This is a genomic window from Mitsuokella apri, from assembly GCF_051886055.1.
In the GTDB taxonomy this organism is placed as follows: domain Bacteria; phylum Bacillota; class Negativicutes; order Selenomonadales; family Selenomonadaceae; genus Mitsuokella.
The window spans coordinates 1-44,398 of sequence record NZ_JBJEXT010000070.1 but is presented as its reverse complement, the minus strand read 5'-3'; the positions used below and the strand labels follow the sequence as shown (position 1 = coordinate 44,398).

41 protein-coding genes, 3 tRNA genes and 1 pseudogene are annotated in these 44,398 nt (G+C 53.6%); 42 read left to right on the top strand and 3 right to left on the bottom strand.

The window, feature by feature from the left end:
* From ACI4OH_RS10275 to ACI4OH_RS10210, 14 genes and pseudogenes are all read left to right on the top strand, one after another.
* Positions 1-210, top strand: a pseudogene (locus ACI4OH_RS10275) (twin-arginine translocase TatA/TatE family subunit); the annotation flags it as partial.
* 148 nt (positions 211-358) lie between these two features.
* Positions 359-577, top strand: a complete 219-nt coding sequence (locus ACI4OH_RS10270) for a twin-arginine translocase TatA/TatE family subunit (RefSeq protein ID WP_432647753.1) — start codon at positions 359-361, stop codon at positions 575-577.
* 27 nt (positions 578-604) lie between these two features.
* Positions 605-1,396, top strand: a complete 792-nt coding sequence (tatC, locus tag ACI4OH_RS10265; RefSeq protein WP_432647754.1) for a twin-arginine translocase subunit TatC — start codon at positions 605-607, stop codon at positions 1,394-1,396.
* Positions 1,397-1,442: 46 nt separating this feature from the next.
* Complete coding sequence (locus ACI4OH_RS10260) at positions 1,443-2,903, top strand: menaquinone biosynthesis decarboxylase (RefSeq protein ID WP_432647755.1); 1,461 nt, start codon at positions 1,443-1,445, stop codon at positions 2,901-2,903.
* Positions 2,900-3,748 (top strand): 4-hydroxybenzoate octaprenyltransferase, encoded by an 849-nt coding sequence (locus ACI4OH_RS10255; protein ID WP_432647756.1) that lies wholly within the window; start codon positions 2,900-2,902, stop codon positions 3,746-3,748. The genes ACI4OH_RS10260 and ACI4OH_RS10255 overlap by 4 nt, the downstream gene beginning before the upstream one ends.
* 55 nt (positions 3,749-3,803) lie before the next feature.
* A complete protein-coding gene (gene folD, locus ACI4OH_RS10250) occupies positions 3,804-4,682 on the top strand; it encodes a bifunctional methylenetetrahydrofolate dehydrogenase/methenyltetrahydrofolate cyclohydrolase FolD (RefSeq protein WP_435720868.1) in 879 nt (292 codons plus the stop codon).
* Positions 4,683-4,731: 49 nt separating this feature from the next.
* On the top strand, positions 4,732-6,399 hold the full coding sequence (locus ACI4OH_RS10245) for a formate--tetrahydrofolate ligase (RefSeq protein ID WP_435720867.1): 1,668 nt from the start codon (positions 4,732-4,734) through the stop codon (positions 6,397-6,399).
* Positions 6,400-6,700: 301 nt separating this feature from the next.
* Complete coding sequence (locus ACI4OH_RS10240; protein ID WP_435720866.1) at positions 6,701-8,167, top strand: DASS family sodium-coupled anion symporter; 1,467 nt, start codon at positions 6,701-6,703, stop codon at positions 8,165-8,167.
* 189 nt (positions 8,168-8,356) lie between these two features.
* Entirely contained in the window at positions 8,357-9,100 is a 744-nt protein-coding gene (locus ACI4OH_RS10235) for a methylenetetrahydrofolate reductase (RefSeq protein WP_432648361.1), read from the top strand.
* Positions 9,101-9,123: 23 nt separating this feature from the next.
* Entirely contained in the window at positions 9,124-9,969 is an 846-nt protein-coding gene (locus ACI4OH_RS10230; protein ID WP_439784707.1) for a sulfide/dihydroorotate dehydrogenase-like FAD/NAD-binding protein, read from the top strand.
* Positions 9,969-11,372 carry an NADPH-dependent glutamate synthase gene (gene gltA / locus ACI4OH_RS10225; protein WP_439784706.1) on the top strand — a complete coding sequence of 468 codons (1,404 nt, stop codon included), beginning with the start codon at positions 9,969-9,971 and terminating at the stop codon, positions 11,370-11,372. The genes ACI4OH_RS10230 and gltA overlap by 1 nt, the downstream gene beginning before the upstream one ends.
* Positions 11,369-11,950 (top strand): 3'-5' exonuclease, encoded by a 582-nt coding sequence (locus ACI4OH_RS10220; protein ID WP_432648308.1) that lies wholly within the window; start codon positions 11,369-11,371, stop codon positions 11,948-11,950. The genes gltA and ACI4OH_RS10220 overlap by 4 nt, the downstream gene beginning before the upstream one ends.
* Before the next feature lie 25 nt (positions 11,951-11,975).
* Positions 11,976-12,479, top strand: a complete 504-nt coding sequence (locus ACI4OH_RS10215; RefSeq protein WP_439784705.1) for a 2-thiouracil desulfurase family protein — start codon at positions 11,976-11,978, stop codon at positions 12,477-12,479.
* Between the two features lie 261 nt (positions 12,480-12,740).
* Positions 12,741-14,066: an S-layer homology domain-containing protein gene (locus tag ACI4OH_RS10210; RefSeq protein ID WP_435720862.1), complete on the top strand. Its 1,326-nt coding sequence runs from the start codon at positions 12,741-12,743 to the stop codon at positions 14,064-14,066.
* An 84-nt stretch (positions 14,067-14,150) separates the two neighbouring features.
* Here the strand turns inward: ACI4OH_RS10210 and ACI4OH_RS10205 are convergent, their stop codons facing one another.
* Together ACI4OH_RS10205 and ACI4OH_RS10200 are read right to left on the bottom strand one after the other, a co-directional pair.
* A complete protein-coding gene (locus ACI4OH_RS10205) occupies positions 14,151-14,480 on the bottom strand; it encodes a branched-chain amino acid transporter permease (RefSeq protein ID WP_432648523.1) in 330 nt (109 codons plus the stop codon).
* Entirely contained in the window at positions 14,481-15,170 is a 690-nt protein-coding gene (locus ACI4OH_RS10200; RefSeq protein WP_435720861.1) for an AzlC family ABC transporter permease, read from the bottom strand.
* Positions 15,171-15,282: 112 nt separating this feature from the next.
* Here ACI4OH_RS10200 and ACI4OH_RS10195 point away from each other — a divergent pair, with 112 nt between their 5' ends.
* The 9 genes from ACI4OH_RS10195 to ACI4OH_RS10155 all read left to right on the top strand — a co-directional run bounded on the left by ACI4OH_RS10195 (position 15,283) and on the right by ACI4OH_RS10155 (position 21,124).
* Positions 15,283-15,837 (top strand): helix-turn-helix domain-containing protein, encoded by a 555-nt coding sequence (locus tag ACI4OH_RS10195; RefSeq protein ID WP_435720860.1) that lies wholly within the window; start codon positions 15,283-15,285, stop codon positions 15,835-15,837.
* A 133-nt stretch (positions 15,838-15,970) separates the two neighbouring features.
* Positions 15,971-16,046: transfer RNA gene (locus tag ACI4OH_RS10190), tRNA-Asn, on the top strand.
* Positions 16,047-16,048: 2 nt separating this feature from the next.
* Positions 16,049-16,123: transfer RNA gene (locus ACI4OH_RS10185), tRNA-Glu, on the top strand.
* 2 nt (positions 16,124-16,125) lie between these two features.
* A tRNA-Val gene (locus ACI4OH_RS10180) sits at positions 16,126-16,201 on the top strand.
* Positions 16,202-16,269: 68 nt separating this feature from the next.
* A complete protein-coding gene (locus ACI4OH_RS10175; RefSeq protein WP_432646074.1) occupies positions 16,270-16,788 on the top strand; it encodes a transcription repressor NadR in 519 nt (172 codons plus the stop codon).
* Between the two features lie 125 nt (positions 16,789-16,913).
* Complete coding sequence (locus tag ACI4OH_RS10170) at positions 16,914-17,711, top strand: HD domain-containing protein (protein WP_439784704.1); 798 nt, start codon at positions 16,914-16,916, stop codon at positions 17,709-17,711.
* A 73-nt stretch (positions 17,712-17,784) separates the two neighbouring features.
* Positions 17,785-19,458 carry a glutamine--tRNA ligase/YqeY domain fusion protein gene (locus ACI4OH_RS10165; protein ID WP_432646076.1) on the top strand — a complete coding sequence of 558 codons (1,674 nt, stop codon included), beginning with the start codon at positions 17,785-17,787 and terminating at the stop codon, positions 19,456-19,458.
* A gap of 45 nt (positions 19,459-19,503) precedes the next feature.
* Positions 19,504-19,803: a hypothetical protein gene (locus tag ACI4OH_RS10160; RefSeq protein WP_432646077.1), complete on the top strand. Its 300-nt coding sequence runs from the start codon at positions 19,504-19,506 to the stop codon at positions 19,801-19,803.
* A 34-nt stretch (positions 19,804-19,837) separates the two neighbouring features.
* Positions 19,838-21,124: an ArsB/NhaD family transporter gene (locus ACI4OH_RS10155; RefSeq protein ID WP_432646078.1), complete on the top strand. Its 1,287-nt coding sequence runs from the start codon at positions 19,838-19,840 to the stop codon at positions 21,122-21,124.
* A 122-nt stretch (positions 21,125-21,246) separates the two neighbouring features.
* Here the strand turns inward: ACI4OH_RS10155 and putP are convergent, their stop codons facing one another.
* Positions 21,247-22,725 (bottom strand): sodium/proline symporter PutP, encoded by a 1,479-nt coding sequence (gene putP, locus ACI4OH_RS10150; RefSeq protein ID WP_432646093.1) that lies wholly within the window; start codon positions 22,723-22,725, stop codon positions 21,247-21,249.
* Between the two features lie 314 nt (positions 22,726-23,039).
* On the opposite strand from putP, the gene ACI4OH_RS10145 reads away from it, so the two are divergent.
* The 19 genes from ACI4OH_RS10145 to ACI4OH_RS10055 all read left to right on the top strand — a co-directional run.
* Positions 23,040-24,416 carry an NAD(P)/FAD-dependent oxidoreductase gene (locus ACI4OH_RS10145; protein ID WP_435720856.1) on the top strand — a complete coding sequence of 459 codons (1,377 nt, stop codon included), beginning with the start codon at positions 23,040-23,042 and terminating at the stop codon, positions 24,414-24,416.
* A 148-nt stretch (positions 24,417-24,564) separates the two neighbouring features.
* Entirely contained in the window at positions 24,565-24,999 is a 435-nt protein-coding gene (locus tag ACI4OH_RS10140; protein ID WP_432646095.1) for a YwiB family protein, read from the top strand.
* A gap of 72 nt (positions 25,000-25,071) precedes the next feature.
* Complete coding sequence (gene argS / locus ACI4OH_RS10135) at positions 25,072-26,727, top strand: arginine--tRNA ligase (protein WP_439784703.1); 1,656 nt, start codon at positions 25,072-25,074, stop codon at positions 26,725-26,727.
* Between the two features lie 38 nt (positions 26,728-26,765).
* Positions 26,766-27,098: a DNA-directed RNA polymerase subunit delta gene (gene rpoE / locus ACI4OH_RS10130; protein WP_439784702.1), complete on the top strand. Its 333-nt coding sequence runs from the start codon at positions 26,766-26,768 to the stop codon at positions 27,096-27,098.
* Between the two features lie 77 nt (positions 27,099-27,175).
* Positions 27,176-28,780 carry a CTP synthase gene (gene pyrG / locus ACI4OH_RS10125; protein WP_432646098.1) on the top strand — a complete coding sequence of 535 codons (1,605 nt, stop codon included), beginning with the start codon at positions 27,176-27,178 and terminating at the stop codon, positions 28,778-28,780.
* A 63-nt stretch (positions 28,781-28,843) separates the two neighbouring features.
* Positions 28,844-32,203, top strand: coding sequence for a transcription-repair coupling factor (mfd, locus tag ACI4OH_RS10120; protein ID WP_439784701.1), 3,360 nt, complete (start codon positions 28,844-28,846; stop codon positions 32,201-32,203).
* Position 32,204: 1 nt separating this feature from the next.
* Positions 32,205-32,882, top strand: coding sequence for an SAM-dependent methyltransferase (locus ACI4OH_RS10115; protein ID WP_439784700.1), 678 nt, complete (start codon positions 32,205-32,207; stop codon positions 32,880-32,882).
* 152 nt (positions 32,883-33,034) lie between these two features.
* Positions 33,035-33,310, top strand: a complete 276-nt coding sequence (hbs, locus tag ACI4OH_RS10110; RefSeq protein WP_295631168.1) for a non-specific DNA-binding protein Hbs — start codon at positions 33,035-33,037, stop codon at positions 33,308-33,310.
* A 68-nt stretch (positions 33,311-33,378) separates the two neighbouring features.
* Positions 33,379-34,146 carry an SDR family NAD(P)-dependent oxidoreductase gene (locus tag ACI4OH_RS10105; protein WP_432646101.1) on the top strand — a complete coding sequence of 256 codons (768 nt, stop codon included), beginning with the start codon at positions 33,379-33,381 and terminating at the stop codon, positions 34,144-34,146.
* Positions 34,143-35,273: an MGDG synthase family glycosyltransferase gene (locus tag ACI4OH_RS10100; RefSeq protein WP_432646102.1), complete on the top strand. Its 1,131-nt coding sequence runs from the start codon at positions 34,143-34,145 to the stop codon at positions 35,271-35,273. The genes ACI4OH_RS10105 and ACI4OH_RS10100 overlap by 4 nt, the downstream gene beginning before the upstream one ends.
* Positions 35,270-35,575, top strand: coding sequence for an FtsB family cell division protein (locus ACI4OH_RS10095; protein WP_432646103.1), 306 nt, complete (start codon positions 35,270-35,272; stop codon positions 35,573-35,575). Before ACI4OH_RS10100 ends, ACI4OH_RS10095 begins: the two co-directional genes overlap by 4 nt.
* Positions 35,576-35,667: 92 nt before the next feature.
* Positions 35,668-36,126 (top strand): S1 domain-containing RNA-binding protein, encoded by a 459-nt coding sequence (locus ACI4OH_RS10090; protein WP_432646104.1) that lies wholly within the window; start codon positions 35,668-35,670, stop codon positions 36,124-36,126.
* Between the two features lie 96 nt (positions 36,127-36,222).
* Positions 36,223-37,635 carry a tRNA lysidine(34) synthetase TilS gene (gene tilS, locus ACI4OH_RS10085; protein WP_439784699.1) on the top strand — a complete coding sequence of 471 codons (1,413 nt, stop codon included), beginning with the start codon at positions 36,223-36,225 and terminating at the stop codon, positions 37,633-37,635.
* Between the two features lie 8 nt (positions 37,636-37,643).
* Positions 37,644-38,186 carry a hypoxanthine phosphoribosyltransferase gene (gene hpt / locus ACI4OH_RS10080; protein WP_432646129.1) on the top strand — a complete coding sequence of 181 codons (543 nt, stop codon included), beginning with the start codon at positions 37,644-37,646 and terminating at the stop codon, positions 38,184-38,186.
* Positions 38,187-38,233: 47 nt separating this feature from the next.
* Complete coding sequence (gene ftsH, locus ACI4OH_RS10075) at positions 38,234-40,231, top strand: ATP-dependent zinc metalloprotease FtsH (RefSeq protein ID WP_439784698.1); 1,998 nt, start codon at positions 38,234-38,236, stop codon at positions 40,229-40,231.
* A gap of 114 nt (positions 40,232-40,345) precedes the next feature.
* Positions 40,346-41,335, top strand: coding sequence for a biotin--[acetyl-CoA-carboxylase] ligase (locus tag ACI4OH_RS10070; RefSeq protein WP_432646107.1), 990 nt, complete (start codon positions 40,346-40,348; stop codon positions 41,333-41,335).
* A 17-nt stretch (positions 41,336-41,352) separates the two neighbouring features.
* On the top strand, positions 41,353-42,156 hold the full coding sequence (locus ACI4OH_RS10065) for a type III pantothenate kinase (RefSeq protein ID WP_439784697.1): 804 nt from the start codon (positions 41,353-41,355) through the stop codon (positions 42,154-42,156).
* Positions 42,143-43,111, top strand: coding sequence for a tRNA dihydrouridine synthase DusB (dusB, locus tag ACI4OH_RS10060; RefSeq protein ID WP_295633413.1), 969 nt, complete (start codon positions 42,143-42,145; stop codon positions 43,109-43,111). Before ACI4OH_RS10065 ends, dusB begins: the two co-directional genes overlap by 14 nt.
* A 2-nt stretch (positions 43,112-43,113) precedes the next feature.
* Positions 43,114-44,398 (top strand): aminopeptidase (locus ACI4OH_RS10055; RefSeq protein WP_439784696.1); only part of this gene is annotated, 1,285 nt, incomplete at its 3' end.

Sequence of the window (44,398 nt, the reverse complement as noted above, 5' to 3'; positions counted from 1 at the left end):
CCTGCAGCGCAGCAGGCAGCAGCTCCTGCAGCGGCAAAACCAGCGGCCGCAGACAAAAACGCACCGCAGGGCAGCACGGCAGCCCCTGCAGCGGAGGCAAAGCCTGCATCACCTGTCTATCAGGCACCGACACAGGACAGCGTCCGTCAGCAGATTGCGGAGGCACAGGCAAAAAAAGAGCCGTCAGGCAAAGAGAACAAAGAAGCTTGAGGCAGGGCGCAGTTTTTTGCGCCCGTTTTTCTTTCTTATTTATTATGATATAAATTGAGGTTATAAGAGCTGGATGAAAGTCCTGCTGGTCTGTTTTGTGCAGACGATAGTATGTATTCACATATTTTTTATTTTAGGAGGAAATATTATGTTTGGATTAGGCGTGCCGGAACTCGTACTCATTTTGATTATCGGCCTTGTCATCTTCGGACCGGGCAAACTGCCGGATGTTGGCAAGGCGCTTGGCAAGAGCATTCGCGAATTCAAATCAGCAAGTGCAGAAGAGGATAAAAAAGCCGACGACAAGATGATTGATGTCACGGCACAGACGAAAGAAATCCCGCCGAAAAAAGACGAGCAGAAGTGATCAGGATAAGAGGTATTCATGGCAGAAATGGCAGAAGAAAGACAATTTGAAGAAATAGAAGCTCCGCAGCAGAGGGAGACTGCCGTACAGAGCGCAGAGGCCGCGCAGGACATGGAGCCCGATGATGATGGCACGATGTCTCTTGTTGCACATCTTACCGAACTGCGCAGCCGCCTGATAAAATGCCTGATCGCAATCGGACTTGGCAGCTGTGTCGGTTATTACTTCATCGATGAGATCATGCATTATTTGACACTGCCGGCCGGCAAACTTTACTATATGCAGCCATCGGAAGCTTTTTTCACGTACTTGAAGGTTGCCGTAGTAGCCGGCTTCCTCATGGCTCTGCCCATCGTATTTTATCAGGTATGGCGTTTTTTCCTGCCGGCTTTGACGCGTAAGGAACGCATGGTGCTCGGCATCGTTGTACCGGTCTCGGTCATCCTGTTCTTTGCAGGATTATCGTTTTCGTTTTTCCTCGTGCTGCCAGCCGGCATCCGCTTCTTTATGGGCTTTGGCAATGATGAACTGCAGGCGCTGTTTTCGGTCAATAAATATTTTGACTTTGTCATTACCTTTGTGCTGCCGTTCGGTTTCGTGTTTGAGCTGCCGCTCATCATTACGATTCTCGGCAAGATGGGCATCCTGACTTCGGCCATCCTCAAGAAGTACCAGCGTATTGTCATCTTTCTGGCCTTTGTCGCTGGTGCCATCATCACGCCGACGCCGGATGTCTTTACACAGTCGATGATTGCCCTGCCGATGATTGTGCTTTACGAGGTGGGCTATTTCATTGTCCGCTACATATTGCGGAATTAAGAGTGCAAGGTGCAGAAATTATTGGGAAATGTAAGGAGGAATTTTCTTGGCATACAAGGATTTGCGCGAATTCATGGCAGACCTTGAGAGCAAAGGTCTCTTGAAACGCATTAAGACAGAAGTAGACCCGGAGCTTGAGATTACGGAAATCACGGACCGCGTTTCGAAGATGAAGGGCGAAAAGAATGTCGCTCTGCTTTTCGAGAACGTCAAGGGGTCGAAGATGCCGGTGCTCATGAATGCGTTTGGCAGTTATGAGCGCATGGCCATGGCTCTCGGCGTTGAAAAGCTCGATGATGTGGCCGATGAACTGCGCGAGATGATGAAGCTGCCGTATGTGTCTTTGCAGAATAAAATGAGCGTTGTCACGATGATCCCGATGATTAAACGGGCTATCAATTTCCCGAAATACGTCAAACATGCACCGTGTCAGGAAGTCGTCGAGACGGAAAATCCGAGCCTCGATGATATTCCTATCCTCAAGTGCTGGCCGGATGACGGCGGTCCGTTTGTGACGCTGCCGCTCGTCTTTACGAAAAATCCAAAGACGGGCAAGCGCAATGTCGGTATGTACCGTCTGCAGAAATACGACAGCCGCACGACGGGCATGCACTGGCACATTCACAAGAACGGCGCGGAGAATTTTCGCGACATGAAGGCCGCGGGCGGCGACCGCATTGAGGCAGCTGTGGCCATTGGCACGGACCCTGTCGTGACGTATGCGGCGACGGCGCCGCTGCCGCGCGATATCGATGAGATGGTCTTTGCCGGCTTCCTGCGCCATAAATCCGTCGAAATGGTCAAGTGCAAGACCGTTGACATCGAGGTGCCGGCCACGGCCGAAATCATCCTCGAGGGTTACGTCAAGACGGATGAAATGCGCCGCGAAGGCCCGTTTGGCGACCACACGGGCTATTATTCGCTGGCCGATGATTATCCGGTTTTCCACATCACGGCCATCACGCACCGCAAAGATGCGATTTATTCGGCCACGGTTGTCGGCAAGCCGCCGATGGAGGACTGCTTTCTCGCGAAAGCCACGGAACGCATCTTCCTGCCGCTGCTGCAGCAGATGCAGCCGGAAATCATCGATATCAACATGCCGCTTGAGGGTGTTTTCCACGACTGCTGTATCGTTTCCATCAAGAAATCGTATCCGATGCAGGCCAGAAAAGTCATGCATGCGCTCTGGGGCATGGGGCAGATGATGAATGTCAAGATGATCATCGTCGTCGACTCTCATGTCGATGTGCAGGATATCAGCGAAGTCGCCTGGCGTGTCTTCAATAATATTGATGCCAAGCATGATCTCGAAATCGTCGAGGGGCCGCTCGACGTGCTCGACCATTCTTCGCCGATGGCCAAATGGGGTGCCAAGCTCGGCATCGATGCGACGAAGACGTGGCCGGAAGAAGGACACAGCCGTCAGTGGCCGGATGAAATCGCGATGTCTGAGAATATCAAGGCCAGGGTTGACGCGAAGTGGAAGGAGCTTGGACTCGATTGATTTCCATCAAGGCACATATCAATAATGTTGCTCTGCACCACACGATTTTTGACCTGCCGTTCGCCTTTATGGGCGCCGTACTGGCAGCGGGGGGCCATCCGCGCCTCCTCGATTTATTCTGGATTGCCATGGCTATTACGACAGGCCGCGCGGCAGCGATGGCCATCGACAACTGGGCGGACCTCAAATATGACAGCCAGCAGCCGCGCATGGCTTACCGCGCGATGGTGGCAGGGAAAATCTCCAAGCGCGAGGCGCTGGTGTTTATCGTCATCTGTCTCGTGCTCATGGTGCTTTCGGTTCTGCAGCTGCAGCCCATCTGCATTTATCTGCTGCCATTAGCCGCGATTCCGTTCATTATTTATCCCTTCATGAAGCGCGTGACGGGCTGGGTGCATCTCTTTTTGGGACTGGCGATTGCCATGGCACCGGCGGGCGGCTGGGTTGGCGTCAGCGGCACGATATCCATGCCCCTCATTGTGCTCTGCATTGCTGTGGCCCTCTGGATTGGCGCGTTTGACGCGATGTACGGCGCACAGGACGAGGAGTTTGACCGCTCTCAGGGACTTCACTCTCTGGCCGTGAGCTATGGGGCCGCTGGGGCCTTCCGCATTGCGGATGCTCTGCACATCATCTGCATCTTGTGTTTTTTTACGGTAGGCATTATGATGAATCTGGATTTCCTGTATTTTATCGGCGTCGGCATTGCCGGCGGTACGCTCTATTACCAGCATCAGATTGTGAGCCCCACAGATTTTTCCCGCGTGACACAGCGGTACTTCATGCGCAATGGCATCGTTTCTGTTGCCATCTTTGTTTGTACCTGGCTGAGTTTCTATATCTGACATCTACTTTTGTTTTTGCTTTTTTCAGAGATAGAGAGATAGGAAAGGTGATTCTATGACAGCTCGTATTTTGGAAGGCAAGGTCTTTGCCCAGCAGTTCCGCGAAGATGCGAAGAAAAAGGCAGAGGCCCTTCACGCGAAGTACGGCGTGCAGCCGGGGCTGGCCGTCATCATTGTCGGCAGCAATCCCGCGTCGCAGGTCTATGTGCGCAACAAGCACAAATCCTGCGAGGCCCTTGGCATTTACTCCGAAGTCATCGAGATGCCGGAGACGACGACGAAGGAAGAACTTCTCGCGAAAATTGATGCCCTCAATGATGACAGGAAGATTCACGGTATTCTCGTGCAGCTGCCGCTTCCCAAGCAGATTGCCGCACATGAGTCCGAAATCCTCGAGCGCATCCGTCCGGAAAAGGATGTCGATGGCTTTCATCCTGTAAATGTCGGCCGTCTCGTGACGGGGGAGCCGGGCCTCGTGCCCTGCACGCCGTACGGCTGCCTGCGCATGCTCGAGCTCGCGGGCATCCCGATGGACGGTCAGCGCGCTGTCATCATCGGCCGCAGCAACATCGTCGGCAAGCCGATGCTCCATCTTCTGCTCGGCAAAAACGCGACGGTCACGATCTGTCACAGTCATACGAAGGATTTGCCCGCTGTCGCGCGCGAGGCCGATATCCTTGTGGCAGCTGTCGGCCGTCCGCGCTTTGTCACGGCCGATATGGTCAAAAAAGGAGCGACGGTCATTGATGTTGGCATCAACCGCCTTGCTCCCGATGAAGAACATCCAAAAGGCAAGCTCGTCGGCGATGTGGATTTTGAAAGCGTCAAAGAAGTGGCCGGTGCCATCACGCCGGTTCCGGGCGGCGTCGGCCTTTTGACCGTCGCCATGCTCATGGAAAATGTTGTCCGCGCTGCAGAAATGCAGCTTCGATAAATAAATATTGTTAGTGTTGTTTCCCTTACGAATTGCAGGAGGTACAGAAATGAAAACCGATGTTGAGATCGCACAGGAAGCCGAGATGCGCCCCATTCAAGAAATTGCCGCAAAGCTTGGCATCGCGGATGATGAACTTGAGCTCTATGGCAAGTACAAGGCAAAAGTCGCCCTGTCTGCGTGGGAACGTGTCAAGGATAAACCAAATGGCAAACTCATCCTCGTAACGGCTATCAACCCGACGCCGGCTGGCGAAGGCAAGACGACGACAAGTGTCGGCCTTGCCGATGCGTTCCACCGTCAGGGCAAAAAGACGGCCGTTGCTCTGCGCGAGCCTTCGCTTGGCCCGTGCTTTGGCCTCAAGGGCGGCGCTGCCGGCGGCGGCTATGCCCAGGTTGTGCCGATGGAAGATATCAACCTGCATTTTACGGGTGACTTTCACGCCATCACAACGGCTCATAACCTGCTCGCAGCTGTCATCGACAACCACATCCAGCAGGGCAATGCCCTTGACATCGATGTGCGCCGCATCACGTGGAAGCGCGTGCTGGACCTCAACGACCGCGCCCTGCGCCACGTTGTCATCGGCCTCGGCGGCAAGGCACACGGCACGCCGCGCGAGACGGGCTTTGATATCACGGTGGCCTCGGAAATGATGGCCATCCTCTGCCTCGCGAAAGACCTCGAGGATATGAAACAGCGCCTTGGTGAAATCGTCATTGGCTACAGCCGTTCGGGCCGTGCCATCCGCGCCAAGGAACTCAATGTCACGGGGGCCCTGACACTGCTCTTCAAGGACGCCATCAAGCCGAATCTCGTTCAGACGCTTGAGGGCACGCCTGCTTTCATTCACGGCGGCCCGTTCGCGAATATCGCCCACGGCTGCAACAGCGTCATGGCGACGAAATTTGCCCTGAAATTCGCGGATTATGTCATCACGGAGGCCGGCTTCGGTGCGGACCTCGGCGCGGAAAAATTCCTCGATATCAAATGCCGCTTTGCCGGCCTGAAGCCGGATGCCGTGGTTATCGTCGCCACGGTCCGCGCGCTGAAAATGCACGGCGGTCTTGACAAGAAAGAACTCAACAAAGTAGATATGGCCGCTCTTGAAAAAGGCATTGCCAACCTCACGAAGCATATCGAGAATATCCAGAAGTTCGGCCTGCCGGCTGTCGTGGCCATCAATGCCTTCCCGACGGATACGAAGGAAGAGCTCGATTTTGTCGAGAAGAAGTGCAACGAACTCGGCGCGGAAGTCGCTCTTTCCGAAGTCTGGGCCAAGGGCGGTGAAGGCGGTCTGCCCCTTGCGGACAAAGTCGAAGCTGCGACGAAAAAGCCGAACAACTTCCATTTCATTTACGATGTTAACGAGAGCATTCCCGCAAAGATTGAGAAAATCACGCGCGAGATCTACGGCGGCGATGGTGTTGACTTCACGCCGGCTGCCAAAAAACAGCTTAAGGAGATTGAAGAACTCGGCTTTGACAAGATGCCGGTCTGCATGGCCAAGACGCAGTATTCCCTGTCGGATGATGCGACGAAACTCGGCCGTCCGACGGGCTTCCGTATCACGGTTAAGGAATTGCGTGTAAGTGCCGGTGCCGGCTTCATCGTGGCCCTGACTGGCAACATCCTGACGATGCCGGGCCTGCCGAAGCATCCTGCTGCAGAGAACATGGACATTGACGTCAACGGCAAGATCACGGGCCTCTTCTAAAGCTCACCAAGATCACAAATGACGAAGGGCATGAGCACGCCCATGCAACAGAAATCGCTGTATCTTTACGATATGGCGATTTTTTGTTATCAGATAGATGATTATATGTATACAGGCATACACATTGACAAGACATATTTTCTGCGCTATTATAGATATACACCTTAAGCATATAATATATAAATATACGATATAAGTGCAATGGCGCACTGCAATCGTGGCGAAGACGGTTCGTCGGGGGCGGACTGTCTTTTTTTATGGATATATGAATAGGGGAAAATGTTTTAGGGAGGAATGTACTATGAAGAAAAATCTGAGCCGCATGGGGCTGCCTGTGGGCTTTCTCGTTCTCATCCTGCTGCTTTTGATTCCGACGCCGCCGGACCTTTCGACGGCCGGACACCGCATGCTGGCAATTCTCATTTTTTCTGTCATCATCTGGATGACAGAAGCGGTCTCTTATCCGGTATCTGCCGGCATCATCATGTCATTGATGGCCTTTTTGCTTGGCACGGCGCCGAATATGGCCAATCCGTCTAAGATGCTCGGCACGTCAGGTGCCTTGAAGATGGCACTGACCGGTTTTTCAAGCACAGCCTTGGCTCTCGTCGGTGCAGCCCTGCTGATTGCGGCAGCCATGATGAAAACGGGGCTTGATAAACGCATTGCCCTGTTCGTCCTCTCCAAAATCGGTGCCAAGACGCACCATGTACTCGCCGGCGTCATCTTTGTCGGCTTTGTGCTGAGCTTCTTCGTACCGAGCACGACGGCGCGCGTTTCCTGCATGGTGCCAATCGTCATGGGCATCATCGCTGTTTTCGGTGTTTCGCGCAAGAGCAAGTTTGCGGCCATCATGCTCATTGCCGTGGCGCAGGCTGACAGCATCTGGAATGTCGGCATCAAGACGGCAGCTGCGCAGAATATGGTCGCTCTCGGTTTTATCGAAAAGCAGCTCGGCACGACCATCAGCTGGCTTGACTGGTTTATTGCGGCAGCTCCTTTTGCCATCATCATGAGTGTCGTGCTCTATTTCGTACTGCTCAAGCTCATGCCGCCTGAGATGAAGGAAATCCCGGGAGGCAAAGAAAAAATCGAGCAGGAACTCAAGGCGCTGGGGCCCATGAAGACAGATGAAAAGAAGCTCATGTTCATTTCCCTTGTCCTGCTCTTCTTCTGGGCTACGGAAAAAATCGTTCATCCTTTCGACACCTCTTCGACGACGATTGTCGCCGTCACGCTCATGATGATGCCGGGCATCGGTATTATGACGTGGAAAGAAGTGCAGGAGCGCATCAACTGGGGCACGCTGCTGCTCTTCGGCGTCGGCATCAGCCTTGGTTCGACCATCCTCTCGACAAAAGCCGGTGAGTGGATTGCTCATGTCATCGTCAATTCCTTCGGACTTTTCGATGCTTCGGCGACGTTTATCATCGCGATTCTCGCGCTGTTCCTGATTCTCATCCATCTCGGCTTTGCGAGTGCCACGGCCCTCTCTTCGGCCATGATCCCAATCTGCATCTCCGTTCTGCAGGGAGCAGCGGAAAATACAACGCTCAATGTTGTCGGCATGGTCATGATTCTGCAGTACACTATCTGCTTTGGCTTCATCCTGCCGGTCAATGCCCCGCAGAATATGATTGCCTATAGTACGGATACATTTGAAGTCAAGGACTTCATCAAGACGGGCATTCCACTGACGATTTTTGCGTACCTGACCATCCTGCTGCTGACCAATACGTATTGGAAGTGGCTGGGACTGATTCTTTGAGTTTTAGTCATATTGTTCTATTATATAGGAGCACAGCATGTTTGCTGTGCTTTTTTATTTTGGAGGCAATGCGCTCAGGGGACAGGTATTTCCAGAAAAGAAGAGCGTACTTGCAAAATGTGGGGAAAGACTTTACAATATTATTGATATTTGTAGCTTTTTTTGACGATTACCTTTCGGAGGATCCCTATGAAACGTATCTCAGTAGAACTCGTTCCACGCGATGAGGACAGTCTGCGGCAGGAACTTTCCCTGCTTGGCAAGTTCCAAAATAAAGTCGATGTCATCAATATCCCCGACCTTCTGCGTTTTCCGATTCGCAGCTGGCAGGGGGCGGCGATTGCGCAGGAACGTTTTAAAAACTCGATGCCGCATATCCGTGCGATGGATATCGACCTTGAAAAAGAGCTTACGATGAAGGATTATCTGCGCGAACACAATATCCGTGAGGTGCTCGTCATTGAAGGCGATCCGCCGCAGGATATGATGCATGAAGTTTATCCGACGAACAGTGTCGATGTCATCTGGAAGTTCCGCAAGGAGATGCCGGAAGTCAAGGTCTATGCAGGCATTGACCAGTACCGCGGCTCGATGGCGCAGGAGCTTTACCGCATCAGGCGCAAACTGCAGGCCGGTGCCGCAGGTTTCTTTACGCAGCCGTTCTTTGATATGCGTTATCTGGAAGTTTATGCCGACATGCTGCAGGGGCTTGAAGTCTATTGGGGCGTGTCACCCGTCATGAGTGCGCGTTCGCAGAGCTATTGGGAGCGCAAGAACCATGTGGTTTTCCCGCATGATTTTGAGCCGACGCTTGCATGGAGCGTGGATTTTGCGAAAAAAGTCATGGACTATGCGGAGCGTGAGGGGGCCAATGTGTATCTGATGCCGATCAAGACGAACCTCGAGGCCTATCTCGCAGGTGTTCTTGCCTGACAATGTATATAGGAGAGTGAAGTATGTTTAAAATCCTTAGCAAAGAGGAATGGTCGCCAAATGTCTACGCGATGGAGATTGAAGCGCCGCGCGTAGCGAAAAAGGCGCAGGCCGGTCAGTTTATCGTACTGCGCGTCAATGAAGAGGGCGAACGCATCCCTTTGACGATTGCCGACTATGACCGCGAGACGGGGAAAATCCTGATTGTCTTTCAGGCTATCGGGGCTTCGACGATGGAACTCGCAGCCCTGAACGCGGGCGACAGCATCCTCGATTTTGTCGGTCCTCTTGGCCGTCCTTCGGAAATCAAGAAACTTGACGGCACGATGGTCGTCGTTGGCGGCGGCATCGGCGTTGCACCGACGTATCCGATTGCGCGCGCGATGAAAGAGGCCGGCAACAAGGTCATTGCCATCATGGGCGCAAAAAATAAGGACATCCTCATTATGGAAGACGAGATGAAGGCCGTGACGGATGAAGTCCTCGTGACAACGGATGACGGTTCGTACGGAATCAAGGGTTTTGTCACAAATGCCGTGCAGGCTCTTGTCGACCGCGGCGAAAAAATTGCGCAGATTACGGCCATTGGCCCCGTCATCATGATGAAGAGTGTGGCCGACGCGACGCGTGACCTTGGCATCCACACGGTCGTATCGTTGAATCCAATCATGGTCGACGGCACGGGCATGTGCGGCGGCTGCCGCGTGACCATTGGCGGCGAGACGAAGTTTGCCTGTGTCGATGGTCCGGAGTTTGACGGCCATCTCGTGGACTTCAAGGGACTTATGAGCCGCCAGCGCATGTACCGCGACAAAGAAGCCATCGAAAAAGACCATGTCTGCCATATCGGTCTGGGAGGAGAAAAGTAATGGCCCTGATACTCAAGAAACATGAAATGCCGGTGCAGGACCCGAAGGTCCGTGCCCATAATTTTGATGAAGTCGCCCTCGGCTACGATGAAGATACGGCTGTGGCCGAAGCGGAACGCTGCCTGCACTGCAAAGTGCCGCAGTGCCGCAAGGGCTGTCCTGTTGCCATTGATATCCCGACGTTCATCGGCAAAATCAAGGAACGCGACTTTGACGGCGCCATTGCGACGATTAAGGAGTCGAACGCGCTGCCGGCTATCTGCGGCCGCGTCTGCCCGCAGGAAAATCAGTGCGAAAAACACTGCATCCTTGCCAAACGCGGGGAATCCGTCGCTATCGGCCGACTCGAACGCTATGTGGCTGACCGCGAGCTTGCGGCCAATAAAGAGGTCAAGCCCGTGGAGCGTGCTGCTGATGCTCAGAAAGTCGCGGTCATCGGTGCCGGTCCTTCCGGCCTTTCGTGTGCCGGCGACCTGGCGAAGAAGGGCTACGACGTGACGATTTTCGAGGCCCTGCACAAGGCCGGCGGCGTGCTGTCCTATGGCATCCCGGAATTCCGTCTGCCGAAGGATACGGTTGTCAAGAAGGAAATCGAGAACATCGAGAAACTCGGCGTCAAGATTGAAGTTGACTCGGTGGCCGGCCGCCTTTACACGGTCGACGAGCTCATGCAGGAAGAAGGCTTCGATGCCGTGTTCATCGGCACGGGTGCTGGCCTGCCACGTTTCCAGGGCATTCCGGGCGAGAGTCTCAACGGCGTTTATTCGGCCAATGAGTTCCTCACGCGCTGCAATCTCATGAAAGCCTACAAATTCCCGGAATACGCGACGCCGATTCAGGTCGGGAAGCATGTCGCCGTCGTCGGCGGCGGCAATGTCGCGATGGATGCCGCCCGCACGGCCCTGCGCCTTGGTGCGGAGAAAGTTTCCATCATCTACCGCCGCAGCGAGGCGGAGATTCCGGCGCGCGCGGAAGAAGTCGGCCATGCTAAGGAAGAGGGCATCGACTTCCAGTTGCTGACAAATCCTATCGAAGTACTCGGCGATGAGAACGGCTGGGTTAAAGGCCTCAAATGCATCCGTATGGAGCTTGGCGAACCCGATGCTTCGGGACGCCGCCGTCCAATTCCTATTGAAGGTTCGGAATTTGACATGGCGATGGACACGGTCATCATCGCCATCGGCACGGGCCCGAACCCGATTATCGCACACACGACGCCGGGGCTTGAGACGACGAAGCGCGGCAACATCGCAGCGGATGAAGAGACGTGTGCCACGTCGAAAGAGGGCGTCTTTGCGGGCGGCGATATTGTCACGGGCGCCGCGACGGTCATTCTCGCCATGGGCGCGGGCCGCAAAGCTGCTGCCGCGATTGACAAATATCTGCAGAGCAAGAAAAAATGATGGATTTTACGGCAATTGACTTTGAGACGGCTACCGGGGCGCGCAATTCTGCCTGCAGCGTAGCTGTCGTGACGATTCGCGGCGGCCAGCTGGCAGACTCGTATTATACGCTGATCCGACCGCCTGAGAATCGCTACAGTTATTTCAATACCCAGATTCACGGCCTTACGGAAAAGGATACGGCAAATGTCGCTGATTTTGCCGGTATCTGGCCGGAGCTTCGGGAGCATCTGGCAGGACAGCTGGTCGTTGCCCATAATGCCAAATTCGATATGGGCGTCCTGCGGGCCTGCCTGACTCTGTATGGCCTTTCTGCACCGGATTTTTCTTACTGCGATACCGTGGCAATTGCGCGCAGGGCCTGGCCGAATCTTGCCAATCATAAACTCAGTACGGTCGGAGCATACCTCAATCTGCATTTCCGCCACCACGATGCCTTGGAAGATGCCAAGGCCTGTGCGGCAATTCCGATTCGTGCGGGGCAGGAACTTTCGGATGCAAGCCTTGAGGCCCTCGCGCGTCATCTCGGCATCCGCATTTCGCCATTTGCCTTCCGGCCCAGCGGACTTTTCGGCTAAGCAGGAGCAGAGAAAGAAGGATAATATGATTTTGGTCAGTGCGTGCCTTTTGGGGCATAAAGTCAAATACAACGGCGGCAGCAATGACCATGCACTGCTGCAGAAATACAATGCGCGCGGCCGCTTTGTCGCTGTCTGCCCGGAGTGCTTCGGCAGACTGCCCGTACCGCGTACACCGATGGAGATCCGCTATGGTACGGGGCGCAAGGTTTTGGAGGACAGGGCAAAAATCGTTGACGCTGAGGGACATGATTTGACCGCGGCGATGCGGCTTGGGGCGGAGAAGGTCCTGCGCATTGTCGAGACCTATCATGCGGAAACTGCTATTCTGAAGGACGGCAGTCCTTCCTGCGGTGTACACCGCATCTACAATGGCAGCTTCACGGGGACTAAAATCCGCGGCACTGGCGTGACTGCGGCCCTGCTGCAGCAGCATGGCCTGACTGTCTATTCGGAAGAGGATATGACGCCTGACCGTTTGGAAGAGCTCATTGCCGAAGATATCCGCCGTGATAATTATCGGTTATGAGCGGGAGCCCTTACTTTATATTGATTTATTATTATCTTTTTTTGATATACGGAAATATAGGCTTTGTGTTTAACAAGCCTATATTTTTTTCTTAGTATGAAAGTAAATAATAGTAAACGCTTGCAGAAACCGTTCCCATATGCTATACTAAAAACAGTTCCAATAAGAACAAGCCGAAGTATCGCTAGGGGAAATATGAGGAAACATGGACACTCATAAAAGAAGCGATGCGAAACAATCATCTTTTAGGGGGAGTTTATTATGAAGAAGACTCTGGTATCCGCACTCACGACTGCTCTGGTTGTCGGCGCCGCATCGACTACGTTCGCTGCCGCCAATCCGTTCTCGGATGTACCGGCTGACCATTGGGCTTACGACGCTGTATCGCAGCTTGCAGCTGACGGCGTTATCGAAGGTTATGGCGACACGACCTTCCGCGGAAATCAGAACATCACGCGTTATGAGATGGCCCAGATGATCGCAAAGGCCATGGCCAAGAGCGATGTATCCGCTGCCGACAAGGCTCTCATCGACAAACTCGCTGCCGAGTTCTCCGATGAACTCAACAACCTTGGCGTCCGCGTCAGCAACCTCGAGCGCAATGCCGACAAAGTAAAATGGAACGGCCTCGTCGAGTACACGTATACGAGCACGCGTCATGATGCCGGCACGACGGCCAAAGAGCGCAAGTATAACGATGATGACCTCGTCTTCCGTCTCGAGCCGAAAGCCGAAATCAACAAAAACTGGGATGTACATGCCCGTCTCGATGCTGATTTAAAACTTGATAAAGACAAAGGTGGCGACAATGACGGCAAAGTTGACCTCAAGCGTGTTTGGGCTGAAGGTCATTATGACAACTTCAATGTCAAGCTCGGTAAACTGCCGAATGCCATCAATCTCATTTCAACGACGGATGACCCGTATTCCGGTGCAGCCGTAACGTTCGGCAAGGACCTCAAGGTTACGATGGAAGCCGGCCGCCTCGACGCAACGCAGTTTGGTGATTTTGGCCGCGATTTGAAGGGACAGATGAACAACGTATTTAAGAGTACGGATGATACGACGAATTTCCAGGCTGTCAATCTCGGCTACGCCAAGAACAAATTCTATGGCAACACTGGTTATGAGCATATGAGCGGTGCTACGTTCACTGGCAGCCTGCCGAAAGCTTATAACAGCGATTACAAGGCTGGTCAGGACAACGAGTTTAAGGCGAATATTTGGTTTGTCAATGCCGGCTATCGCTTCGACCATAATAATTTCTTCAAGGCAGAATATGCCCAGAACACGAAGGCTGACAACTACAAGAACGCCTACAGCTTCGAGTACGATTACAAGGGGGCTCAGCAGGAGAACCCAGGCACTTGGGGCATGTACCTTGCTTACCGCAACCTCGGCCAGTACGCTGCTCCATGGTCGACGTACGGCGATGGTGTTGACGGCGGCCAGAAAGGCATCGAAGTCGGCACGACTTATACGGCCTTCAAGAACATCCAGTTCGTTGCCAAATACTTCAACGGCAAGGATATTGCTGCAGACAAAGATGCATCGAAACTCTTCGGCCGTATCGATGTGTACTTCTGATTATCAGAACTCCCAATTACATATCAGGCATACAAAAAAGACAGCTTTGCGGCTGCCTTTTTTTGATACAGAAAGATAGAGATTTCAGTGGAATACATACTGCAGCAGAAGCATATAGGAAATCGTGCCGCCCGCGATGGATAAGAGCATCTGCCGTTTCCATCTGTGCAGCAGAATCGTGATGAGAATGCCGAGCATTTCCGGCAGGCCATAATTGCCTGTGGTAAAGGAAACATCTTTGAGGCAGTAGACGACGAGCATGGCGAAAATCGCGCAGGGCAGGGCGCGGCCGAGATATTGGATGTAATCGGGCGTGGGTTTTTTTGAAGAAAAGACGAGGAAAGGCAAAAAGCGCGTGAGCATCGTGCCGATGGCGCACATGGCAATCGTGATGACTTGTTCCGAAAGTGTCATTTAAATTCCCTTCCTTTCAAGCGGACCGCGAATCAGCGTCAACGTCACGAGAATGCAGAGCATCGATGGGATGATGAAGGCCTGACTGCCGAAGGCATTGAGGCAGAGAAAAGACGCCGCAAGGCCGACATAGGCCGTGATATGCGAATGCTCGCGCTCATACTGTTCCATGAAGATGACGACAAACATGGCCGTCATGACAAAGCCGAGTCCCTGTGTGTCAAACGTCAGGTAAGAACCGACGAGACCGCCGATGGTTGCACCGCTGACCCAATAGAATTCGTTGAGCAGTGTGACAAAGACCATGAACCAGCTCTTATCGACATCCTGTGGAACTTTGGCGGTGAAGTTGATGGAAAACGTCTCATCGCACATGCCGTAGATTAAATAATATTTTTTCCAGCCCGTTCCCCTGAATTTGTCGAGCATGGCAATGCCGTAGAAGAGATGGCGTGCCTGTATGAGGATGGCCATCAGAAAGGCCTGCAGAGGAGCAAAAGGCGACAGCAGCATGGTGACAGTGACGAACTCGAGTGAACCGCCGAAAATGACAATACTCATGATCATCGGATAGATAAAGGAAAAACCGGATACATTGGCATAAATGCCATAGGCAAGTCCCAAAAACCAGAATCCTGCAAAAATCGGGATAGTGTAGGGAAAGGCTGCCCGCAGTGCGCGCATTTTCATCTTGCAGATTCCTTTCTGTAGTATTATAATTGACGATAGATTTTTATATTGAACGATGTAGCCTTATCTTACCGTCAGCCGGGAGAAAAGTCAAGGCAAAGGAGGAATTCTCATGAATGTTAACGAAATCATTGCTGTCAATCTGCAGGACCTCCGTCTGCGCCAAAATAAAAGCCTTGGTCAGCTGGCAGAAGAAACGGGACTTTCGAAAGCCGTATTGTCGAATATTGAAAAGGGCAGGGCCAATCCGACCATCAATACCATTTGGAAGATTGCCGAGGCGCTGCATGTGCCGTATTCGGCGCTTTTGGAGCCGCGTCAGGCCGCAGCCCATAAAATTGCCCAGTCGGACCTGGTCATGCAGAGCGATGAACAGGGGCATTACCGCATTGGCTGTTATTATCCGAGTACGCCGGAGCGTGACTTTGAATGTTTTCTGCTGTCCTTTGACCCGGGCGTCACGCATGTGACGGAAGGGCATACGGAGCATTCGCATGAATACATTTTTGTGCGCGAGGGAAAATTGAAGCTCGAAGTAGCCGGACAGTTTTTTTACCTGCAGACCGGCGACTCCCTGACATTTGACGCGACGCTGCGTCATATTTACACGAATGAGGGTGAAGGAATCAGTGAAGCCCTCTGTATCAATCATTACCCGCGGGGATGACATGATTGATTTTGGGGCTGACGGCGCACAAGAACAAAAATTTTTTATTGGTGCGGAAAAAAGTTCTTGCATTCCTGCGCGTTATCCATTATAATAATACAAGTCGATACGCGAGTATCAAGACATTTTATATTCCTCGATAGCTCAGCCGGTAGAGCACCTGACTGTTAATCAGGCTGTCGCAGGTTCGAATCCTGCTCGAGGAGCCAATGGCGCCATCGTCAAGCGGTTAAGACACCGCCCTTTCACGGCGGGTTCATGGGTTCGAATCCCATTGGCGTCACCATTGGGCGATTAGCTCAGCTGGGAGAGCGCTTGCCTTACAAGCAAGATGTCAGCAGTTCGATCCTGTTATCGCCCACCAATTTAGAAGCATAGCTGCCGTGAGGCAGCTTTTTTTGTTAGCTTAAAACAGAAAGTCAGGGGTCTTTCATGAATACAGGAAAAAGACGTGAACTTTTACTGAAACGCCTGCAGGAAGCTTCGCAGCCATTGACTGGTACAAAACTCGCGCGTGAGCTCGGCGTCAGCCGCCAAATTATCGTGGGGGATATCAGCATCCTGCGTGCGGAGGGCGTACAGGTCTATGCTACGCCGCGCGGCTACATCATGCCGCGCGATGAAAAAACACAGGCACTGAAGGCCACCATTGTCTGCCGCCATGATGCGGCCGGCATGGAAAAGGAACTGGAGACTGTTGTCGATAACGGGGGTTCGGTGCTCGATGTCATTGTGGAGCATCCCGTTTACGGACCCATCCGCGGCGACCTTTTGATTGAAAGCCGGCGCGACATCAAACGCTTTCTGACGAAGATGAAGAAATGTCAGGCCAATCCGCTGCTCGTGGTGACCGGCGGCACTCATATGCATACGATACAGGTTCCCGATGAAGAGGCTTTGACAGTCATCCGCAAAGAATTACAATCTCTTGGTATTCTTGTGGAAGATTGAGCCTATAATATTATCAGAAAATACCCAATTGCATCATACTGCATTTCTGTAGTATAATGTAGGCATTGATTCGAAACGGGAAGTTTTTCTAACCCATATATTTGTGTAAAGGAGATGGATGATGCGTGAAGGAACTGCTTAAGGAAATGCATAGCTGGATGGATGCTTATATGAAATCATTCCATACAGACGATGAAGAAGTCATGCAGGGGATCCGCATCAAGGAAATACACACTGGCTATGTCACGGCGATTGCAGTGCAGCTGGCAAAGCATCTGCAGCTTTCCGAGCATGATGTGAAGCTGGCGGAAATCATGGGACTTTTCCATGATGTTGGCCGCTTCCGCCAGTACAGCCTCTATAAGACGTTCAATGACGCAGAATCGGAAGATCATGCAGACCTCGGCCTCAAGGTGCTTTCCGAACTCGCCTTTATGAAGAAGCTCGCACCGGAAGATGAAGCGCTGGTACGCTTTGCCATTGGCCGTCATAATAAGAAAGAAATCGGTCCGGCACCGAGCAAAAAAGCACTGCTTTTTGCAAGGCTGCTGCGCGATGCCGACAAGCTCGATATTTACCGTGTGCTTTCGCCATATCTGGGACCGGAAAATGCGGACAAGGCGCCGAAATTCATCGCAGCGGATGCCAGCCAGCTCATCAGCCCGGATTTCATTGAGGACTTCAAAGCTGGGCGTCAGGCCGATTACCGGAAACTGCGCACGTATGGCGACCGCAAGCTCGTGCGGCTTTTGTGGATTTATGACATCAATTTCAGCTGGACGCTCAGGGAGATTGTCAAGCGCGGCTATGTCGACCGCATCATTCATTATTTGCCTGAGCAGCCGGGTGTTGATGAAGGGGTGAAGAGGCTGCGCGCTTATATTGCGAAAAAATGTGCGCAGGAGGACGCAGCGGAACTTTGATTTTAAGCTGCGTTTCCGTTTTACGTTTGTTTTGCATTTTATGAAATGATAGAAACATAAGGAGAGAAATCAGATGGCAGAAAAAATTACGATGGCTTCGAATTTCATTCAGAACATGATTGAAGAAGACCTCAAGAACGGCAAATATACAGAAGGCATTCACACGCGTTTTCCACCAGAGCCGAATGGTTACCTGCATATCGGTCATGCCAAGTCCATCTGCCTGAATTTTGGCCTGGCAGAATACAATCATGGCCTTTGCAATCTGCGTTTCGATGATACGAATCCGACCAAGGAAGACACGGAATATGTCGATTCCATTCAGCGCGATATCCGCTGGCTCGGTTTCAGCTGGGGCAATCGCAAATTCTATGCTTCGGATTACTTCGACAAGCTCTATGATTTTGCTGTCACGCTTATCAAGAAGGGGCTGGCTTATGTCGATGACCTTTCTGCAGAGGAAATCAAGGCTTACCGCGGCACGCTGACGGAACCGGGCAAGGAAAGCCCTTACCGCAATCGCAGCATCGAGGAGAATCTCGACCTCTTCGCACGCATGAAGGCCGGAGAATTTGCCGATGGTGAGAAGGTCCTGCGCGCCAAGATCGATATGGCTTCGCCGAACCTCGTCATGCGCGACACGGTCATCTATCGCATTGCCCATGTGAGCCATCACCGCACGGGCGACAAATGGTGCATCTATCCGATGTATGATTTTGCACATCCGCTCTCAGATGCCATTGAGGGCATCACGCATTCTGTCTGCACGCTCGAATTTGAGGAACACCGCCCGTTCTACGACTGGCTGCTCGATTCGCTGGACTTTGACCCGAATACGCGCCCGCGCCAGATTGAATTTGCCCGCCTGAACCTCACGAATACGGTCACGAGCAAGCGCAAGCTGCGTCAGCTCGTCGAAGAGGGCTACGTGCGCGGCTGGGATGACCCGCGTATGCCGACCATCTCCGGCCTGCGCCGCCGCGGCTATACGCCGGCTTCCATCCGCAATTTCTGCAAGGAAATCGGTGTGGCGAAGGCCGACAGCATCGTCGATGTTTCGATGCTCGAGCATGAAGTCCGCGCAGACCTCAATGAAAATGCCGACCGCGTCATGGCTGTACTGCATCCTTTAAAAGTCGTCATCACGAACTATCCGGAGGATAAAGAGGAATGGCTGCTCGCCGATAACAATCCGATTCACGGCGGCCAGCGCTTTGTGCCGTTCTCCCGTACGATTTACATCGAGCAGGATGATTTCATGGAAGAACCGCCGAAGAAGTATTTCCGCCTCAAACCGGGTGGAGAAGTTCGCCTCAAACATGCCTATATCATCAAATGTGACGAAGTCATTAAAGACGAGAATGGTAAGATTGTCGAGCTTCACTGCACGGCGGACCTCGATTCGAAGACGGGCGGCGCTACGGCAGGCCGCAAGGTCAAGGGCACGATTCACTGGGTCGCAGAAAAAACGGCGCTCAAGGCAGAGGTACGTCTCTACGATTATCTCATTGAGACCGATGAGAACGGCAATGTGCCGAAGGATTTTATCGCTGCCCTCAACAAGAACTCTCTGAAGGTCATCGATAATGCCCTGATTGAGCCTTCTGTCAAGCTCACGGCAGCTGGCACGCATTACCAGTTCCTGCGCGTTGGCTATTTTGTCGTGGATCCTGACACGACACCTGAGCATCTGGTCTTTAACCGCGTGGTCGGACTGCGTGACAGCTGGGCCAAAGTCAATAAATAAGTGCTGCAAGGATACCATATTGAAATCTTATAGAAGGTGACGTTTATGTCTAAGATCCCTAAGAATCTGTCCGACAAGGACATGTTCAAGGATTATGTAGAAGATACATCCATAGAAGACCGCTTCATTGCGGCTGAGAAAAAAGCGAAGAAGAAACAGCAGGAACAGGTAACGCCGTCTGCTGACTTCCTGCGCGCCGGCTTCACCCCACAGCTTACAGAAGAACTCGCGAAAGCCCTCCTGCAGCTTAAGATGGAACTCTTTCGCGCGGATATCAAGAATTATACCTTCAAGATCAAGCGCGATGGCGAGAATATCGTGCTGATCCCGAAGTATAAGAAATAAATAGGGAAGTTTTTAGGGAAAGAAGTGGATTCTATTGGTTAGTACAACGACGATTGCAATCGTCATCTTCGTTGCTGCTTACGCACTGATCATTTCAGAAAAGGTTCATCGAACCATTGTCGGTATCTTTGGTGCTATGCTCATGATCCTGTTCGGTGTCATCGATCAGGATACAGCAATTCGTCATATTGACTTCAATACACTCGGCCTGCTCATGGGCATGATGATTATCGTCAATATCACGAGTGAAACGGGACTTTTTAATTTCCTGGCAATCTGGTCGGCCAAGAAAGTCAAGGCACGCCCGATTGCCCTGCTGGTTGCCCTGTCAGCCTTGACCATGGTCTGCTCGGCCTTTCTCGATAACGTCACGACCGTCCTGCTGACGGTGCCAATTACCTTCAGTATCACGGCACAGCTCAAGGTCGATGTCAAGCCGTATCTGATATCCCAGATCCTGGCTTCGAATATCGGCGGTACGGCCACGCTCATCGGTGACCCGCCGAACATCATGATCGGCAGTGCTGTCGGCCTGAACTTCATGGACTTCATGGCAAACCTCTCCGGTATCGCCGTCCTGATTTTCTTTGTTGTCGAACTCGTGCTCATCGCGATTTATGGCAAAGAACTCAAGACGCAGCCGGATCTGCAGGAAAAGGTCATGCGCCTCAACGCGCACAGCCAGATTGCCAATCCAAAACTCCTGAAGAAATGCCTTTTCGTCATTGCCCTGACCATTGGCCTCTTCGTTGTTCATGGCTATCTCGGCCTGCAGACGGCAACGGCTGCACTCTCTGGTGCCGGTCTCCTGCTGCTCATCACTTACACGCGTGATGAGGGCATGATCACGAAAGTGCTTTCCAAGATTGAATGGACCGCTATTTTCTTCTTTGCCGGACTCTTTGTTCTCGTCGGTGCTCTTGTCGAGACGGGCGTCATCAAGTTCCTCGCGGCAGAGGCTATCAAGCTCACGAATGGCAGCGTCAATGCAACGGCCATGCTGATTCTCTGGATGAGTGCCTTTGCTTCGGCCTTTATTGATAACATCCCGTTTGTTGCTACGCTCATTCCGCTCATTCAGGATATGGGCCAGATGGGCCTTACGAATCTCGACCCGATGTGGTGGTCGCTCGCACTCGGTGCCTGCCTCGGTGGCAACGGCACGCTCATCGGCGCCAGCGCCAACGTCGTCGTCGCTTCGATGGCAGCGCAGCGCGGCAAACAGATGTCGTTCCTTGGCTTCATGAAGATTGCTTTCCCAATCATGATCATGACCATTGCCATTTCGAGCGCTTATGTATGGCTGCGTTATCTGCTCTGATAAAGTATCCGCTGCTCATGAAAAAGAAAAAGCAAGCCCTGTGGATAATTTTCACGAACTGACTTATACACAAAATCCCCATCATCTTCTGTGGATGATGGGGATTTTTATGTGCAAAATGCTTAAATCTTGCTCTGTCCGACCTTGTCGAATGTTTCGAGGATGGAACGTTCCGGCACGCGGTCGAGCCAGCTGACGACCCAGATGGCGAGAGCGGAGAACAGGAAGCCCGGTACGATCTCATAGAGGCCGAAGAGAGCAAACTGCTTCCAGACGAGGACGGTAACACCGCCGACGATGATGCCGGCGAGTACGCCGTATTTTGTCGTATGGCGCCAGAACAGGCTCATCAGGAGTGCCGGACCAAAGGCAGCGCCGAAGCCTGCCCAGGCATAGGATACCATGTCGAGGATGAAATTATTCGGATTGAGTCCGAGGAAAATCGCGAGGCTCGCGATGACGAGGACACTCGCGCGCGAAATCCAGACGAGCTCTTTCTGCTCGGCATCCTTGCGCAGCAGTGTGCGGTAAAAATCCTGAGCAAAAGCCGAGGCGGCGACGAGCAGCTGCGAAGAAGCCGTGCTCATGATGGCGGCGAGGACGGCCGAGAGAATCAGGCCCGTGGCAATCGGCGGGAAGAGCTCGTTCGTCATGACGAGGAAGACTGTCTCAGAGGCCGTACCTTCAAGCGGCGTGGAAAGATAAACGCGGCCGACCATGCCGACGGCGACAGCCGCAGCGAGGGAAAGGACGACCCAGGTCATGGCGATATGCGTGGCCTGCTTGACTTCTTTTGACGTGCGGATGGCCATGAAGCGCACGAGAATGTGCGGCTGGCCAAAGTAGCCGATGCCCCAGGCCAAGAGGGAAATGAGTTCGATGAAGTTCATCGTGGAGCCATCTGGCTTTGTCAACGGCTCAAGCATCGTGGACTGTACATTCTGAATCGCAGCAATCGTGGACTCAAAGCCGCCGCACTGCATGGCACCGCAAATCGGCACGACGAGGATGGCAAAGAACATCATAACGCCCTGGATGAAATCCGTGCGGGAAACGGCGAGAAAGCCGCCGACCAGGGTGTAAAAGACGACGGAGCCTGCACCGATGAAAATGGCATACTGATAAGGAATGCCAAAGACCGTTTCAAAGAGGCGGCCGGCCGAGACAAAGCCTGAGGATGTGTAGATGACGAAGAAAATCAGGATGAAGATGGCCGGCACGATGCGCAGAAGTCCCGACTTGTCATGAAAGCGATTCTGCAGGAATTCCGGCAGTGTCAGCGAGTTGTTGGCGAGTTCCGTGTATTTGCGGAGACGCGCGGCGACAAAATGCCAGTTGGCCCAGGTGCCAATAGCGATGCCGACGGCAATCCAGCCTGCGTTGAGGCCGGCCAGATACGCATAGCCCGGCACGCCCATGAGCATCCAGCCGCTCATATCGGAAGCTTCGGCAGAGAGCGAGGTGACCCAGGCACCGAGTTTGCGGTTGCCAAGGAAATAATCACTCATATTGCGGGTACGGCGGTAATAGTACACGCCGATGGCCATCATGAAACCGATGTAGAGCACAAAGGTATTGATGATGGTAAGATCATGAGTCAAAATGAATCCCCCATTTCTTTCTATAATAAAATAAGTTTACAAGAATAGTTCAATTATATGGGAAAAACGAGGTAAAATGCAATACTTATTTGTATAGAAGGTATAAAAATAGGGCATTGTGTACATTTTTTTTGAAAATCAATAAAAAATGCTTGCAATCGTAAGGCTTTGCGGGTATAATACATAAGGTTTGAACGCAGGGGGCGGCCCGGACTCACGTATGGCAGGGCCAAAAGCAACTGCGCTCTTTTGCTGTGTGCAGATTTAAAGAGAGACATTCCTTGTCTGAGGGGATTTTATTAGGAGGCTTTTTGATGAAAAAATACGATGTGGCAATTGTCGGCGGCGGCCCTGCCGGTGTCATGGCGGCTTATGAACTTGTGGAGAAAAAGCCGGGGCTTCATGTTATTGTCTTTGAGAGCGGCAAGGATATCTACCACCGCGTATGCCCGATTTCCGCAGGCAAGGTCAAGAGCTGCATCGGCTGCAAGCCCTGCAGCATCATGCGCGGCTTTGGCGGTGCCGGTGCCTTCTCCGACGGCAAGTACAATTTCACGACGAAGTTTGGCGGCTGGCTCAATGAGTATCTGCCGGATGACGAGGTCATGGAGCTCATTGACTATGTCGATAAAATCAACATGAAACACGGTGCACCTTCCAAGGTCTTTACGACGAAGGGCTCGGACATCGGCAAGCTGGCGCTGCAGCATGACCTGCACCTTCTTTCTGCGAGTGTGCGCCATCTCGGCACGGAGAATAATCTGCGCATGCTCGAGCAGACGTATGAATATTTGAAAGAAAAGGTCGAGTTCCGCTTTGAATGCCCCGTGGCTCATATTGAATCGGATGGGCAGGGCAACAATCAGCTGGATCTCGAGAACGGGGAGAAAATTGAGGCGGATTTCCTCGTCGTGGCCCCGGGACGTGCCGGCGCGGAATGGTTCTCGAATGAATGCAGCCGTCTTGGCATCGAGCAGGAAAACAACCGCGTCGATGTCGGTGTGCGCGTGGAAGTGCCGGATGAGGTATGGAATGACATCACAAGCCAGGTCTACGAGGCAAAGCTCCTGTACCGCACGAAGCAGTACGGTGATTTTGTCCGCACATTTTGCATGAACCCGCACGGCCATGTCGTCATGGAGAATACAGACGGCATCGTGACGGTCAACGGCCATTCCTACAGCGACCCGAAACTGCAGAGCCATAACACAAACTTTGCCCTGCTCGTTTCGAATCATTTCACGGAGCCTTTCAAAGCCCCGCATCAGTATGGCAAACGCATCGCTTCGTTCTCGAACATGCTCGGCGGCGGCATCATCGTGCAGCGCTATGGCGACCTCATCAAGGGACGCCGCACGAATACGCACCGCCTGAGCAAGAGCTTTACGAAGCCGACGCTGGCTGCGACGCCAGGCGACCTTTCCCTCGTGCTGCCAAAGCGCCATCTCGACAACATCATTGAGATGATTCAGGCACTCAATTATGTGGCACCGGGTATGACGAATGACGATACCCTGCTCTACGGTGTGGAAGTCAAGTTTTACAGTGCCCGTGTCGTGCTTTCGCATCAGCTTGAGACAAAGCTGCGCAATGTCTTTGCGACAGGCGATGGTGCCGGCGTCACGCGCGGCCTTTCGCAGGCAGGTGCCAGCGGCGTTTATGTAGCCCGCCAGATTCTTTCGCGCATGTGATACAGCGGACCGATAAGAGAAAAAGGCAGATATTTTAGGAAGATGCCAGAAAGCAGCCATTGGGCAGCTTTCTGGCATAAAATTTTAGTTGGCAAGGCTCGACCGTTTGGGATATAATAGTATACAATGTATAAAAGGGGGCAGGCGGATGAGTGAAAAGAAACCGGTCGTCGTAAAAGTCAGGGGGTCCTGGCAGGATGCCGAAGGAAAAAAAGACAGCATCCGCACCGAAGCAAAGGGCCATCATTATTTTCATCGCGGCAAGCACTATGTCATTTATGAAGATGAAAGTCTCCAGCAGGGCACGAAAGTTTCCACTGTGCTCAAAATAGATGAAGATATGATGACGCTTTTGCGCAGGGGGCCTTTGGAACAGGAGCAGCGCTTTGAGGCGGGCAGGGAGCATAAGAGTGTTTACCGCACGCCCTATGGCAATATCGATTTAGCGGTGCGCACAGAAGCGTTATCGGTTCATTACGGTGATGTTGCAGGCAGCGTAGATATTCGCTACGGCTTGTGGGTCAACGGTGCCTTCCAGAGTCAAAACAGACTTCATATTGAAATAGAAGAAGACTGCCCGTAAATCCGGCCCTGGCCAGGTGAGGGGCAGAACACGAAAGCACGATACATGACGATCATGATAGGAGGAAGTTTTTTGGAAATCAAAGACATATTGACAGAGGCCATTAAAAAGGCCGCGTGCGATGCCATAAACGATGGGGCCCTGCCGGCGGGTGAGCTGCCGCAGGTCGTTCTCGAGGTGCCGCCGCAGAAGGAATTTGGTGATTTTGCGACGAATTTTGCCATGCAGTCGGCACGCGTCTTCCACAAGAACCCGCGCCAGATTGCTGAAGTTCTTGCCAGCCGTATCAAGGGAGACTGGCTTGACCACACGCAGATTGCCGGACCGGGTTTCCTGAATTTCTACCTTAAGGGCAATGTGCTCTACGATTCGTTCCAGAAAATTCTCGCAGCGGGAGAAAATTTTGGCAATCTGCCGAAAGTGGCTCATCCTAAAATTCAGGTCGAATACGTCAGTGCAAACCCGACGGGCCTGCTGCATGTCGGACACGGCCGCGGCGCTGCCGCTGGTTCGGCTCTGGTCAATCTGCTGCGCGCTGCCGGCTATCCCGTCGAGAGCGAGTACTACATCAATGATGCGGGCAACCAGATGAACAACCTTGCGCGTTCTGTCAATGCGCGCTATCTTGAACTTCTTGGCAAAGAAGTAGAATTCCCGGAAGACGGCTACCATGGCCAGGACATCATCGACACAGCTCAGCGCATCATTGACCGCGATGGCGATAAGTACCTCTCGATGAGCGAAGACGAGCGCCTCGCCATCTTCAAGGACCTCGCGTATCATGAGAAACTCGCCATTCTCAAGGAAGACCTCGAGAAGTTCCATGTGACGTTTGACCATTGGTTCAGTGAGCGCACGCTGCATCCGGATGCTGTGCGCCACGTCGTCGAGATTCTCAAGGATAAAGGCGATATCTATGAGAAGGACGGCGCGCTTTGGCTGAAATCGACGGCCTATGGCGACGATAAAGACCGCGTGGTCATCCGCGATAACGGCGAACCGACGTACCTGGCGGCCGATATCGCTTACCATCACAACAAGTACGAACGCGGCTTTGACCGTCTCATCAACATCTGGGGCGCGGACCATCACGGCTATGTCTGCCGCGTCAAGGCAGCGATGCAGGCCCTCGGTCATGACCCGAAGAAGCTCACGGTGCTCCTTCTGCAGATGGTCAGTCTCTACCGCGGCGGCGAGCTCGTCAAGATGAGCAAGCGCACGGGCCAGAGTGTCACGCTCAACGAACTCATGGAAGAAGTCGGCACGGATGCTGCCCGCTATTTCTTCCTCATGCGTTCGCTCGACAGCCAGCTCGACTTTGACCTTGACCTCGCGAAGAAAAAGTCGAACGACAATCCGGTCTACTACATCCAGTATGCTCATGCGCGCATCTGCAGCATCTTCCGTCAGGCCGAAGAGACGCATCTCGTCCTCGGTAAGACGCCGAAGCTCGAGCTTTTGACAGATGAGAGCGAAGTCGCCCTCATCAAGAAGATTGAGGAGTATCCGGAGGAAGTCAAAAAGGCAGCTGACGATTATGCACCGCAGCGTATCGCTCGTTACAGCTACGACCTCGCGGCTCTGTTCCACAGCTTCTACAATAAATGCCGCATCATGGGCGTTGACCATGACCTGGCCGAAGCACGTCTGGCCCTGGTCACGGTCACGGCTCATGTCATCCGCCACAGCCTCGGCATCCTCGGTGTATCGGCGCCGGAGCATATGTAAGTCATCAGTCACGCAGTATTGCGAAGGGAGATATATAAATGGATTTTCTGAAAAGCTCAGAAGTTGATGTTGCTTATTACATCCTGTCTCAGGCAGGCAAGACGATGTACTACAAGGACCTCGTCCTCGACGTCATCGAGAAGACGCACAAGCCGGTACAGTCTCTGTCGGCAGCCATCTCGGAAGTCTACACGCTCATCAACATGGACAGTCGTTTCCATTATGAAGGCGAAGGCCAGTGGGGACTTACGGAATGGAATCCGCCGGAAGTCAAGCGCACGCACACGAGCCGTTCGACGTCTGGTTCGAGCAAGGCTGCAGCGAAGGCCAGCAGCAACCGCAAAAAGAAGCTCGAGAGCATCCAGGAATAATAGCGTCTTGACACCCCGCGGGCATTGGGGTTAGAATAGTCAACATGTGTTTCAAAGAACAAGCAGGAGGCAGTTCCATGGCAAAGTATATTTTCGTTACCGGTGGCGTTGTTTCTTCCCTGGGCAAGGGCATTACGGCCGCATCGCTCGGCCGTCTCTTGAAGAGCCGGGGAATCAAGGTCACAATCCAGAAGTTCGACCCGTACATCAACATTGACCCGGGTACGATGAGCCCTTACCAGCATGGTGAGGTCTTTGTCACGGACGATGGTGCGGAGACGGATCTGGATCTCGGCCACTACGAGCGTTTCATCGACATCAACCTGACGAAGAATTCCAATATCACGACGGGTAAGGTTTACTGGTCCGTATTGAATAAAGAGCGCAAGGGCGAATACCTCGGCTCGACGGTACAGGTCATTCCTCATATTACGAATGAAATCAAGCAGAAGGTCTATGATGTCGCTAAGGCGGATGGCGCCGATGTCGTCATCACGGAAATCGGCGGCACGGTCGGCGACATCGAGAGTCAGCCGTTCCTTGAGGCCATTCGTCAGGTCAAGAAAGAAGTTGGCCCGAACGACACGCTCTACATCCATGTGACGCTCCTGCCGTATATCTCGGCAGCCGGCGAGCTCAAGACGAAGCCGACCCAGCACAGCGTCAAGGAGCTGCGCGCCATCGGCATCCAGCCGGATATTCTCGTCTGCCGCACGGAGAAGACCATCTCCAAGGAGATGAAGGACAAGATTGCCATGTTCTGCGATGTGCAGCCGGAAGCTGTCATTGAGAACCGCACGGCTTCGACGATTTATGAAGTCCCTCTGATGATGCAGAAAGAGGGCCTCGATAAGATCGCTCTCAAGAAGCTCAACATGGACTATGGTCCGGCCGATATGAGCGACTGGGAAAAGATGGTCTATAAAATCAATCATCCGCAGAAACGCGTCAAGATTGCCGTTGTCGGCAAATACGTCGAACTGCCGGATGCTTATATCTCTGTTACGGAGGCCCTGCATCACGGCGGCATTGCCAACGATGCGCAGGTCAAGATCAACTGGGTCAACGCGGAAGAAATCGAGGAAAATCCGGATATCGATCTCGATGAAGTTTTTGTCGGCTGCAAGGGCATTCTCGTGCCGGGCGGCTTTGGCAACCGCGGCATTGAAGGCAAGATCAAGGCCATTCAGTATGCGCGTGAACATAAAATCCCATTCCTCGGCCTTTGCCTTGGCATGCAGTGCGCGGTCATTGAATTTGCCCGTCATGTCTGCGGCATGACGGATGCCGATTCGACAGAATTCAACCCGGAGACGACGCATCCTGTCATTTCGCTGATGGAATCCCAGCAGGGCATTGTCAAAAAAGGCGGCACGATGCGTCTCGGTTCGTATCCGTGCAAGCTCGCGAACGGCACGCACGCCGAAGAGGCGTATGGCACGAACCTCATCCATGAGCGTCACCGCCATCGCTTTGAGTTCAACAACGAATACCGCGAAGCTCTGCAGGCAAAAGGCCTGGTCATCGCCGGCACGCTGCCGGATGACAGCCTTGTCGAGATGATTGAAGTCAAGGATCATCCTTGGTTCGTGGCTACGCAGGCACATCCGGAACTCAAGTCGCGCCCGAACAATCCGCATCCGCTGTTCCGCGACTTCCTTAAGGCAGCCCTTGAGCAGTAAAAAACGACATAACATAGAGAAGACCCGGTTTCCCGGGTCTTTTTGACGTGAGGTATCGTATTCATGAATGCATTATTTGCCGCGATGCTGCAGGATGGTGCGCTGCAGCGTCTGCGGGATTATACAATAGGAGAAAAGGCAGAAGCACTGATTTATGGACTGGGCGGCTCGCAGAAACATGCTGCTGTGGCAGCCTGCTATGCCTCTAAGCCGCAGATGATGGCCATTGTCTGCCATTCTGCAGAGACCCTGGCCGACTGGAAAGAGGATTTATCCCTGCTTTTACCGGAAGTTCCGGTCGTGGAGCTGCCGGAAGTCGATAATTTTGAGGTGCAGGCAGCGGCCAAAAGTCAGGAACGCGCGGCCAGGCGCATGGAGGTGCTGGGACGCCTGATGCGCGGTGAGCAGCTCATCGTGCTCGCAAGGACAGAGGCTGCTGTGCAGAAGGGGATGGGAAGGAATGAATTTGCCCGACTCTCACTTTCCCTGCGCATGGGGGATGTTGTGCCGCGCGAGGAGCTGCTGCACCGCCTTGTCGATCTCGGCTATGAAAATACAGACGAGGTCGAGCGAGTCGGCCAGTTCAGCGTGCGCGGCGGCATTGTCGATATTTTTGCCATCAATGCGGCAGCACCGGTACGTCTCGAGTATTTTGACGATGAGGTTGATTCACTGCGCGAATTTGATATCGAGACGAAGCGCTCCATCAAGAACATCAGCGCTGTGACCATTATGCCTCTCGCGCAGACAGACAGCTCCGGCAGGCCCGAAAATTTTCTTTCGTATCTGGAGGGCAGGGGCACGGTGCTCTTTGACGAGCCGACCCGTATCCGCGACACGATACGCACGCTGGTCAAGGAAAATCCGGATATCAAGGAAAAAATCTTCAGCTGGGAGGAACTCCTGCAGGCCGCACAGGGCAACCGCATCATCTATATAGCCCTGCTGCTGCAGCAGGTACCGGGAGCGGCGCCCGTGGAAAATATCGGCGTGACGGCCACGACGATGACGCCGTTCCGCAGTCAGATGGACCTTCTGGAAAATGAGGCACATCGCTGGCTGTCGCAGAAACAGCGTGTACTCGTGCTTTTAAGTGACAAAGAAAAGACGAACAGCCTGCGTGAATTCTTTGCACATCGCCGCATTCCCTCCCTGATTGGGAAAATGAGTGAGCCCCTGCGCGACGATGCCATCAACATTCGGCAGGGAGCCCTGCTCACGGGCTTTGAGATGGCTTCGGCGCGCCTCGTCGTCGTGACGGAAAAGGATATCTTTGGCCGTCATAAACGCCGTACAGCTGTGCGCAGCCACAGTGATTACGGCGAGAAAATTTCACATTTCCGCGACATTAAGCCGGGCGACTACGTCGTACACGAGAGTCATGGTATCGGCAAATACCTCGGCGTGGAAACGCTCGATGTCGGCGGCATCCACAAGGATTACCTGCACATCCAGTACGCAGGCGACGACAAGCTCTTTGTACCGACGGACCAGGTCAGTCTCCTGCAGAAGTACATCGGCTCGGAGGGAGAAGTGCCGCGCCTGCACCGCATGGGCGGCACGGAATGGGTCAAAGCGAAGGCAAGGGCAAAAAAATCCGTCGAAGATATCGCCAAAAAGCTCATCGAGATTTATGCCAAGCGCAAACAGGCGAAAGGTCATGCCTTCCCGCCGGATGACAGCAGCCAGCGCGATTTTGAAGATGCGTTCCCCTACGAGGAGACAGAGGACCAGCTGCGGGCTATCGCCGAAATCAAGGCCGATATGGAAAAAGAAAAACCGATGGACAGACTGCTCTGCGGCGACGTCGGCTTTGGCAAGACCGAGGTCGCCATCCGCGCGGCCTATAAGGCAGCGATGGACGGCAAGCAGGTGGCCGTGCTCGTGCCAACGACGGTCCTGGCTCAGCAGCATTACCAGACGTTTACGACGCGCTTTACGGGTTTTGCGCCGGTCATCGACGTCATCTGCCGCTTCCGCACGGCCAAACAGCAAAAGGAGACGCTCGAGAAAGTCCGCCTCGGGCAGGTCGATATCCTCATCGGCACGCATGCCATCCTCAATCAGAAAAAAGTCATCTGGAAAGATCTTGGCCTTCTGATTGTCGATGAGGAGCAGCGCTTTGGCGTCAAGCAGAAGGACAAAATCCGCAAACTGGCTGCCGGCATCGATGTGCTGACGCTTTCAGCCACGCCGATTCCGCGCACGCTGCACATGTCTCTTGTCGGTGCGCGCGACATGAGCATCATCGAGACGCCGCCGGCGGAGCGTTTCCCCGTACAGACGTACGTTGTGGAGAACAACGACACGATTATCGCCAATGCAATTCGGCGCGAGATGAAGCGCGGCGGCCAGATTTATTTCATTTACAACCGCGTGGATACGATTGACCGCATGCGCGACCACATTGCCTCGCTCGTGCCGGAAGCCCGCATCCAGACAGCGCATGGCCAGATGCCTGAGGAAATGCTCGAGCATGTCATGATGGACTTTTATGAAGGGGATTACGACATTCTGCTCGCGACAAGCATTGTCGAAAACGGCCTCGATGTAGCCAATGCCAATACCATCATTGTCTACAATGCCGACCATTTCGGCCTGTCACAGCTCTATCAGATGCGCGGCCGCGTCGGCCGCTCGCATCATATGGCCTTTGCGTATTTTGTCTATCAAGCCGACAAGATTCTCACGGAGACGGCCGAAAAGCGACTGCAGGCCATGAAGGAATTTGCCGAGCTCGGTGCGGGCTTCAAGATCGCCATGCGTGATCTTGAAATCCGCGGTGCAGGCAATCTTTTGGGTGCACAGCAGCACGGCCATATCGCCAGTGTCGGTTTTGAGATGTACTGCAAGCTCCTCGAAGAAGCCGTGGAACGCCTGCAGAATGGCAAAGCGCCGGAAGAAGCACCGCCGGAGCCACTCATAGACCTGCAGACGGAAGCTTATATCGATGGGGACTTCATCGCCGATGCCATGCATAAGATCGAGATTTACCAGCGCATTGCCGCCATCCGCAAGAACGAGGAAATCCGCGTCCTGCTCGATGAACTCATCGACCGCTTTGGCGACCCGACGGAGCCCGTCATGCATCTTCTGGAAGTCGCGCGCATCAAGAATTATGCGCGTGAGCTCGGCATCCGCGCCATCAAGCAGCTGCCGCTGGCACTTGACATTTATTTCCTGCCGCAGAAGCATATGCCGGCCAAGGGGATGCTGGCGCTCTCCAAGCTCTTTGGCAAAAGAATGCGCAGTCTGCCCGATAAAAACGGCCTGCGTTTTGCCCTGAGCGACCGCTATAAGAACAATATCACGAATTTTGTCACGCGCGTGCTCATGCTGGCTGCAGGTGATGAAACAGCTCTGCAGGAAAGAGCCGCGGCACAGGTGGATAAGGCAAAGGGAAGAAAGGAAACGAAAGCATAATATGAAACAGGAAAAAATCACAGTTGTCGGTCTTGGCCCCGGGCGTTTTGGCCTCATCACGCTTGAGTCATGGCAGCTCATGCAGCAGGCGAAAAACCTTGTGCTGCGCACGCGCATCCATCCGACCGCAGAGGAAATTGAAAAACGGGGCCTGACGTTCTCGACGTATGATGGTTTCTATGAGGAAGCACCGGATTTTGAAACCCTTTACACGCATATCGCCAAAGACCTTCTGCGCCGCGCGGAAGAAGAGGGCGATATCGTCTACGCCGTGCCCGGAAGCCCCCTGGTTGCAGAACGCACGGTCGTGCTGCTGCGTGAAATGGCCAAAGCGAGTCCGGTGACGGTAGAAATCCTGCCGGGCATGAGCTTTGTCGAAGTCCTGTACACGCGCCTTGGCATCGACCCCATCGAAGGCCTTACGATCCTCGATGCGGAAGATGTCAATACGCTCAAGGACCGCCCTGCGCAGTCGCTCGTCATCACGCAGGTATATGACCCCATCATCGCGTCGGATACGAAACTCATGCTCATGGATCTCTATCCTGACGAATACGAGGTTACGTATATTCATAATCTGGCTTTGCCGGACGAATCCATCCGCAAAATTCCACTTTACGAGCTCGACCGCCAGAAAGATGTTGACCATCTGACGAGCCTTTTTATACCGGCAAAATGAGGTTTTTAGGGCCTGTTTTTGTTTATTTTTCCGAAAACCCTTGATTTTTCAAGGGTTTTCTGCTAAATTTTGATAAGCAGGCAGGAAAAAACGTGATACATCACGAATATCTGCCAACATAAGTAAAACAATTATTTAAGGAGGCTACGATCGTGAATAAAACTGAATTGGTAGCTAGCGTTGCTGAAAAAGCAGGTCTGACGAAGAAAGATGCTGAAAAGGCTGTAAATGCACTTTTCGAGAGCGTTCAGCAGGCACTGGTTGAAGGCGATAAAGTACAGATGATTGGCTTCGGTACGTTTGAAGTCAAGGAGCGCGCTGCTCGCACGGGCCGCAACCCGCGCACGAGCGAGACGATCCAGATTCCGGCTTCGAAGAATCCGGTGTTCAAGGCTGGCAAGGCCCTGAAAGATGCTGTGAATGCATAATCTGGCTTGGTTATGAGGAGCTGGGTTCCCTTGGGAGCCCGGCTTCTTGTTGTATTGGAGGGATACGCGTGGAGCTCGGATTGGCAGCAAAAGTCGTGCTGATTTCAGGTGGAACCTCGGGCATCGGTCTTGAGGTAGCGAAAGAATTCCTGCAGGAGGGAGCTGCCGTTGTGCTGATGGGGCGTTCAAGAGAACGCGGTTTGGCAGCAGTCGAAAGCCTGCGGGAGTCTGCAGAGCCCGAAAGAATTCTTTTCTGTGCCGGCGATGTGCGCAGCGAAGAAGACTGCCGTCAGGCCGTGGCCGAGACCGTTCTTCATTTTGGGCGCCTCGATGTATTGGTGAATTCAGCCGGCATATACAAAGAAGGAGCTCTGGAAGACCTGGAAGAAGAGACACTTACGGACATACTTGATATCAATGTCAAGGGCGTCTTTCATCTGTCGAAGGCTGCCTTGCCGCACCTCAAGCGTGCGCGGGGAAATATTGTCAATGTCGCTTCCGATGCCGGCGTGCATGGCAACTATTTCTGTGCGGCTTACTGCGCGAGCAAGGGGGCTGTGGTCCTTTTTACCCGTGCTCTGGCTCTGGAAACGGCAGCCTTTGGTGTACGCGTCAATGCCATTGCACCGGGAGATATTCTGACGCCCCTTACGGAGGCGCAGCTTGGCCGGGGAGCAGAACGTGAAAAGAGCCTGCAGGAAATGGCCTCGGTTTATCCGCTCGGACGCATTGGCACGCCCGCGGAAGCGGCATCCCTGGCTGTCTTCCTGGCGTCCGCGCGTGCTTCTTTTGTGACAGGTGCTGTCTACGGCATCGATGGAGGGCTGACGGCTTGAAAAAAAACATCCTTATCTTGACCGCATCCATCGGTTCGGGGCATATCAAAGCGGCTGAAGCCATAGAGATTGAACTGCGCCGGCTGCTGCCGGAAGCCGAAATCACCACGGTGGACTTCATGGATTCGCGCATTTCACGCATCCATTGGTTCATGAAGAAGTTTTACCTCGTCATGCTGGCCTTCGTGCCGAACCTCTACGATGTCTTTTATAAATTATCGGGGGGGTCTTCGGGAGGCACTCTCGTACAGAATGCCTTTGCTTATGTCATGATGCCGGCGATGAAAAAACTCGTGCGGCGCTATGAGCCGGATCTCGTGCTTTGCACACATCCTTTTCCGGAAGGAGCAGCATCGCTTCTCAAGAGGCGTCAGCAGGAGCATTATCATCTGGCCACGGTCATGACGGATTATTCCCTGCATCAGATCTGGCTTTACCCTGCAGTTGACCGCTACTACATGGCGACGGAAGAGATGCGCATGGGCATGATCGGTCATGGCTTTGCCGTCGATACCCTGATGGTGCCGGGCATTCCCGTTGCCGGTGTCCTGCAGGATATGAAAGATAAGGCGGGCGTGCGCCGGGCCATGGCCATCCCCGAGGGGCAGCCTGCCATTCTGCTCATGGGCGGAGGGCTGGGGCTTGGCGGCATTGAGTCGAATCTCAGGGACCTCGAGAAAATCGAGAAACGCCTTACCATCCTCGTCGTTGCCGGCCGCAACGAACGGCTGAAGGACCGCGTTCAGGACATGGGACTTGTCTCGCATCATCAGGTCCTTGTCTGGGGCTATACGGACCAGGTCCATTTCCTCATGCGGGCAGCGGACCTTTTGATTACAAAGCCGGGAGCCCTGACCATCAGCGAAGCGTTCGTGCTGGGGCTGCCCATGCTGCTGCATGACCCGATTCCGGGGCCTGAGACGGAAAATGCCATCTATGCGACACAGAATGGGGCTGCTGTCTGGCTGCATCCGCGTGAGGACTTGGCCAGAGCGGTAGAAAATCTGTTATGGGGCAATGCGCTGCAGGTCATGAGCGAAAAAGCCCATGCCTGCGCAAAGCCGCGGGCGGCTTTGGAAATAGCGTCAGACCTCACATCCCTGCTTCAGGAGGAGTTGATTTCATGAAAATACAAAAAGGGCACAGAAAGGGCATCATCAACTGGTTTATCATCCTGCTGGTCATTATCATCGGGTATTTTGCCGTCATCCTCGTCAAGCAGCAGATCTATCTCAATCAGGTCAGCGTGGACCAGGCAGCGGCGGAAGAACGGCTGTCTGCCGCTAAGGCAGAGCATGAGAAACTCGTGAAGGAAAAAGATGATCTCAATCGTCTGGACTATATCGAAAAAATCGCGCGCGAGGAGCTCGGCATGACCCGCAAGGGGGAACTGCCGTACAGTGCGGGAAAATCTGTGGGCTCACGTTGAGTGAAATCACGTTCTTTTCTTGACACTCTTTGTCGCGCAAGGGTATAATAAAGCGTGTATTTTCCATCACGATTTAAGGAGGAAGAATTAATTTGTCCATTGAAGTTGGCAATGTAGTTGAGGGTGTTGTCACGGGCATCACGAATTTCGGTGCTTTCGTAGAACTGCCGGAAGGCAAGACCGGTCTCATCCATATTTCCGAGGTAGCGGATGTCTATGTCAAGGATGTCCATGATTTCCTCTCCGAAAAAGACAAGGTGAAGGTTAAAGTATTGAGCATCGATGATCGCGGCAAGATTGCCCTTTCCATCAAGCAGCTTCAGGAGAAAAAGCCGGAAGCTCAGGCTCAAGCAGGAAATTCTTCCTTCCGTCCGCAGCGGCAGAATCGCGGGCCACGGGATTTCCGCCGTTCCGGCCGTTACAACAATTCCACAGCGTCATTTGAGGACAAGCTTTCGAAGTTCCTCAAGGACAGTGATGAGAGGTTGACGGACCTGCGCCGTAAGACTGACTCGAAACGCGGAGGCCGCGGATCCCGCCGCTCGGACTGACTATCTGAATGATAAAAGCACTCTGTCGACAGGGTGCTTTTGTTCTTTATGTATTTCGGCTGAGAATTGGGAAAATATAAGCGCGGAGATGAGCATATGGACAGCACGAATCAGATGATTGCCGAGACGGCCCGCTACGCAAAATCGCATGGCCTTTTGGCAAAGGGCATGCATGTACTCGTGGCCTGCTCAGGAGGACCGGATTCTCTGGCCCTGCTTGATATCCTCATGAAACTTCGCTCCAAATTCCAGCTTGTCCTTACCGCGGCGCATTTTGACCATGGCATTCGGGGAGAAGTTTCTAAGGCAGATGCGGCTTTTGTGGCAGATTTTTGCCAGGAGCATGGCATTCCCTGCTTTCTTGGCCGCGCTTCTGTGCCAGAGGCAGCCGCGAAGAAGGGACAGTCATTGGAGCTAGCTGCGCGGGAACTTCGTTATGATTTTCTCTGGCAGACCGTGAAACGGGTCGGGGCAGATGTCCTGGCCACGGCTCACCATGCCGACGATCAGGCGGAGACGGTGCTCATGCGCATCCTGCGCGGGACAGGGCTTGACGGCCTTTCTGCCATGCTGCCGTGCAGCGGCCGTCAGATCCGGCCCCTGCTTTTCGCCTCGCGCTGTCAGATTGAAGCGTATTGCCGGGAAAGAGGACTGCAGCCGCGCCACGACGCGACGAATGACCTCCCCGACTGTACGCGCAATCTTCTGCGTCTGGAGGTCCTGCCGTATTTGCGGCAGAGAAATCCTGAAATCTCGCGCACGTTATGCCAGCTGGCAGAACTTGCCCGCGTGGACAGTGACTTTCTGGAACGGCAGCTTGACGAGCTCTGGCCATACTTGACGGCCTGTCGGGCAGGAGAATACGGCCTGAGGCTTGTGGCTTTTCGCCGCCACCATCCGGCCATGCAGCGACGGGCCCTGCGGCGGCTCTTTGCAGAGACAGCCGGAAGCGGCCGGGATTTGGGCTTTGCCCATGTCGAAAAAATGCGTCTCATGCTCCTTGCAGGTCAGCAGGCAGGTAAGAGGCTGGAGCTTCCGGAAGGGGTCACGGCTTGTTTTGGCTACGAGCTGCTCACCATGACGAAAAAGCAGGGCAGGCAGGACGATGGGCAAAGAAAAATCTCTGCCTGCGCGGTAAGACCCAAAATTCCCGGGACAGTCACCTGGGGGCCTTATGCAATTGAAGCAAAGATCCTCACACAAAAGCCTCTGCAGACAGGACCATCGGCATATTATCTGGACTTTGACCGTCTTGAAAGCCGCAGCCTGCTCTTCCGCACACGCAGGGCCGGTGATTTCATGGAACTTCCAGCCGGACATAAGAAAATAAAAGACATCTTGATAGATGACAAGGTTCCACGCACAAAGCGGGATGAGCTGCTCCTTTTGTCGGACGGCAGCGAAATCCTCTGGCTTGTCGGGAAAAGGCGCAGCCGCCGTTATCCTGTCACAGATGATACAAAGAATATCCTATATTTCCACATACAAAGAAAAGAGGAAACAACATGACAAGAGAGATGAAGGATGACATCGAGAAGGTCGTCTTCTCAGAAGCAGAACTCAAGAAACGCGTTGCGCAGCTCGGCGCGCAGATTACGGAAGATTATAAAGATGCCAAGGAAACGATTTTTTGTGTAGGCATCCTCAAGGGTGCAGTTGTTTTTTACACAGACCTCGTGCGCAGCATCAATCTGCCGGTGCAGTTTGACTTCATGATTGCCTCGAGCTATGGCAATGGCACGGAGACGAGCGGCACGGTCAAGATTTTAAAGGATCTTGACTATGACATTGAAGGAAAACATCTGATCGTCATCGAAGATATCATCGATTCGGGCACGACGATGAATTATCTGCTCAAATACTTCCGTGAGCGCAAGCCGAAGAGCGTCAAGCTCTGCGCACTGCTCTCGAAGCCATCGCGCCGTACGGTGGATGTGCCGATTGATTACTGCGGCTATACGGTGCCGGATGAATTCCTCGTGGGCTATGGCCTCGATTATGCAGAGAAATACCGCAATCTGCCATACATCGGTGTGCTCAAGCCTGAAATCTACGAATAAGGGCCAGCTCTTAGAGCAAGAGCTCTGAGACAAAGGAGGACAAGGGATTGAATAAGTTTCTACGCAATGTAGGGTTCTATCTGCTCATCATCCTGGTCGCGATATCCATCATTGATTATTTCTCGACCAAGAATACCAACCGTCAGGAAGTGGAGTACACGCAGTTCCTGCAGCAGGTAGATGAAGGCGAAGTTTCCAAGGTCGTCATTATCCAGAATACCATTCACGGCACCCTTGCGGATGGTACGGAATTCACGACGATTACGCCGGACGCGCCGAATAATGACCCGGATCTTTATCAAAAACTCACAGCCAAGGGCATTGATATTGCCGCTGAAAATCCGCCGGAGCCGCCATGGTGGTCGCAGATGTTCTCATCTGTCATCCCCATCCTGCTGCTCATCGGTGTTTGGTTCTTTATCATGCAGCAGACGCAGGGCGGCGGCGGCCGTGTCATGTCGTTCGGCAAGAGTCGGGCGCGCATGAGCGGCGCAGACAAGATCAAAGTCACGTTCCGCGATGTCGCCGGTGCGGATGAAGCAAAACAGGAACTTGAGGAGGTTGTCGAATTCCTCAAGCATCCGAAGAAATTCAACGAACTCGGTGCCCGCATCCCGAAGGGCGTACTGCTCTTCGGCCCTCCGGGCACAGGTAAAACTTTGCTCGCACGTGCCGTAGCCGGCGAGGCCGGTGTACCGTTCTTTTCAATTTCCGGTTCTGACTTCGTGGAGATGTTCGTCGGCGTCGGCGCTTCGCGTGTCCGCGATCTCTTTGAACAGGCCAAGAAAAATGCGCCGTGCATCGTCTTCATCGATGAGATCGATGCGGTCGGCCGCCAGCGCGGTGCCGGTGTCGGCGGCGGCCACGATGAGCGCGAACAGACACTCAATCAGCTGCTCGTCGAAATGGATGGCTTTGCAGCGAATGAAGGCATCATCATCATCGCCGCGACGAACCGCCCGGATATCCTCGACCCCGCACTTTTGCGTCCGGGCCGTTTCGACCGTCAGATTGTCGTCGATAAGCCGGATGTGCGCGGCAGACTGGCCATCCTCAAGGTTCATACGAAGGGCAAGCCAATTGCCAATGATGTCGACCTCGATATCCTCGCACGCCGCACGCCGGGTTTCACCGGTGCCGACCTTTCGAATCTCGTCAATGAGGCAGCACTCTTAGCGGCCCGCCGCAACAAGCATCGGATTGGCATGACCGAGATGGAAGAAGCCATTGAGCGCGTCATTGCCGGACCGGAACGCAAGTCGCACGTCATGAGCGATGAAGAAAAACGCCTGACAGCTTACCATGAAGGCGGTCATACGCTCGTCGGCATGATGCTCAAGCACGCGGATCCTGTCCACAAAGTCACGATCATCCCGCGCGGACGCGCTGGCGGCTACACACTGATGCTGCCAAAGGAAGACCGCAATTACGCCACGCGTTCGGAACTCCTTGACCGCCTGAAGGTGGCCATGGGCGGCCGCGTCGCCGAAGAAGTCGTCCTGAAGGAGATTTCCACGGGTGCTTCGCAGGATATTCAGCAGGCATCGCGCATCGTGCGCAGCATGATCATGCAGTACGGCATGAGCGATGTCTTAGGCCCTGTTGCTTATGGCGAGAGCCAGAATCATCAGGTCTTCCTAGGACGTGACTTCAATCATCAGCGCAATTACTCGGAAGAAGTAGCCAGCGAGATTGATAAGGAAGTCCGCAAGTACATGGAAGAGGCCTATGAAGCCTGCCGCAAGATCATTACGGAGAACCGCGATAAGCTCGAACTTATCGCGCAGGCCCTCATGGAACGTGAGACGCTGACGGCGAAGGAGCTCGAAGAGCTCATGACGACCGGCCATATCACGGACGATGATGACACGGATGATGATAATAAGCCGGAGGATGATAAGCCTGAGGACGGCACGCCGGCCATGACGCCAGTCAAGACGGAAGAGGCCGAAGAAGCGGCTGAAGAGTCAAAGGCAAAAGAGACGGACGAGGAACACGAAAAAGAAGCTGAACCCAAGTTCAACGTCACGCATTACGATAAATAAAATTTCATTGCCGCAACATAGCGAAAGGTGGGAGCAGACGCAAGGAAGCTCCTGCTTTTTTTATATCTGACTACGGTGTATAATGAAATGGTGTCAAATGAGGAGGTGGCGCAGTTGCGCTCGAAAATATTGGCCCTGCTGAGGGAAGCAGGCGATTCTTATATATCCGGTGAGGAGATGGCCAGACGTCTCGGTGTTTCACGCACGGCGGTCTGGAAACACATTCAGGAGCTGCGCCGCGAGGGCTACGACATTGTCAGCCATTCGCGCAGCGGCTATGCCCTGCAGACCGCTCCGGATCTCTTGCTGCCGGAAGAAATCCAGCATGGCTTAAAGACAAAGTGCCTTGGCAAAAAAATTTATTTTTACGATAAAATTGACTCGACGAATCTTGAGGCCAAACGCCTTGCTGCGCAGGGCGCGCCTGACGGCACCGTTGTCGTGGCAGAAGAGCAGGGCAGCGGCCGCGGCCGCCTCGAACGTCCCTTCTTTTCACCAAAGGGCAAGGGCATTTGGTTTTCTGTCATTCTGCGCCCGAGCTTTTTGCCGCAGGACGCGCCAAAATGCACGCTGCTGTCAGCTGTGGCCGTTGCGAGGGCAATGGAAAAATTTGGTCTTAAGGCGCAGATTAAATGGCCGAATGACGTACTTTATCAGGGGAAAAAACTCGTGGGCATCCTGACGGAGATGAGTGCAGAGATGGAACGCATCCACTACGTCATCATCGGTACGGGCATCAACGTCAATATAGAAGAAGAGGATTTTCCGCCGGAAATCCGCGCCAAGGCATCGTCGCTGGCCATCATGAAGGGCGAAAAAATTCCGCGCGTGCCGTTTTTCCGCGCCGTACTCGAAGCCATGGACGACCTTTACAGCAAGGCAGAACAGGATGGTTTTGCCGATGTATTCAATGAATGGCGTCATTACAGCATCACGCTCGGACAGGATGTGCGCGTCATTGGCGCACGCACGAATGATGTCTTTACCGGCAAGGCCGTTGATATTGACGAGGAGGGGGCTCTTCTCGTTGATACGCCCGAGGGACGCCGGCGCGTCCTTGCCGGCGACGTCTCGATCCGTCCGCAGCATGGAGAAACGTACTGACTTACAGGGGGATTATTTTGTTATTAGTTTTAGATATCGGCAATACGAATATCGCCATGGGAACGTATGAGGGCAGGGAACTCTGCAAGCATTGGCGCATTTCAACAGACCGCCAGAAGACAGGCGACGAATACGGCATGCTCATCAACAGCCTGTTTCAGTATCAGGGCATCGAGATGGCAGATATCCATGCCATCATCATTTCTTCTGTGGTACCGCCGCTTGTCGTGCCGTTTATCAAGATGTGTGAGCGTTACTTTCACCTGCGTCCGCTCATCGTCGGTCCCGGCATCAAGACGGGGATACGCCTTCACTATGAAAACCCGCGGGCCATTGGGGCTGACCGCATCGTCAATGTCGTCGGTGCGCATGAGCAGTACGGCGGACCTCTGATTGTCATCGACATCGGCACGGCGACGACGTTTGATGTCGTCGCCGCCAACGGTGATTTTCTTGGCGGCGTCATTGCACCGGGCATCGGCACGAGCTCGGAGGCTCTTTTTCAGCGCGCGGCACAGCTGCCGCGCATCGAGCTCGTCCCACCGAAGAATATCATCTGCCGCAATACGATACAGGGTATGCAGGCCGGCATCATCTTTGGCTACGTCGGTCAGATTGATGAGATTGCCCGCCGTATCAAGCGGGAGATGAAGTCCATGGGCATCGAAGAAGAGGTCAAGGTCATCGCGACGGGCGGACTGGCGCGCATGATTGCCAAGGAATCTTCGACCATCGACAAGATTGACCACTTCCTGACGCTTACAGGGCTGCGCGTGCTTTACGAACGCAATCAGAAAGGACATTTTCATGAAGATCGGTGAATTTAATTTTGAGACGCCGGTCTTTCTGGCGCCAATGGCCGGCGTGACGGATACGGCGTACCGCATCATCGCACATGACATGGGCTGTCCGCTCTGCTTTGCGGAGATGGTCTCGGCGCAGGGCATCCATTTCCGCAATGAGCGGACGCTCTCGATGCTGCAGTCGGAGCCGGCGGAACGGCCGCTCGCCATGCAGATTTTTGCCAATACGCCTGAGATGGCTGCTGAGGCCGCGGCCTTTGTCGAAGGGCTCGGCACGGCGGATATTCTCGATTTCAACATGGGCTGCCCCGCTCCGAAAATCGTGAAGAACGGCGAAGGCTCGGCCCTGATGCGCGAGCCGGAAAAGGCTTTTGCCATCCTTTCGGCCATCCGCAGGGCCGTCAAGATGCCATTTACCGTCAAGATGCGCAAGGGGTGGGATGATACTTCTGTCAATGTCGTCGAGATGGCAAAACTTGCCGAGGCAGCCGGCGTCGATGCGATTGCCGTGCATGGCCGCACGCGTGAACAGTTCTACACGGGGCATGCCGACTGGAACATCATCGCTCAGGTTAAAAAGGCCGTGAATATCCCTGTCATCGCCAACGGCGATGTTCGGACGTATGATGACCTTGACAAAATCCGCGAAGTCACGGGCTGCGACGGGGTCATGATTGGCCGTGCGGCACAGGGCAATCCGTGGATATTCCGCCAGTTCACGCATTATCTCAAAACTGGCGAAAAACTCCCGGGGCCGACGATGCAGGAGCGCGCGGAAATCATTCTGCGCCATCTGGACCTTTTGCTCAAGTACAAGGGCGATTATGTCGGCCCGCGCGAGATGCGCAAGCATGCGACGTGGTACACGCGCGGCATCGTGCACGGTGCCGTCCTGCGCGACCTCTTCAACAAGGCCGTATCGCGTGAGGATTTTGTGGCGATACTCAGAAAATATTTCGAAGGGAATGATTGAATATGGCAGAACAGGAAAAGAAATCCGTCTGGTCTACGTATACAGACGAAGATAAAAAGGCACTCGAAGCACTGGCTGCGGGCTACCGCGATTTTCTGTCGAACTGCAAGACAGAGCGTGAAAGTGTCGCGGAGTCGGTGCGTCAGGCAGAAGCTGCGGGCTACCGCAGTCTTGCCGACGTTATCAAGAGCGGGGAAAAGCTCAAGGCCGGCGATAAGGTCTATGCGGTCAATATGAAAAAGAGCATCGTGCTGTTCCAGATTGGCTCAGAACCGTTGGAACATGGTCTTGCCATCCTCGGGGCGCACATCGATACCTGCCGTCTCGATGTCAAGCAGAATCCTCTGTACGAAGATGGGGGACTTGCTTACCTTGACACGCACTATTATGGCGGCATCAAGAAATACCAGTGGGTAACGCTGCCTTTGGCACTCCATGGCGTGGTGGTTAAGGAAGACGGCACCGTCGTTGAGATTAAGATTGGCGAAGACGAAACCGACCCGGTATTCTGCGTGACGGACCTGCTCATTCACCTGTCGCAGGAACAGATGAAGAAGAACGCGGCGAAAGTCATCGAAGGCGAGGACCTCGATATCCTCGTCGGCAATTATCCGCTCAAAGATGGTGAAAAGGAATCCGTCAAGGCCGGTGTGCTCAAGCTCATCAAGGATAAGTACGGTATCGGGGAAGAGGATTTTCTCTCGGCTGAGCTCGTGCTCGTGCCGGCCGGCAGGGCGCGCGACCTCGGCTTTGACCGCAGCATGATTCTCGCCTATGGGCAGGATGACCGCGTCTGCGCTTATACGAGCCTGCGCGCGATGCTCGAGAGCGATGGTCCGCGCAAACGCACGTCCTGCTGCCTGCTCGTTGATAAAGAAGAAATCGGCAGCGTCGGTGCTACGGGCATGCAGTCGCATTTCTTTGAGAATGTCCTTGCGGAACTCATGAATGCCTGCGGCCAGTACAGCGAGCTCGGCCTGCGCCGCTGCCTTGCCAACTCAAAGATGCTCTCGTCGGATGTCTCGAGTGCCTATGATGCCCTTTACGCCAGTGCCTACGATAAGAAGAATGTCGCTTATCTCGGCCGCGGCATGGTCTTCAACAAATTCACGGGCGCGCGCGGCAAGTCGGGTTCAAATGATGCCAATGCTGAATATCTTGGCGAAATCCGCCGCATGCTCGACAAACACGGCGTTCATTTCCAGCTGGCCGAGCTCGGCCGCGTCGACCTCGGCGGCGGCGGTACGATTGCCTACATCATGAGCCTTTACGGCATGCAGGTCATCG

Bases quoted from the DNA above. Each gene is read 5' to 3' on its own strand.
- ACI4OH_RS10220 (WP_432648308.1), top strand. From the start codon at position 11,369: ATGATGGATTTTACGGCAATTGACTTTGAGACGGCTACCGGGGCGCGC.
- gltA (WP_439784706.1), top strand. From the start codon at position 9,969: ATGGCCCTGATACTCAAGAAACATGAAATGCCGGTGCAGGACCCGAAG.
- ACI4OH_RS10270 (WP_432647753.1), top strand. From the start codon at position 359: ATGTTTGGATTAGGCGTGCCGGAACTCGTACTCATTTTGATTATCGGC.
- ACI4OH_RS10215 (WP_439784705.1), top strand. From the start codon at position 11,976: ATGATTTTGGTCAGTGCGTGCCTTTTGGGGCATAAAGTCAAATACAAC.
- ACI4OH_RS10200 (WP_435720861.1), bottom strand. From the start codon at position 15,170: ATGAAAATGCGCGCACTGCGGGCAGCCTTTCCCTACACTATCCCGATT.
- ACI4OH_RS10205 (WP_432648523.1), bottom strand. From the start codon at position 14,480: ATGACACTTTCGGAACAAGTCATCACGATTGCCATGTGCGCCATCGGC.
- ACI4OH_RS10235 (WP_432648361.1), top strand. From the start codon at position 8,357: ATGAAACGTATCTCAGTAGAACTCGTTCCACGCGATGAGGACAGTCTG.
- dusB (WP_295633413.1), top strand. From the start codon at position 42,143: ATGAAGATCGGTGAATTTAATTTTGAGACGCCGGTCTTTCTGGCGCCA.
- tilS (WP_439784699.1), top strand. From the start codon at position 36,223: ATGGACAGCACGAATCAGATGATTGCCGAGACGGCCCGCTACGCAAAA.
- ACI4OH_RS10140 (WP_432646095.1), top strand. From the start codon at position 24,565: ATGAGTGAAAAGAAACCGGTCGTCGTAAAAGTCAGGGGGTCCTGGCAG.
- ACI4OH_RS10245 (WP_435720867.1), top strand. From the start codon at position 4,732: ATGAAAACCGATGTTGAGATCGCACAGGAAGCCGAGATGCGCCCCATT.
- ACI4OH_RS10145 (WP_435720856.1), top strand. From the start codon at position 23,040: ATGAAAAAATACGATGTGGCAATTGTCGGCGGCGGCCCTGCCGGTGTC.
- hpt (WP_432646129.1), top strand. From the start codon at position 37,644: ATGAAGGATGACATCGAGAAGGTCGTCTTCTCAGAAGCAGAACTCAAG.
- ACI4OH_RS10115 (WP_439784700.1), top strand. From the start codon at position 32,205: ATGAAACAGGAAAAAATCACAGTTGTCGGTCTTGGCCCCGGGCGTTTT.
- tatC (WP_432647754.1), top strand. From the start codon at position 605: ATGGCAGAAGAAAGACAATTTGAAGAAATAGAAGCTCCGCAGCAGAGG.
- mfd (WP_439784701.1), top strand. From the start codon at position 28,844: ATGAATGCATTATTTGCCGCGATGCTGCAGGATGGTGCGCTGCAGCGT.
- ACI4OH_RS10175 (WP_432646074.1), top strand. From the start codon at position 16,270: ATGAATACAGGAAAAAGACGTGAACTTTTACTGAAACGCCTGCAGGAA.
- ACI4OH_RS10095 (WP_432646103.1), top strand. From the start codon at position 35,270: ATGAAAATACAAAAAGGGCACAGAAAGGGCATCATCAACTGGTTTATC.
- ACI4OH_RS10160 (WP_432646077.1), top strand. From the start codon at position 19,504: ATGTCTAAGATCCCTAAGAATCTGTCCGACAAGGACATGTTCAAGGAT.
- folD (WP_435720868.1), top strand. From the start codon at position 3,804: ATGACAGCTCGTATTTTGGAAGGCAAGGTCTTTGCCCAGCAGTTCCGC.
- rpoE (WP_439784702.1), top strand. From the start codon at position 26,766: ATGGATTTTCTGAAAAGCTCAGAAGTTGATGTTGCTTATTACATCCTG.
- ACI4OH_RS10210 (WP_435720862.1), top strand. From the start codon at position 12,741: ATGAAGAAGACTCTGGTATCCGCACTCACGACTGCTCTGGTTGTCGGC.
- pyrG (WP_432646098.1), top strand. From the start codon at position 27,176: ATGGCAAAGTATATTTTCGTTACCGGTGGCGTTGTTTCTTCCCTGGGC.
- ACI4OH_RS10230 (WP_439784707.1), top strand. From the start codon at position 9,124: ATGTTTAAAATCCTTAGCAAAGAGGAATGGTCGCCAAATGTCTACGCG.
- ACI4OH_RS10195 (WP_435720860.1), top strand. From the start codon at position 15,283: ATGAATGTTAACGAAATCATTGCTGTCAATCTGCAGGACCTCCGTCTG.
- ACI4OH_RS10240 (WP_435720866.1), top strand. From the start codon at position 6,701: ATGAAGAAAAATCTGAGCCGCATGGGGCTGCCTGTGGGCTTTCTCGTT.
- ACI4OH_RS10165 (WP_432646076.1), top strand. From the start codon at position 17,785: ATGGCAGAAAAAATTACGATGGCTTCGAATTTCATTCAGAACATGATT.